Here is a 57,671-nt window from a genome sequence, read left to right as displayed (position 1 = left end):
CACCTACGGCCTGGCCACCGCCCCGCACCATCACGCGGTATGCAACCAATGCGGCGCGATCATCGAAGTGCCCGCACGGCAGCTGAGCTCGGCGCTGCAACATGCGATGGCCGGCAGTTCCTTTGCCCTGTCCGAGCGTGCCGGCCTGACGCTGCGTGGCCTGTGCCCGGTCTGCCAGGACAGCGTTCAGGATCTGGACGACCCGACCGATCCGCGCCCGCCCAAGCGGCGTGATCCACGGCAGCGCCGGCGCTGATCTCAGTGCAGACCCAGTAGCGCGTTTTCGATCACTTCGGACAGCGCCGGATGAATCCAGTACTGGCCGCGGGCCATTTCGTGGGCGGTCAGCCCGAAGCTCATAGCCTGGATCAACGGCTGGATGATCGACGAGGCCTGGAAGCCCACGATGTGTGCACCCAGCAGCCGGCCGGTCCCGCGTTCGGCGACGAGCTTGACGATTCCGGTGGTGTCCTCCATGGCCCACCCGAAGGCGACGTCACCGTAATCCTGGATTTTGACCGATATGTCGAGACCCTTTGCCAGCGCTTCGTTTTCGGTCAACCCGACGGTTGCCAGTTGCGGATCGGTGAACACCGCCGACGGTACGAAACGGTGATCGGTGACGGCCATCGACGCGGTGTCTTCCCAATCGCAAAGCAGATTTCTTTGCACCACCCGCCCTTCGTGGTTGGCGACATGCTTGAGCTGATACGGCGAAGAGACGTCGCCGAGCGCGAAGACCCCACGCGCGGAAGTGCGTTGGTATTCGTCGACCACCACCCGGCCGTCGTCGACGTCGACACCGGCCTGCTCGGCGTCCAGTAGGTCGGCGTTCGATACCCGCCCGGTGGCGACCAGCAGCAGGTCCGCGTCGATCGTGGAGCCGTCGTCGAGGTCGAGACTGACGCCGGAGCCGCGGTTTTCCCCGGCTACGACATTGCGCTGGGTGCGCAGTTCCCATTTGTTCGCCGCGATGCGGCTGAATCGTTCGCCGATCGTGTGGTCGTATTGGCGCAGCATTGTGCCCCCGCGCATCACGATGGTCACCCGCACGCCGAATGCGGAGAACACGTGCGCGAATTCGGCTGCCACGAAACCACTTCCGACGATAACCAGGTGCTCGGGCACCTCGGGTATCCGCATGACGGTGTCGCTGGTGTGGTAGTGGACGCCGCAGTCGAGGATGGCCTGCGGAATGCTTGGCCGGGAGCCCGCTGCGATCACCACCTGCTCGGCGGTGAACTCCGCACCGGCCTCGGTACGCAACAGGTAGCGCCCGTCCGACTGGACCGGCCCGAATCGGGTGTGGCTGTGGTACACGTCGACGTTGGGTGAGGCGCGCCGATACTGTTCACCGCTGACGCCGATGGGGTCGATTCGCCCGAACACGCGCGAGACGACGTCGGTCCAGCGCACCCCATCGAGATGTGCGTCGACACCGTAACGGGCCGCTTGGCGGATCGTCTCGGCGACATCGGCGGCGTAGACGAACATCTTGGTCGGAATGCAGCCGACGTTGAGGCAGGTGCCGCCGAAAATGCCCTGCTCGCAGATCGCTACCCGCCTATCGGCATAGCGCTCATCCAGAATGCTGTTGCCTGAACCTGTTCCGATGATCGCGAGGTCATAGCTCTCCACGTCGTCAACCTTTCCCGCCGCCCTGGTCAGCGCCAAAATAGTCGTCCAGCCAATGGTCCAGGTGCCGGAAGGCTATCTGGCGCGGCTGCGGCAACGATAAGAACACATCATGTTTGGCGTCGGCCACCGGAACGATAGTGCTGCGGTTTCCGATACAGCCGGCCCACCGGGCGATCTGGCTGACATCGAGAACCGCGTCGCCGCGTTGCATGGCCGCCGGGTTGGCGCTTTCGCGCACCGTATGGTCCGAACGCAGGATCAGGCTGGGCACACCGACGTCGAGCCCGCGATGCAGCCGGGCCTGGCCGCGACGCACGGCATGCAGCCAGCCGAACGTGATCGGAAAGCCGCCCACCGGTTTCCATTGCAGGTTGTAGTCGAACTCGCCGCCGTAGTCCCGGTGCAGGCTGGTGCCGTAACCGCCGTCCGCCGGTGCCCGGAGCACTCCCTTGGAGCGCAGCCGTGACAAGGCGGCGATCGTCGCCGACGTTAAGCCCATGCGCACAATCGCCGGACCTTGCAGATCCAGGAAAGGGCTGTTGAGCACCAAACCCGCGATGCCGGCATCCGCGGTCGCACCGCGCTGGCGTAACCGGTTCAGCCACAGTGAGACGATCAGCCCGCCCGCCGAATGGCCGTATATCAATACCCTGGCCGACGGGTTCTGTTCGGCGATGACCGACAGCGCGCGTTCGAGTTCGGCGTCGTAGTAGGCGAGGTCGGTGGTGAAGTGCGGGCTGTGGCTGGGTTGCCGAGAGCGTCCGCACTTGCGCAGGTCCAGCGCATAGAAGCTGAATCCGCGGCCGGCGAAGTGATCGGCCACCTCGGTGTGGAAGAAGTAGTCGGTATAGCCGTGCACCGCCAGGACTGCATGGTCGGCGCCGGTGGTCTCCCCGCGGCGGATCAGGGTTGCCGCTATCTCGCCTTCGCCATCGGGATCGGGGCCGAGCGGGATGGCGCGCTGCCAATAACCGGGCAGGACGTCGGGCATCCAGCCTGTCACGGGGCCAGCTTAAAGCGTGGTCCCGGCCATTGCGCAGCAGTTGGCCGTGGTCATCCGGGCGCGCCGTCGGCGCCGTCAACCCCGGCCGTCCCGACGGCGCCGAGACTGCCGTTTCCGGTCTGGCCAGTGCCGAACGCGCCGCGGGTGCCGGCCGCGCCGCCGGTGCCGCCGGTGCCGCCGGCGCCGCCGAGACCGCCGGCGCCGGAGCTGCCCGTGTGCCCACTGAGCCACCCGCTGCGCCCGCCCGCGCCGCCGAAGCCGGCAGCGCCGCCCGTACCACCGGCGCCGCCATTACCGCCATTGCCGGCGTCGCCGCCGTCGCCGCCGTTGCCGAAGAGCAACCCGCCCGCACCACCGTGCCCGCCTTGGCCGCCGGCGCCGCCGGTGCCTCCGGTGCCCAGGGCGCTGCCGCCGTTGCCGCCGTCGCCGCCGTCGCCCCCCAAAGCCTTGATCGCACTGCTGCTGTTGATCTTGGCGTCGCCGCCGATGTTGCCGTTACCGCCGTTGCCGGCCGAGGCGCCGAGTCCGCCCGTACCGCCGGTTCCGCCCATTCCGCCGGTGCCGCCGTTACCTGCCAGCAGTCCGCCATGGCCACCGTCACCGCCCAGGCCGCCCGCGCCGCCGGCGGCCCCGGACACATTGGTGTCGTGGCCATTGCCGCCGCCGCCACCCGCGCCCGCGGTCGCGCTGGTCACAGCGGTCGCCTTGCCGCCCGCGCCGCCGTTGCCCCCGGCACCGCCCATGGCCTGGGCATCGCCACCGGCACCACCATTGCCGGCGGCGGCGGTCGACCCTGGGTTGGCCGAAGCACTCCCGCCGGGACCCCCGTTGCCGCCATTTCCGCCGTCGCCGCCGTCGCCGCCCGCTCCGGCGGTGGCGGTAGCGGACGCGGCTGACGCGTTGCCGCCCGTTCCGCCAGTGCCGCCGGTCATCGCTACCCCGCCGTCAGCGCCGATGCCACCAGGCGTGCCGACGGCACTGGTGCTCCCACCCGTGGTGCTGCTGGTGCCCGGGGTGCCGGCCGACGCCGTGCCGGCCGGCACCGGGTTGTTGCCGGCAGCGCCCGTTGTCCCGGAGCCGCCTTGTCCGCCAATTCCGCCGTCGCCGAACAGGATTGCATTGCCACCTTGACCGCCGATGCCGCCGCTGCCGCCGTTGACCCCTAGCACGCCCAGTCCGCCGTGTCCGCCGGCACCGCCGTTGCCGAACAGCACTCCGCCGGTGCCGCCGTTGCCACCGGCCGCGCCGGCGCCACCGGCACCGCCGGAACCGCCGTTGCCGAACAGGCCGGCGTCGCCTCCGCGGCCGCCTGCCTGAGCGCTGCCCCCGGCTGCGCCGTTACCGCCGTTGCCGTACAGCAATCCGCCGGCGCCGCCGGCCTGACCCGGCGAGGTTCCATCGGCGCCGTTGCCGATCAGCGGTCGACCGAATAACGCCTGGGTGGGCGCGTTGATCAAGTCCAGCACCGCCTGCATCGGCGAGGCGCTGGCCGCCTCGGCGCTGGCATAGGCACCCGCGCTCGCGCTCAGCGCGCGGACGAACTGGTCGTGGAACGCGGCTGCCTGGGCGCTGACCGTTTGGTATCCGTGGGCATGCGTCGCGAACAGCGCCGCGACGGCTGTCGACACTTCATCCCCAGCCGCGGCCAGCAGGCTGGTCGTGGGGGCCGCGGCTGCCGCGGTGGCCGACTTGAGCGCCGAGCCGAGTCCATCGAGATTCGTGGCGACGGCGGCAACCGCGTCGGGTGAAGTGACCACATACGACATGCACTACCTCCTGGCAACATCTGCGGCGCAGATCGCTGCTAACTGCGCCCGCGCACATCAAGGACGAACTCACGCAGCGCGGCGCCGATGACGTCGGCTGAGTCCTCCTGGATGAAATGGCGTCCGGCGACCTTGATTTCACGCTGGTTGGGCCAGCTGCGTGCGAAATCGAGTTCGCTGCCGCCTTCCTGCAGAATAGTGCCCGGCTCGGCGACCACGAGCAGTTTCGGGATATTGCTGTGCGATAAGAACTCTGCGTATTCCTGCACAATCTTCTGGACGTCGGCAGGCTCACCCTCGATCGGGATTTCGCGGCCCCACAGCAGCGTGGGAATGCCGCTCTGCGGCGTGCTGTTCGCCGCCGGCCCGCTGTGGACCGACGACGGCGATTACTTCGAAGGTGAAGGATTGCTGATCTACCGCGCCAATCCGCTGGCCGAGGCATGTTCGATCGCCGACGCAGATCCCGTGCACGTTCATTCACGACGGCAATATCGCCGATGCGCGTGACTTTGTCCCAGTCGCGCCACGAGCTGTTGTGAATCCCGCCGCGGCCGTCGGGATAACCTTGGAACCGGCATATCCAGGAGGAAGGACCGCAGGCCCGGTGTCCAAGCTAGCCAGAACAGACGTCGTGCTGGTGGGCGCCGGAATCATGAGCGCGACGCTGGGGGCGTTGCTGCGCCGGCTGGAGCCCGACTGGTCGATCACCCTAGTGGAGCGGCTGGATGCGGTCGGCGCCGAGAGCAGCGGTCCGTGGAACAACGCCGGCACCGGCCATGCGGGGTTGTGCGAAATGAACTACACCCCGCAGCGGCCCGACGGTTCGATCGACATCACCAAGGCGGTATTGATCAACGAGCAATTTCAGGTCACTCGGCAATTCTGGGCGTACGCCGCCGAACGCGGCATCCTCACCGACGTACGCGGCTTCCTGCATTCGCTGCCGCACGTGAGTTTTGTGCGGGGCGCCGGGCGCGTCGACTATCTACGGCGGCGCCGCGACGCACTGGCGGGTAATCCGCTGTTCGCCGGTACCGAATTGATCACCGATCCCGACGAATTCGCCCGCCGGCTGCCGTTGATGGCCGCCAAACGTGACTTCTCCGAGCCGGTTGCGCTCAACTGGGCCCCGAACGGCACCGACGTCGACTTCGGCGCACTGGCGCGACAGCTCATCGGTTTTGGCCTGCGCAACGGCATGATCGCATTGTTTGGCCACCAGGTCCGCAATCTGTCCCGTCAGTCCGACGGCAGTTGGACGCTGAGCATCGCCAACCGCCGCACCGGCCAAAGACGCAAGCTGAACGCCAAATTCGTGTTCGTCGGCGCCGGCGGCGACGCGCTGCCGTTGTTGCAGAAGTCGGGCATCAAAGAGGTCAACGGGTTCGCCGGCTTCCCGATCGGCGGCCGGTTTCTGCGTGCCGGCAAGCCGGCGCTCACCGCCGCGCACCGGGCCAAAGTGTATGGCGTTCCGTCGCCAGGAGCCCCTCCGCTGGGTGCGTTGCATCTGGATCTGCGGTTCGTCAACGGCAAACCGTGGCTGATGTTCGGGCCGTATGCGGGTTGGTCGCCGAAGTTCTTGAAACAAGGCCACTTCAGCGATCTGCCCCGCTCGATCAAGCCGAACAACATGCTGTCCATGCTCGGGGTGGGCGTTACCCAGCTGCCATTGCTGAACTATCTGATCGGTCAATTGCGGCTGTCGCAACCCGACCGGATTGCGGTGCTGCGCGAATTCGTACCCAACGCAACCGATTCCGACTGGCAGCTGAAGGTTGCCGGACAACGGGTGCAGGTGATCCGGCGAGACCGGCGCAAAGGTGGGGTGCTCGAATTCAGCACCGCGCTCGTCGGCGCTCCCGACGGCAGCATCGTCGGCCTGCTCGGCGGCTCGCCGGGCGCGTCGACCGCCGTGCCGATCATGCTCGACGTGCTGCAACGCTGCTTCGCCGACCGCTACCAGGCCTGGCTGCCCACCCTGAAGGAGATGGTGCCGTCGCTGGGGGCCAAGCTGTCCGAGGAGCCGGCGTTGTATGACGAAGTGCGGTCCTGGACCGACCAGACTCTGCAGTTGGCGGCCTCATGACTCGCGCCGGCGACGATGCAAAGCGGAGCGATGAGGAGGAGCGGCGCCATTGACTGAAGCTTTGCGCCGCGTCTGGGCCAAAGACCTTGATGCACAGGTACTTTACGAGCTGCTCAAATTGCGGGTGGAGGTGTTCGTGGTCGAGCAGGCCTGCCCGTACCCCGAGCTGGACGGCCGTGACCTACTCGCCGAAACCCGGCACTTCTGGCTGGAAACGCCCGAGGGAGAAGTGATCTGCACGCTGCGGCTGATGGAGGAACACGCCGGCGGCGAGAAGGTGTTTCGGCTCGGGCGGCTGTGCACCAAACGCAGCGCGCGCAGTCAGGGCCACGCCACCCGGTTATTGCGCGCCGCGCTGGCGGAGGTGGGGGACTACCCCTGCCGAATCGACGCCCAGACCTACCTCGCCGACATGTACTCGCAGCACGGCTTCGTGCGTGATGGCGATGACTTCCTCGACGACGGCATTCCGCATGTCCCGATGCTGCGCCCCGGTTCCGGTCAGGCGGCCCAGCGTTGAGGCCGTATCCGTTCAGCGCGATCGTCGGCCACGATCAGCTTCGGCTGGCGTTGCTGCTGTGTGCGGTTCGTCCGGAGATCGGTGGGGCGCTGATCCGCGGCGAGAAGGGCACCGCGAAATCCACGGCCGTACGCGCGCTGGCCGCGCTGCTGTCGGCGGCGACCGAGACGGCCGGCGCCGGGCTGGTCGAAATGCCTTTGGGGGCAACCGAAGACCGGGTGGTGGGATCGCTGGATCTGCAGCGTGTGCTGCGCGACGGCGAGCACGCCTTTTCGCCGGGGCTACTGGCCCGGGCCCACGGCGGCGTGCTCTACGTCGACGAGGTGAACCTGCTGCACGACCATCTGGTCGACATCCTGCTCGACGCCGCCGCGATGGGGCGGGTACACGTCGAACGCGACGGCATATCCCATTCGCACGAGTCGCGATTCGTGCTCATCGGCACGATGAATCCCGAAGAGGGCGAACTGCGTCCCCAGCTGCTGGACCGGTTCGGACTCACCGTCGACGTGCACGCGTCGCGTGACGTCGACGTACGGGTGCAGGTCATCCGCCAGCGGATGGCCTACGAGGCTGACCCGGACGGGTTCGCGCAGCGCTACGCCGACTCGGATGCCGAGTTGGCCCGCCGGATTGCCGCAGCGCGCGCGATCATCGACGATGTGGTGTTGCCGGACAACGAGTTACGCCGCATCGCCGCGTTGTGCGCGGCGTTCGATGTCGACGGTATGCGCGCCGATCTGGTGCTGGCCCGGACGGCGGTCGCGCATGCGGCCTGGCGCGGCGCGCTCACCGTCGCCGAAGAAGACATCCGGGTGGCCGCCGAATTGGCATTGCCGCACCGGCGCCGCCGCGACCCCTTCGACGACCACGGCATCGACCGCGAACAGCTGGACGAGGCGCTCGCCCAGGCCGGTGCGCAATCGCAGCGCGACCCCGAGCCCGAACCAGATCCGCCCGGCGGGGGTGGGCAGTCCGCGGATCAGCCTGAGCCACAAATGGATTCGAAGCCCGCCCAGCCTCCTAAGCCCAGTGCGCCGCCGTCGAAAGTCTTTCGCACTCGCGCCTTGACCGTGCCGGGCGTCGGCGAAGGCGCACCGGGACGACGCTCGCGGGCCCGCAACGCCTCGGGCAGCGTGGTGGCCGCCGCGGACGGCAACGACATCGACTCCGGTGCCCACGGCCTGCATCTGTTCGCCACCCTGCTGACGGCCGCCGAGCATGCCGATGGAGCCGGGCCGTTACGGCTGCGGCCGGACGACATCCGCCGGGCCATCCGCGAGGGGCGGGAGGGAAACCTGGTGATCTTCCTTGTCGACGCCTCGGGGTCGATGGCCGCCCGCGATCGCATGGCCGCCGTCAGCGGCGCCACCATGTCGCTGTTGCGTGACGCTTATCAGCGGCGTGACAAGGTTGCGGTGGTGACCTTCCGCCAGCACGAGGCGAGGTTGCTGTTGCCGCCGACATCGTCGGCGCACATCGCCGGCCGGCGATTGGCCCGGTTCGACACCGGCGGCAAGACGCCGCTGGCCGAAGGGCTGTTGGCCGCTCGCGAGCTGGTGATCCGGGAAAAGGTGCGCGACCGGGCGCGTCGGCCCCTGGTCGTGGTACTCACCGACGGGCGGGCCACCGCGGGCCCGGATCCGTTGGGCCGCAGCAGGATCGCGGCGGCCCGGCTGGCCGCAGAAGGTGCGGCAGCGGTCGTGGTGGACTGCGAAACGTCATATGTGCGGCTGGGCCTAGCCGGGCAGCTGGCTCGTCAACTGGGTGCACCGGCCGTGCGACTGGAGCAGTTGCATGCCGACCATCTGACCCGGGCCGTGCGCAGCGTCGCGTGAAAGTGACCGCTTATGCCCCAAGGTAATCCGCTCGAAGTTCCCGACGACGGCCTGACCACCCGGGCGCGGCGCAACACCCCGGTGCTTGCCGTGCATACGGGTGCGGGCAAGGGAAAGTCGACGGCAGCGTTCGGAATGGCGTTGCGGGCGTGGAACATTGGGCTCAACGTCGCAGTGTTTCAGTTTGTCAAGAGCGCCAAGTGGAAGGTCGGCGAGGAGGCGGCATTCCGTCAGCTCGGCCAGTTGCACGCCGAGCGCGGAGTCGGCGGCGCGGTGGAATGGCACAAGATGGGCGCCGGGTGGTCTTGGAGCCGCAAGGCCGGGAGTGACAACCATCACGTGGCGGCGGCGGCCGACGGCTGGGCCGAGATCAAGCGGCGGCTGGCCGCTCAACGCCACGACTTCTACGTACTCGACGAATTCACCTACCCGTTGAAGTGGGGCTGGCTCGATGTTGCCGACGTGGTCGACACCCTACTGTCGCGGCCGGGTTATCAGCATGTCGTGATCACCGGACGCGACGCGCCGCCGGAGCTGGTCGAGGCCGCCGATCTGGTGACCGACATGACCAAGGTCAAGCACCCGATGGACGCCGGCCGCAAAGGCCAGAAGGGCATCGAGTGGTGAGGGCCCCTCACCTTCCCCGCGAGCGTGCGTGTCGGCACGCCGACACGCCGCCCAAAGTGGCATTTTGCGCACTCTCGCGACACCGAGTCGCGCGATGACGGCACCCGCCGTGGTGGTGGCCGCCCCCGCGTCCGGAACCGGAAAGACCACGGTGGCAACGGGTTTGATCGGCGCCCTGCGCCAGGCCGGCCATACCGTCGCGCCGTTCAAGGTCGGCCCGGACTTCATCGACCCCGGTTACCACACACTCGCCGCGGGACGGGCCGGCCGCAATCTGGACCCGGTGCTGGTGGGCGAGCGGCTGATCGGCCCGCTATACGCCCATGGCACCAGCGGCGCGGACGTCGCCGTCATCGAAGGCGTGATGGGTCTATTCGACGGCCGCATCGGCCCCGACACCACCCTGCCCGCGGCGGGGTCCACCGCGCACGTCGCCGGTTTGCTCAATGCACCGGTGATCCTGGTGGTCGATGCCCGCGGCCAGAGCCACAGTGTGGCTGCGCTGCTGCACGGGTTTTCCACGTTCGACGCCGCCACCCGGATTTCCGGGGTGATCCTCAACCGGGTCGGGTCGGCCAGGCATGAGCAGGTGTTGCGACAGGCATGCGAGCAGGCCGGCGTGCCGGTGCTGGGCGCCATTCCGCGCCACGCCGAATTAGAGCTTCCCACAAGGTATCTGGGCCTGGTCACCGCCGTCGAGTACGGCCGGCGGGCGCGGGAAGCGGTAGCGGCGATGACGGAGCTGGTCGCCGCGCACATCGATGTCGGTGCGGTGCTGTCGGTTGCCGGTTGCGCGGCAGTCGATGCCCCGTGGGACCCGCTGACCGCGGTAGGGGAGCCGTCGAAGCGGCGACCGACCGTCGCACTGGCCGCGGGCAAGGCATTCACTTTCGGCTACGCCGAGCATGCCGAGCTGCTGGGCGCCGCCGGGGCACAGGTTGTGGAGTTCGACCCGCTCAGCGAAACGTTGCCGCACGGCACCGACGCGGTGGTGCTGCCCGGCGGGTTTCCCGAGCAGTTCGCCGCGGAGTTGTCCGGCAACGACGAGGTGCGCCGGCAGATCCGCGAGCTGGCCGCCGCCGGCGCGCCCATCCACGCGGAATGCGCCGGACTGATCTATCTGGTCTCCGAACTCGACGGCCACCCGATGTGTGGCGTGCTGGCCGGATCGGCGCAGTTCACCTCGCAGCTCAAATTGGCGTACCGCGACGCGGTTGCCGTCGCCGAGTCGTCGCTGTACGCGGCGGGGCAGCGTGTTGCCGGGCACGAATTCCACCGAACCGCAGTCACATTCACCGATAGCTACCAGCCGGCTTGGGTATACCGCGGACACGGCGCCGAAACCGTGCGGGACGGCGTCGTGCGTGCCGGTGTGCACGCTGCCTATCTGCACACGCATCCGGCCGCGACGCCCGGCGCGGTGGCACGCTTCGTCGCACACGCCGCCGGAGACGCAACCTCGCCCCGAGGTAGCTCTAAACTTGCCCGGTGACCGAGAACCCCTATCTGGTCGGTTTGCGGCTGACCGGCAAAAAGGTCGTCGTGGTAGGTGGAGGATCGGTTGCCCAGCGCCGGTTGCCCCTGCTCGTCGCCAGCGGTGCCGACGTGCACGTCGTCTCCCGCACCGCCACCCCTGCCGTCGAGGCGATGGAGCGCATCACCGTGTCGGTGCGCGAATACGCCGACGGCGACCTCGACGGAGCCTGGTACGCGATCGCCGCCACCAACGATCCGAAGGTGAACGCCGCCGTCGTCGCCGAAGCCGAGCGCCGCCGCATCTTCTGCGTGCGCGCCGACATCGCCGTCGAGGGAACCGCGGTCACCCCCGCGACCTTCAGTTATGCCGGCCTGTCGGTGGGGGTGCTGGCCGGCGGTGAGCACCGCCGTTCGGCGGCCATCCGCTCGGCCATCCGCGAGGCATTACAACAAGGCCTTATTACTGCGGAGAGCTCCGAGGCCTCCGACGTCGTGCGCGGCGGGGTAGCGCTGGTCGGCGGCGGTCCCGGCGATCCAGAGCTGATTACCGTCCGCGGTCGCCGGCTGCTCTCCCACGCCGACGTCGTGGTGGCCGACCGGCTTGCGCCCCCTGAGCTGCTCGCGGAGCTGCCACCGCACGTCGAGGTCATCGACGCCGCCAAGATCCCCTACGGCCGGGCCATGGCTCAGGACGCGATCAACACGGTCATGATCGAACGGGCCAAAGCCGGAAAGTTCGTGGTCCGCCTCAAAGGGGGAGATCCCTTCGTGTTCGCAAGGGGATATGAAGAGGTGCTGGCATGCGTCGACGCCGGGATCCCGGTGACGGTGGTGCCGGGTGTGACGAGTGCCATAGCTGTGCCCGCGCTGGCCGGCGTTCCGGTCACTCATCGGGCCACAAATCATGAATTTGTGGTGGTCAGCGGCCATCTCGCGCCCGACCATCCCGAATCGTTAGTGAATTGGAATGCTTTGGCAGCAATGTCCGGCACCATTGTTTTGCTGATGGCGGTCGAACGCATCGAACTTTTCGCTGAAGCTTTGCTGAAAGGCGGCCGACCTGCGGATACGCCGGTGATTGTGGTTCAGCACGGAACGACTGCCGATCAGCAGACGTTGCGGGCGACGCTCGCCGACACGCCGGAAAGGGTCCGCGCAGAGGGGATTCGACCTCCCGCGATCATCGTCATAGGGCCCGTGGCGGCGTTCGGGGTTTAAACGATTCTTAAGATTACTGTAAGGTAACCCGTTATGACGGCTCTCAACGACACAGAGCGGGCAGTCCACAACTGGACGTCCGGCCGCCAGGAACGTACCGCCTCGACGCGCTCATCGCGCTCGGCTGAAACCACATCGGAGCGTACTAGCAGGTATTACCCGACGTGGCTGCCCTCTCGTCGCTTCATCGCAGCAGTGATCGCGATCGGCGGCATGCAGCTGCTGGCGACCATGGACAGCACCGTTGCCATCGTCGCGCTTCCTAAGATTCAGAACGAGCTGAGCCTGTCCGACGCCGGTCGTAGCTGGGTAATCACCGCCTACGTGCTGACTTTCGGTGGCCTGATGCTGCTGGGGGGCCGCCTCGGCGACACCATCGGCCGCAAGCGCACCTTCATCGTCGGCGTCGCGTTGTTCACCATCTCCTCGGTGCTGTGCGCGGTGGCCTGGGACGAGGTGACGCTGGTTATCGCGCGGCTTTCGCAGGGTGTGGGCTCGGCCATCGCCTCGCCGACGGGTCTGGCGCTGGTAGCGACGACCTTCCCGAAGGGGCCGGCGCGTAACGCCGCGACGGCAGTGTTCGCGGCCATGACCGCAATCGGCTCGGTGATGGGTCTCGTGGTCGGCGGAGCGCTGACCGAGGTGTCATGGCGGCTGGCGTTCATGGTCAACGTGCCGATCGGCCTGGTGATGATCTACTTGGCTCGTACCGCGCTGCGGGAGACCAACCGTGAGCGGATGAAGCTCGATGCCGCCGGTGCCATGCTGGCCACGCTGGCGTGCACCGCGGCGGTGTTTGCTTTCTCGATCGGCCCGGAAAAGGGCTGGATCTCCGTCACCACCATCGGTTCGGGCGTGGTGGCTCTGGCGGCGGCTATTGCTTTCGTCATCGTGGAGCGCACCGCCGAAAACCCCGTGATTCCGTTCGAGTTGTTCCGCGACCGCAACCGGCTGGTCACGTTCGGCGCGATCTTCCTGGCCGGTGGCGTGATGTTCAGCCTGACCGTGTCCATCGGTTTGTACGTGCAGGACATCCTCGGCTACAGCGCGCTGCGCGCCGGCGTGGGCTTCATCCCGTTCGTTATCGCGATGGGAATCGGCCTGGGCATCTCTTCGCAGCTGGTTGCCCGTTTTTCGCCGCGGGTGCTGACCATCGGTGGTGGATGGCTGCTGCTCGGGGCGATGCTGTACGGCTCGTTGTTCATGCACCGCGGGGCCCCTTATTTCCCCAACCTGGTCCTGCCTATCGTCGTCGGCGGCATCGGTATCGGCATGGTGGTCGTCCCGTTGACGCTGGCGGCGATCGCGGGTGTCGGTTTCGACCAGATCGGTCCGGTATCGGCGATGACGCTGATGTTGCAGAGCCTGGGCGGTCCGCTGGTGCTGGCCGTCATCCAGGCCGTGATCACCTCGCGCACGCTCTACAACGGCGGTATCACCGGTCCGGTGAAGTTCATGAACGACGCGCAGTTGACCGCCCTCGACCACGGCTACACCTACGGCCTGCTGTGGATTGCCGGAGCGGGCGTACTGGTCGGCTGTGCGGCACTGTTCATCGGCTACACCCCTGCCCAGGTCGCGCACGCGCAAGAGGTCAAGGAAGCGATCGACGCCGGCGAGCTGTAGCTGATCAGGCCGCGCAGTTTCGTTGCTGAGCCTGTAATTTCGCAGGCCTCTTCTCGTACTTTGTCTGCAAATTTGCAGGCTCGGCAAGAGCCAGTGCGCGTCCGCCCCGCACCCACGTCAAGTTAGGCTGGCCCGCTGTGATCACCCGGATGTCCGAGCTGTTCCTGCGCACTCTGCGCGACGACCCCGCCGACGCCGAAGTGGCCAGCCACAAGCTGCTGATCCGGGCCGGATACATCCGGCCCGTCGCGCCCGGGCTGTACAGCTGGCTCCCGCTGGGCCTGAAGGTGCTGCGCAATATCGAACGCGTCGTCCGTGAGGAGATGAACGCGATCGGAGGGCAGGAGATCCTGTTTCCCGCGCTGTTGCCGCGCGCTCCGTACGAGACGACCAACCGCTGGACCGAATACGGCGACGGCGTCTTCAGGCTGCAGGACCGCCGCGGCAACGACTACCTGCTGGGGCCGACACACGAAGAAGTGTTCACCCTGACGGTGAAGGGCGAGTACAGCTCCTACAAGGACTTTCCGCTCACGCTCTACCAAATCCAGATCAAGTACCGCGACGAGGCGCGGCCCCGGGCCGGCATCTTGCGCGCCCGGGAATTCGTGATGAAGGACTCCTACTCCTTCGACATCGATGCCGCCGGGCTCAAGGCGGCCTATCACGCACACCGCGAGGCCTACCAGCGCATCTTCGATCGGCTGCAGGTGCGCTACGTGATCGTGTCGGCCGTCTCCGGTGCCATGGGCGGCAGCGCCTCAGAAGAGTTTCTGGCCGAGAGCCCAATCGGCGAGGACACGTTCGTACGGTGCCTGGAATCCGGATATGCCGCCAACGTGGAAGCCGTGCTCACCGCCCGCCCGGAAGCGCAGCCGACCGATGGCCTGCCCGAGGCAGTGGTCCACGACACCGGCGATACCCCGACCATCGCCAGCCTGGTGGCCTGGGCGAACCAGGCCGACCTGGGCCGCACGGTCACCGCCGCGGACACCTTGAAGAACGTCCTGGTCAAAGTGCGCCAGCCCGGCGGGGACTGGGAGCTGTTGGCCATCGGCGTGCCCGGTGACCGCGAAGTCGACGACAAACGACTTGGGGCAGCGCTGGAGCCGGCCGAATACGCATTGCTGGACGACGGCGATTTCGCCAAGTACCCATTTCTGGTGAAGGGCTATATCGGCCCGAAAGCGCTGCGGGCCAACGAGGTTCGCTATCTACTCGATCCGCGCATCGTGGACGGGACCAGCTGGATCACCGGCGCGGACGAACTCGGCCGCCACGTGGTCGGTCTGGTCGCCGGCCGCGATTTCACCGCCGACGGCACCATCGAAGCGGCCGAGGTACGCGAGGGCGATCCTTCTCCGGACGGCGCCGGGCCGCTGGTCCTGGCGCGCGGCATCGAAATCGGGCACATCTTCCAGCTCGGCCGTAAGTACACCGATGCCTTCACCGCCGATGTGCTGGGCGAGGACGGCAAGCCGGTGCGCCTGACCATGGGCTCCTATGGGGTCGGCGTGTCGCGGTTGGTTGCCGTCGTCGCCGAACAACACCACGACGAGCTCGGTCTGCGCTGGCCGTCATCGATCGCGCCGTTCGATCTGCACCTGGTGATCGCCAACAAAGACCCCGAGGCCCGCGCCGGGGCCGTGGCCCTGGCCGGTGACCTGGACCGGCTGGGGCTCGAGGTGCTGCTCGACGACCGCCAGGCGTCACCGGGGGTGAAGTTCAAGGACGCCGAGCTGCTCGGAATGCCGTGGATCGTGGTGGTGGGGCGCGGCTGGGCCGAGGGCACCGTCGAGCTGCGCAACCGCTTCACCGGGGAGAAGCGCGAACTGGCGGCCGGCGCCTCGCTGGCCACCGATGTCGCGGCCGCCATCTCCGGCTAGTTACTCGTTGCCGCCCGGGAACGACGTGGTGATGGGCCAGCCGCCCAGCACCTTGTTCCAGCGGGCGGCCATGACCGCGCTCTGCGTCAGCGCCGTCGAGGCGAACGCGCGGTCATCGGCCGTGTCGGCGTGCTCAACGACGGCCCGCCAAGCCGTGGCGCCGTCGTTTTCCATCCGCGCGGCAAGCCGCGCGGCGTCGGCCGGGCTGCCCACCGGCGAGGGCAATTGGTAACCGGGCGCGGCCGCCTGAGCACTGGCCTTGCGCGCGGCCAGCATCGCGATGACGTCGTCGCGGCGTTGCCGGTGCTGGTTCAACGCCTCCACCACCAGGTCATTGACGCTGGGCGGCGACATCGCCGACACGATTCCGTAGCCGTAGATGGTCGCGTGTTCGACGGCAAGCGCGTCGTTGAGCGCGGCGATGTCGGCTTCTTTTCCGGCGGGGGAGCGTTTCGGTGTCATATCGAGGGACCCCCTGGCACCAGGGCCACCGTGTAGGACGCGGTGCAGGATGCCGCGATGGAGGCCAGCAGGCCGGCCCGATAGCCCGACGACGTCGCCACCAGCCGGCTGGGGCTTTCCGCGGACGCGCGCAGCGAATCGACCACATCGGACACCGGCGGCGGAGGTGGCGGCGGCGCGGCCGGCTCGGTTGGGCTGGGGCTCGAGCTGCTTGTCTCGCTGGTAGCCGACACCAGCTTGCCGGCGGCCCGGGCGATCTCGGTGGACAGCGCGCGGGCGTGTGCGGCGCGCTGAGACGCGACCACGGTCAGCGCGGCGGCGATCTGCGGCGGGCTGCCCACCGCACCAGCGGCGGCCGAGGCGAGCGCGCTATCGCGTCGGGCCTGGTCCAACGGCCCCAACAGCTCTTCGACTGCGGGTGGCTTGGGCGTGGACTCGCCGCAGGCGGTCGCGACCACCCCCAGTGCAGCCAGAGCGGCACCGCCGGCCAGCACACCCCGCCTGTTGACGACGGGTACTGGTCTGGGCACGCCCAACATCCTGCCACTAGCGACGCCGGCGACACGATCACGGCGTCATATGCGATTACTGGCGTATCGTTGATAGCTGGTTCACGCGGCCACATCCCCCAGTGACCGGACAACTCAAGATGAGGAGCTCGCCGTGACCACCGGGCTACCGTCGCAGACGCAGGTGATCGAGCTACTCGGTGAAGAGTTTGCGCGCGCTGGATACGAGATCGAAGACGTGGTCATCGACACCCGCGCCCGCCCCCCGCGGATCACTGTGGTCGCCGACGGCGACACGCCCCTCGACCTCGACACGGCGTCCGCGCTGTCACGATCAGCGTCGGCTTTGCTGGACGGCCTGGACGGCCTGGACGGTAATGACGACCCCTATGTGCTCGAGGTCAGTTCACCGGGCGTGGAACGCCCACTGACCAGCCAGAAGCACTTTCGCCGCGCGCGTGGCCGCAAGGTCGAGCTGGCGCTGTCGGACGGTTCACACCTGACCGGGCGGGTCGGCGAAACGATCGACGACACGATGTCGCTGGTGGTCCGCCAGGGCCGGAACTGGACGGTGCGCCAGATCTCGCTTCCTCAGATTGTGAAAGCTGTTGTCCAGGTTGAGTTTTCGCCTCCGGCCCAAGCGGAGCTGGAATTGGCGGGTATGGGTCGAGCCGCTGGGACGGAGGCCGAAGCATGAACCGCGCCGGCGACGATGCAGAGGGTAGCGATGAGAAGGAGCGGCGCTGATGAACATCGACATGGCCGCGCTGCATGCGATCGAGGTCGACCGGGGCATCTCGGTCAATGAACTGCTCGAAACCATCAAGTCCGCGCTGCTGACCGCCTATCGGCACACCCAGGGCCACCAGCTCGACGCGCGTATCGAGATCGACCGCAAGACCGGTGTGGTGCGAGTGATCGCCCGCGAGACCGACGACGACGGCAACCTCATCAGTGAATGGGACGACACCCCTGAGGGTTTCGGTCGCATCGCCGCTACCACGGCACGTCAGGTGATGCTGCAGCGATTCCGCGACGCCGAGAACGAGCGCACCTACGGCGAATTCTCCACCCGCGAAGGTGAGATCGTCGCCGGCCAGATCCAGCGCGACAGCCGGGCCAACGCCCGCGGCCTGGTCGTCGTCCGGATCGGCAGCGAAACCAAAGCGTCCGAAGGCGTGATTCCGGCCGCAGAACAGGTGCCCGGCGAGAGCTACGAGCACGGCAACCGGCTGCGCTGCTACGTGGTCGGGGTGAGCCGCGGCGCCCGCGAGCCGCTGATCACGTTGTCGCGCACTCACCCCAACCTGGTGCGCAAGCTGTTCTCCCTGGAAGTCCCCGAGATCGCCGACGGATCGGTGGAGATCGTGGCGGTCGCCCGCGAGGCCGGCCATCGTTCCAAGATCGCCGTGGTGTCACGTGTTCCCGGGCTGAACGCCAAAGGCGCCTGCATCGGCCCGATGGGGCAGCGGGTCCGCAACGTCATGAGCGAGCTCTCCGGAGAGAAGATCGACATCATCGACTACGACGAAGACCCGGCCCGCTTCGTTGCCAATGCGTTGTCGCCGGCCAAGGTGGTGTCGGTGTCGGTCATCGACCAGACCGCCCGGGCGGCCCGGGTGGTGGTTCCGGACTTTCAGCTGTCGCTGGCCATCGGCAAAGAGGGGCAGAACGCGAGGCTGGCGGCCCGGCTCACCGGGTGGCGTATCGACATCCGCGGCGATTCGCCGGGCCAGTCGGCCGGCCAGCCCGAACCGGGCGCCACCAGGGGAATGGCGCACGAACGCTGACGGCACAACCCGCATCGCCGGGTGGTTCGGACGGCTTGTTCGGTGACGCTAGACTGAGCCGTGATCCAGCGCGAGCCTTCGGCCCCCCGAACCAGCTGGGCACACAGATGCACCGATGGTCCGGTGCGGACGTGTGTCGGGTGCCGGAAGCGAGAGTTGGCCGCCGAACTGCTTCGAGTGGTGGCTGAGTCGGACGGGAACGGCAAGCACGCCGTGATCGTTGACACTGCCGGAAGCCTGCCGGGCCGGGGTGCGTGGCTGCATCCCTCACCGCAGTGCGTGCAACAAGCGATTCGGCGGCGGGCTTTCACCAGAGCGCTGCGCATCACCGGTTCACCGGATACATCCGCGGTGGTCGAGCACGTTGGTTTTCTAGACGCGCCCACACCACCAGGCAATAGAACAGGTAGCAACGAACATGAGCACACCGTGAAGTCCCGATGACTCCCACCTTTATGCGTTACAGCTAGCACCCGAGGCGCGGCCCACGACTGTCGCCTCATAGACAGGAGATGTAGTGGCAGGTAAGGCCCGCGTACACGAGTTGGCTAAGGAACTCGGTGTTACCAGCAAGGAAGTCCTCGCCCGGCTGAATGAACAGGGCGAATTCGTTAAATCGGCATCATCGACGGTGGAGGCACCCGTCGCTCGCCGGCTTCGGGAATCGTTCGGAGGCGCCAAGCCGGCGGCCGGCCCGGCCGCCCAGAAGGGCAGCGCCAAGGCCCCCGAGAACGCACCCGGCCCCGCGGCAGCCAAGGCGCCCGCTAAGTCTGTCGACGCAGCCTTAGAGTCGGCGATCGACAACGCGGTGGGCAATGGCGCACCAGCCGGCACGCCCGCGAAGGCCGACTCCGGCAGGCCCACCACCGCCACCCCGGCCTCGGCCGCCTCCCAGGCCTCGGCGGCTGCCGCCGCAGCGCCCGCTCCCGGCCCGGCGCCGGCGCCGGCGCCGGCGCCCGGGCAGCCAGCCAGTCCGCAGGCTCCGCACCCGGGAATGACTCCCGGACCACGGCCAGGCCCGGCGCCCAAGCCAGGCGTTCGCACCCCGCGCGTCGGAAATAACCCGTTCTCGTCGGCGCAGCCCGTCGACCGGCCCATCCCGCGTCCGCATCCGCAGGCGCCACGTCCCGGCGGCCCCCGTCCTGGCGCACCCCGTCCGGGTGGTGCTTCGCCCGGCAGCATGCCGCCGCGTCCCGGCGGCGCGGCCGGCGGACCCCGTCCGCCCCGCACCGGCGCCCCGCGGCCCGGTGGCGCCCGGCCCGGCGGTGGTCCCGGTGGTGGCCGCACCGATGGTGGCGGCGGTAACTACCGCGGCGGAGGCGGTGGCGTCGGTGCCGCACCCGGCGGCGGTGGCGGTTTCCGGGGTCGTCCCGGCGGCGGTGGTCCCGGCGGGGGCGGCGGTGGCCGTCCCGGCCAACGCGGCGGTGCCGCCGGCGCGTTCGGCCGTCCCGGCGGCGCGCCCCGGCGCGGCCGTAAGTCCAAGCGGGCCAAACGCGCCGAGTACGAGAACATGCAGGCGCCGGTCGTCGGCGGCGTGCGGTTGCCGCACGGCAACGGCGAGACGATCCGGCTGGCGCGCGGAGCTTCATTGTCCGACTTCGCCGACAAGATCAACGCCAACCCGGCGGCGCTGGTGCAGGCGCTGTTCAACCTCGGCGAAATGGTGACGGCCACCCAGTCGGTGGGCGACGAGACGCTCGAGCTGCTGGGCAGCGAGATGAATTACGTCGTGCAGGTGGTCAGCCCCGAGGACGAGGACCGCGAGCTGCTTGAGTCGTTTGACCTGACCTACGGCGAAGACACCGGCGACGAGTCCGAATTGCAGACGCGTCCGCCGGTGGTCACGGTCATGGGCCACGTCGACCACGGCAAGACCCGCTTGCTGGACACCATCCGCAAGGCCAGTGTCCGCGAGGGCGAAGCCGGAGGCATCACCCAGCACATCGGTGCTTACCAGGTCAGCGTCGATCTCGACGGTGACGAGCGACTGATCACCTTCATCGACACCCCGGGTCACGAGGCGTTCACGGCCATGCGTGCCCGTGGCGCCAAGGCCACCGACATCGCCATCCTGGTGGTCGCGGCCGACGACGGCGTGATGCCCCAGACAGTGGAGGCCATCAACCACGCGCAGGCCGCCGATGTGCCAATTGTGGTGGCGGTCAACAAGATTGACAAGGAAGGCGCAGACCCGGCCAAGATTCGCGGCCAACTCACCGAATACGGTTTGGTAGCAGAGGATTTCGGTGGCGACACCATGTTCGTCGACATCTCGGCGAAGGTGGGCACCAACATCGAGGCGCTGGAAGAAGCGGTGCTGCTGACCGCCGATGCCGCACTGGATCTGCGGGCCAACCCCGACATGGAGGCCCAGGGTGTGGCGATCGAGGCGCACCTGGACCGCGGTCGCGGCCCGGTGGCCACCGTGCTGATTCAGCGCGGCACCTTGCGGGTGGGCGACTCGGTGGTCGCCGGCGATGCCTACGGGCGTGTCCGCCGCATGGTCGACGAGCACGGCGAGGACGTCGAGGAGGCATTGCCGTCGCGTCCGGTGCAGGTCATCGGGTTCACGTCGGTGCCCGGCGCCGGTGACAACTTCCTGGTTGTCGACGAGGACCGCATCGCCCGCCAGATCGCCGACCGGCGCAGCGCGCGCAAGCGCAACGCGCTGGCCGCGCGCAGCCGCAAGCGGATCAGCCTTGAGGACCTGGACTCGGCGCTGAAGGAAACCAGCCAGCTGAACCTGATCCTCAAGGGCGACAACGCCGGTACCGTCGAGGCGCTGGAAGAGGCCCTGATGGGGATCGAGGTCGACGACGAAGTGGCGCTGCGCGTCATCGACCGCGGTGTCGGTGGCATCACCGAGACCAACGTCAACCTGGCATCGGCGTCGGACGCCATCATCATCGGCTTCAACGTGCGTGCCGAGGGTAAGGCGACCGAGCTGGCCAACCGCGAAGGCGTCGAGATCCGCTACTACTCGGTCATCTATCAGGCGATCGACGAGATCGAGAAGGCCCTGCGCGGCATGCTCAAGCCGATCTACGAGGAAAACCAGCTGGGCCGCGCCGAGATTCGGGCGCTGTTCCGGTCCTCGAAGGTCGGCAACATCGCCGGCTGCCTGATCACCTCCGGCGTGGTGCGCCGCAATGCGAAGGCCCGGCTGCTGCGGGACAACATCGTGGTCACCGAGAACCTGACGATCAACTCGTTGCGCCGGGAGAAGGACGACGTGACCGAGGTCCGCGAGGGTTTCGAGTGCGGTATGACGCTGGGCTATTCCGACATCAAGGAAGGCGACGTCATCGAGTCCTACGAGCTGGTCCAGAAAGAACGGAGCTGATGGCTGATCCCGCGCGGGCACGCCGGCTGGCCAAGCGGATCTCGACAATCGTCGCCTCGGCGATCGAGTACGAGATCAAGGATCCGGGGCTGGCCGGGGTGACCATCGTCGACACGAAGTTGACCGCCGACCTGCATGACGCAACGGTTTATTACACGGTCATGGGACGGACACTGGACGACGAGCCGGACTATGCCGCGGCGACGGCAGCGCTGGAACGGGCCAGGGGAGTGCTGCGTTCCAAGGTCGGGGCGGGCACGGGTGTGCGATTCACCCCCACCCTGACCTTCGCCCGCGACACGACGTCCGACACCGTGCATCGCATGGAAGAGTTGTTGGCCCGCGCTCGCGCCGCAGATGAGGATCTGGCGCGGGTGCGGGTGGGAGCAAAGCCGGCGGGGGAGGCCGATCCGTACAGGTCGGTCGCATCAGAAGAAGTGTCAGCTGACCCTGAGGAAGCCGGTGACGACGATCGAGCCAAAGATTGAGCTGACCGACATGCCTCGCCGCTCGGCCCTTGAACCAGGGGTCCGCGTCGATGCCGCAGGCGCCGTCGAGCTGCTGTCCGCCTCGGACCGGATCGCGGTGGTCTGCCATGTCCACCCCGACGCCGACACCATCGGTGCCGGGCTGGCATTGGCGTTGGTGCTCGACGAGTGCGGCAAGCAGGTGGAGGTCAGCTTCGCAGCGCCAGAAACACTGCCCGAGTCGCTGCGGACGCTTCCCGGCTGCCAGTTGCTGGTGAGTCCGGATGCGATCTGCCGCGACGTGGATCTGGTTGTGACGGTTGATGTTCCGAGTGCGAACCGGCTCGGCGCCCTGAGCGATCTGGCGGCTCATCCTCAGGAACTGTTGGTCATCGACCATCACGCCTCCAACGACATGTTCGGTACCGCGAACTTCGTCGACCCGACGGCGGATTCCACCACGATGTTGGTCGCCGAGATTCTCGACGCGTGGGGCAAGCCGATAGAAAAGGGTGTCGCACACTGCATTTACGCCGGGCTGACCACCGACACCGGGTCGTTCCGCTGGGCCAGTGCGCGTGCCCTTCGGCTGGCGGCCCGGCTGGTTGAAGCCGGCGTGGACAATGCCGCGATCAGTCGGTCGCTGATGGATACGCATCCGTTCGTGTGGTTGCCACTGCTATCGCGGGTACTGGGCTCGGCGCGGTTGATTCCCGAGGCGGTTAACGGTCGCGGCCTGGTGTACGCCGTCGTCGACAACCGGGACTGGGTCACTTCGCGTCCCGAGGAAGTCGAAAGCATCGTCGATATCGTGCGCACCACGCAGCAGGCCGAAGTGGCTGCGGTGTTCAAGGAGGTCGAGCCGCAGCGGTGGTCGGTGTCGATGCGGGCCAAGCGTGACATTGATCTGGCTGCGGTCGCGGCCGGGTTCGGCGGCGGCGGCCACCGCTTGGCAGCGGGATATACCGCCACCGGCTCGATCGACGACGCGGTCGCCTCGTTGCGCGCCGCACTTGCCTGAGCAGTCTTGACCGACGCGGCCCGCCCCGGCGCCGGTGGCTGGCAGATCGCGAAGCTGGCATTGCCCGCGCTGGGGGTGTTGGCCGCCGAGCCCCTCTACTTGTTGTTCGACACCGCGGTGGTCGGACGCCTGGGCGCGCTGTCGCTGGCCGGGTTGGCCATCGGCAGCTTGGTGCTGGGCATGGCCAGTTCCCAGTCGACCTTTCTGTCCTATGCGACGACGTCGCGCTCGGCGCGGTACTACGGCGCCGGAAACCGGGCGGCCGCGGTCAACGAAGGTGTGCAGGCGACGTGGTTGGCGCTGGCTTTAGGTGCATTGATCATCGTCTCGGTGCAGGTCGCCGCGGTGCCGCTGGCAAGGGTGATCGCCGGGCCCGATGTGAGAGGTGGCGACATCGCCGCCGCGGCGCTGCCATGGCTGCGGATCGCGATCATGGGTGTTCCGGCGGTGCTCGTGTCGTTGGCCGGCAACGGCTGGATGCGTGGCGTGCAGGACACCGTGCGGCCGCTGCGTTATGTGGTTGCCGGCTTCGGGGTTTCGTCGCTGCTGTGCCCGCCACTGGTATACGGCTGGCTGGGCCTGCCGCGGATGGAGTTGGCCGGGTCGGCGGTGGCCAATCTGGTCGGCCAGTGGCTGGCGGCGCTGCTGTTCGGCGGTGCATTGCTGGCCGAACGGGTGCCGCTGCGACCGGACCGAATTGCGATGCGCGCCCAGCTGGTGATGGCCCGCGACCTGTTCGTGCGGAGCCTGGCTTTCCAGGCGTGCTTCATCTCGGCTGCGGCGGTGGCCGCCCGGTTCGGCGCGGCGGCGCTAGCAGCCCACCAGGTGGTGCTGCAGGTATGGGGTTTTCTCGCGCTGGTGCTCGATTCGCTGGCCATCGCGGCGCAGTCGCTGGTCGGTGCCGCACTGGGGGCCGGCGATGCCGAGCACGCGAAGTCGGTGGCATGGCGGGTGACGGTGTTCTCCGCACTGGCGGGCGCACTGTTGGCGGCGGTGTTCGCCGCGGGCGCCCCGGTCATGCCCGCGCTGTTCACCGGCGATCGATCGGTGCTCGCCGCGATCGGCGTGCCCTGGTGGTTCATGGTCGCCCAATTACCGCTCGCCGGAATCGTTTTCGCGCTGGACGGGGTCTTGCTGGGCGCGGGTGACGCGAAGTTCATGCGCACCGCGACCGTGGTGAGCGCACTGGTGGGTTTTCTGCCGCTGACCTGGTTGGCCCTGGTGTTCGGCTGGGGGCTCGCGGGCATCTGGTCGGGATTGAGCACCTTCGTTGCCCTGCGGCTGGTCTTCGTCGGATGGCGGGCCTTGTCCGGGCGCTGGGTGGTGACCGGGACGGCTTAGAGCGCGGGCCCCAGAGCTACACTGCGCGCGTGACCACGACGCGCCGAACGCGGCAAAGGTCGCAAGGCAACGCCCTCAGAAGTGCGGCGCTGTTCGCCGTCCTGGTCGGACCCAATGTGGTCTTGTTGGCGATGTTCGTCTACCGCCCGCTCGCCGACAACATCCGACTGTCCTTTTTCGACTGGAACATCTCCGATCCCAGAGCAGAGTTCGTGGGGTTGTCCAATTATGTGGAGTGGTTCACCCGGTCGGACACCCGCCAAATCGTGTTCAATACCGCGGTGTTCACCGTGGCCGCAGTCATCGGCTCCATGGCGCTGGGTCTGGTTCTGGCGATGCTGCTCAATCAGCCGCTGCGTGGCCGGAACCTGGTGCGCTCAACGGTATTCGCGCCGTTTGTGATCTCGGGTGCGGCCGTCGGACTGGCGGCCCAGTTCGTCTTCGATCCGCACTTCGGCCTGGTTCAGGACCTGCTGCACCGCGTCGGCGCCGGCGTGCCCGACTTCTACCAGGATGCGCATTGGGCGCTGTTCATGGTGACCGTCACCTATATCTGGAAAAATCTCGGGTACACCTTCGTCATCTACCTGGCAGCGTTACAGGGGGTTCGCCGGGACTTGTTGGAGGCGGCCGAGATTGACGGCGCCGGCCGGTGGATGACCTTCCGTCGCGTGCTATTGCCCCAGCTGCGCCCCACCACGTTCTTTCTGTCCATTACCGTGCTGATCAACTCGTTGCAGGTGTTCGACATCATCAACGTGATGACCCGCGGCGGGCCGGAGGGCACCGGCACCACAACGATGGTGTACCAGGTGTATCTGGAGACGTTCCGGAATTTCCGCGCCGGCTACGGCGCCACCGTCGCCACGATCATGTTCCTGGTGCTGCTGGCCATCACGTATTACCAAGTGCGGGTGATGGATCGGGGGCAGCAATGAGGGCGGATCAGCGCAGCGCCAGGCTGCTCGGCTACGTGGCAATGCTGTTGGTTGTTCTAGTGATTGCCGGGCCGCTGCTGTTCGTGTTCTTCACTTCGCTCAAGGATCAGCCCGACATCTACTCGCAGCCGACCACCTGGTGGCCGCCGCGCTGGCATCCGCAGAATTACCGGACGGCCACCGAGCAGATTCCGTTCTGGACCTTCCTGCGCAACTCGGTGATCATCACGTCGGCGCTGGCTGCGGTGAAGTTCACGCTCGGCGTGCTCAGTGCGTTCGGCTTGGTATTCGTCGAATTTCCGGGCAAGACCGCGGTGTTCTTGCTGATCATCGCCGCGCTGATGGTGCCCAATCAGATCACCGTGATATCCAACTATGCCTTGATCTCACAAATGGGTCTGCGCAACACTTTCCCGGGCATCATCCTGCCCCTGGCCGGAGTGGCGTTCGGAACATTCTTGATGCGCAACCACTTTCTGTCGCTGCCGCCGGAGATCATCGAAGCGGCCTGGATGGACGGTGCTCGCTGGTGGCAGCTGCTGCTGCGGGTCGTGTTGCCGATGTCGGGGCCCACCATGGTTGCCTTCGGCGTAATCACGGTCGTCAATGAATGGAACGAGTACCTGTGGCCGTTCTTGATGTCCGACGACGAATCGGTGGCGCCGCTCCCGGTGGGCCTGACCTTCTTGCAGCAGGCCGAGGGCGTGACGAACTGGGGTCCGGTGATGGCGGTGACCCTGCTCGCGATGCTGCCGATCCTCCTGATTTTCATTGTCCTGCAACGTCAGATGATCAAGGGCCTCACGTCCGGTGCGGTCAAAGGTTAGCGGTATGGATGCGTTGAGCCGCCGCGGATTGCTGTGTTTGTCTGCCCTGGCTACCGCCGGCTGCGCCGGCATGGGCGGCGGCATGTCAGTGAAGTCAGGCAGTGGGCCAATTGCCTTCTGGTCCAACCATCCTGGCCAATCCACGGCGGTGGAAAAGGAAATCATCGGCCGGTTCGAGCGCGAATTCCCGGGCTTGTCGGTCAAGCTGATCAACGCCGGCAAGGACTACGCCGAGGTGGCGTACAAATTCAATGCGGCGTTGATCGGCAGTGATGTGCCCGATGTTGTTGTGCTATCCGATGTTTGGTGGTTTCACTTCGCCCTCAACGGCGTCATCGCTCCGCTCGACGACCTGTTCGGCCCGGCCGGAGTAGATCCTTCAGACTACGTCGACACGATGCTGGGCGACTACCTGTTCGACGGCCGACACTACGCGCTGCCGTATGCGCGCTCGACCCCGTTGTTCTACTACAACAAGGAGCTGTGGTCCCACGTCGGACTGCCCGACCGGGGACCCAAATCCTGGCAGGAGTTCGACCAGTGGGGTCCAGAGTTGCAGCGCGCCGCCGGCGCCGGAAAATGGGCACACGGTTGGGGCAATGCCGAAGTCCTGCCCTGGACATACCAGGGGCCGGACTGGACGTTCGGCGGCGCCTACTCGCGAGAGTGGAACTTGACATTCACCGACCCGGCTACCATCGCGGCCGGTGAGTTCCTGCGAAACTCCATTCACAGCAAGCGTTATGCCGCGATCGCCATCGATGTCGCCAATCAATTCGCCACCGGCATTCTGGCTTCGACCATGTCCACCACCGGTGATCTGGCCGGTGTCACCCGAACGGCCAGATTCGATTTCGGCGTCGCGCCGTTGCCCACCGGGCCCGGCGGAACTCCCGGCTGTCCGACGGGTGGGTCGGGGCTGGCGATTCCCGCCAAGCTCTCGCCGGAGCGAAAGCTGAACGCGCTCAAGTTCATCGCATTCCTCACCAACCCGGCCAACACCGCTTACTTCGGCCAGCACACCGGGTATCTAGCGGTGCGGAAATCGGCCGTCAACGATCCCAGTGAAATGAAGTACCTGGCCGACAATCCGCGCGCCCGAGTGGCGCTCGATCAGCTGCCGTATACCCGGTCGCAGGATTACGCGCGGGTCTTCCTACCCGGCGGCGACCGCATCATCGGCGCCGGCCTGGAATCCATCGGACTCAAAGGAGCCGACGTGACCAAAACCTTCACCAGTATCCAAAAGCAGCTGCAGGTCGTCTTCGATCGACAGATCGCGCGGAAACTCCCGGGGCTGCGCCACGGCTAGCGTGTTTGCGGACTCGCCGGTCAGATGTCCACCCCGTTGCGTTGGCCCATGGATCGCTGGGAGGCGGCATGGGATTTATTGCGGCCGACCAGGTACCAGGTGCGTATGACGCCTTTTCCCTTGATGTCGACTTCGCCGCGCTCATGCAGAGTGAAGTCCTCTTTGAGGCGTTCGTATATCGCCTGCGGAACCTGAATCCGGCCCACCGAACCGGTCGATTCCATCCGCGACGCGAGGTTTACCACGTCGCCCCACACGTCGTAGAAAAAGCGGCGAGAACCCACGACACCGGCAACTACCGGTCCAGCGGCAAAGCCGATCCGAATTTGCATCGGTTGATCTTGCGAGTCGTTCAACGTAGCCGCGGTTTCGGCTAGGTCGAGAGCAAAGTCGGCAAGCGCGTGGATGTGGTCTGGTGTTGCGTCCGGAACGCCGCTGACCACCATATAAGAGTCGCCGGTGACTTTAATCTTTTCCATGCCGTGCTTCTCGGCCAACTCATCGAATGCATTGTATTGGCGGTCCAACAATTTCACGAGGTCGTGAGCAGGGGTATGACTGGCGAGCTTGGTGAATCCCGCAATGTCGGCGAACAGTACTCCGGCGTCGTCGTATCTATCGGCGATCACCTTTTGTCCAGGCTGTTTGAGGCGGTCGGCGATGCTAACGGGCAAGATGTTTGCCAGCAACGCCTCCGAGCGGGTGTATTCCGCTTCTAAAGCGATCTCGGCACGAGCGGTGTCTCTTAATGTGAACCATATTGTCGCGACCACAATTCCGCACGCCGAAACCGTCGTGAGAATAAATGCCACTGAAACCACCCAAGCTGGCTCCAGTCCGGTATTCCGCGGGACGGAGAACTCCAAAATGATAACCAGGCACGCGGCCACACCGGCCAGTACGGCAGCTAATTTGATGTGCTCAATCCCTAGGAGCACCACCAGCAGCGAGGCCGCTACCAGGTAGAAGAGCTCCGAGCCCAAACCGGTGCCCACGTCCCAGCAGCTGGCAAAAATAGACGCATACGCCGCGATTATCAGTGTAATGGGCGGAACTAATTCTCCAAAGCGCTGTAATGCAGGTACGATCAGGAAAATAATCGATGCGCTGATATTCACCCATTCAAGTTGCCAGGACCATGCGCCGATGACGAGCTGAACAATTATGAAACCGCCGCTGATAATTGCCGCTAATAGGGCGGTGATCCGCAGCGCCCGCTTACGCCGTGCTGCACTTTCAGCGTAATGCTGCCGGCGAACACCGCTTCCGGCTTGCACGACTGCTCTACAGTCGCTCGGGCACCGCGGCGTGCAGTCGCCGCCGCATCGACAATCGTCGGGGCATCCCCCCGACGGGCTAATGCATTTCCCCTCCGCCATGAGCAAATCCTAGCCGTTGGTCACTTCCCATTTGCGCGATTGATGACTGCCTATCCGGGCGCAATTGTCATAAGGGGTTATCGGCTATCCGCCGATGGGGGAGCGGGGCATCACGGTTGGGCGTATATCGAAGCGAGGCGTCGCTCCGGTTGTCTCACTCTCGCCTCGCCTGCCTGAGGCTGCCAGCGGAGGACCCAGCAGCGCAGGTGCGCCGTGATCGGCTCCCGACTCATAGGGCTGCCCCGCGAGGGACGCCCCAAGTCCCGACTGCGGCGGGGTGCCCGGCTGGCTGGCAGTAGCCCAGCTCGGTGGGACGGACAACGCGCCGATCGTGCCCGCCGCACCGACTGCGGCGGCGGGGGCAGAGGTTTTGACCGCAAGGCCGGCCGAGGTTATGGGGCTCGTCGCCGCGGCAACCCCATTCGCCGTGGCCGCTTCGAGCCCGCTAATTCCCTTGTCAATTGCCGTGGCCGTATTGCCCGTCGACTTGAGGACTGACGACAACGACGACATGGTCGACATAATCGAACTCAAACCGTACAAGGGTATGACCATCGGTGAGATCAACGATGCCAATGAGGTCAACCATGACAGAAACGATGGCGGCGAGGCGGCCGGCGATGCGAGCTGTTGCAGCGCGCCGGGTAGGGCGGCAGTCAGTTCGGTTAGGGCGGCGGAGGCGTTCGTTGCGGCTTGCTGGTCGGCGGCCAATTGGGCGGCCGAACCGCCGAGGTTTGTGTTCGTCGGTGGGGAACTGAAGGGCGACAACCTGGCCGCGGCTCCGGAATTGCCGGCATAGCAATACATCGCGTCGACATCTTGGGTCCACATTCGGTCGTACTCGGCTTCCGCGGCGGCAATGGCGGGGCTGTTTTGCCCGAATGTGTTCGACTCGACGAGTGACAGCACCAGGCTGCGGTTGGCGCTGATCAATGGCGGGGGCACCGTCATCGCGAGCGCTGCGTCGAACGCTGCCGCAGCCGCCCGAGCCTGGCATGCGGTCTCCTGTGCCACGTCGGCGGTGGTCATGAGCCACATCGCATAGGGCTCGGCTGCCAACGCCATTGCCATCGCCGCCGGTCCTAGCCACGGTCCGCTGATCAGCTGTGAGATCACCGAGGAGTAGGCCGTCGACGACGAATATAGCTGCTCTCCCAGCCGGTCCCATGTTGCCGCGACGGCCAGCATCGGCTGCGCGCCCGGACCGGTGTACATCCTCGTCGAAATGACTTCCGGTGGTAGTAGCGCGAAATCCATTGCAGAGGCCCGGTTACTCAGCCGCCAGCGCAAGTATTTGCGCGGCGGTTTTTCTGCGCACACCGGGTAAATACGTGTCCAGCCGATACAGTCCCACCACCGTCAGCAGCCCGGCCATGATTAACGTCAACCAGATGATTTCGTCGGCACCGAATCGATGCGCCGCGGTCAGTAACGAGCCGATAGCGAGGTTGCCGAAAAGAACCCCGACACCCACGATGGTGCTATAGAACCCGTAGTGCGTGGCTACGAGTTGGTCGTCTGCCAGCGTCGCGACCTTACGCATCTCGAAAGGGAACATGGTCGCCGAAGCGGTGTTAAGCAAAGCGGTAGATAACAACAACGCGGCCACCGCGGCCAACAACCCGAACCGCGCGGCGTTGGGCACCAGCGCGAGCGGTACGAATGAAGCCGCCATGGCAATCGCTGTGATCACCAGGCTGCCGCCCGTTCCCCATCTCGTAGCAAGACACTGGGTGATGCGCAATTGGCTCGCGATAGCGACCACACCCGACACCGCGAACATTGCTGCCACCAAAATGGAGTGGCTTTGCGGCGCTATAAACGCGGCCTGAAGCGGCAGAACAAAATGGATCTGGAAAGCCAGCACGTAACGGCCCGTCATGGTAGCGGCGAACCACATGAAACGCCGATTGCGGATGACGACCCACCAGCCCAGACGGACCGATTTCCGTGCGCCGGCTGCCGGTTCGAGATAAGCGGCCCGCTGCGGCAGTACGAGCAATTGGGTGAGGGTCAGCATCGCGAAGACGGCAGCTGCGGCCAAGATGGTAATGCTGAAGTTGAGCGTCAACAGCGCCACACCCAGGAGTGGTCCGAGCAGGATACCTGCCTGGTAGAAGACGTTGAACACCGCGAAGGCTTCAATTTTCCTATCCGCGGAGTCGGCCGCGACATACGCACGCACCGCGGGGTTGAATAGCGCCCCTGCCAGACCCGTTGCCGCAGCGGCAGTCAACAAACTCGGCAACGATTGCGCGATTCCCAGAAGCGCAAATGCGCCCGTCTGCAGCAGGCACCCGCCCACAATTACCGGCTTGTATCCGAACCGGTCGGCGAGAGAGCCGCCCAGAAAAAACATGCCCTGCTGTGTAAAGTTGCGGACGCCAAGCACTAAGCCGACGGCCCACGCTGCCAATCCAAGAGGCCCGGCCAGGTAGCCGGCCAAGTACGGCATCAACATGTAGAAACCGACGTTGATACCCAAGTGATTAACCATCAATACCTGGGTGGCTCTGTTAAAACTGCGAAATTGGTCGACGATTTCCCTCATGGCGACGACATCGTTGCAAGGATCCGTGGAACGGGCGTGAAACCATGCTGGCCGTGCGTTTGTACGGCCGCGAATAAACGATCTATCATTACTTTTTACTTTCCGGCATGCTGTTAATGCGCCTCGGCATTATGCCGGGCGCATGCGGCAAATTTATTGGGAAGCAGGAGTGCTCCCGCCACTCGTGGTCGCGCACAGCACGCGCGCATACCTCGGTGACCTCGCGTTACTTGATTCGATTATCGCACGGCGATTTGTCGGAAGAAAGGACGCAATGCATCAATTGATAGCCGCTGCGCCCCCGAATTGGGCCGACAGTGGCTGTAATGTGAGGATTTTGCACAAAATTGCCCGCCGCGCTCCGGCGGTTGTGGCAATATGCCCTCAATCCTTCGGGGAAAGGGTGCGGTGCCCGACTTCGCCGCGCTTGCGATCGCCGCGGGGCTAGCGCACCTGGGAACGCCCGCGCTGCAGCACGGCCTCGCGGTTGGCCGCGATATCCTCGCCGCTGGTGCGAAACTGCCTGGCGGCCATAGCTTCCTGCCACAGCCCCGCGGCGTTCTGCGACTCGTCGATCCGGTGGTAGGAGGCCAGCAAGGCGCGCACCGCGTCCTGGTTGTTGCCGACGATCGAGGCCGCCACCTGGCGTGCGGTGGCAAGCAGTTGCCCGTGCGGCACCACTTCGGTGACCAGGCCGGCCCGCAGCGCGTCGGCGGCCGACAGGTAGTCCCCGGTCATGCTCATCCGTCGGGCCAGCCCCACCCCCACCTTCTGCGGCAATCGCACGCTGAGTCCCCAGGTCGGCAGCAACCCCACCCGGGCATGCGTATCGGCAAACCGCGCCTGTTCGGAGGCGACCAGGATGTCGCAGTAGAGCGCCAGCTCCAGCCCACCCGTCACCGCGGCGCCGTTGATCGCGCCGATCACCGGCTTGGTCAGGGCCGGCCAGCGCGGTGAGATGTCCGGCAGCGCCGACTGCCCGCCCAGCTCTTTGAGGTCCAATCCGGCGCAGAACACCGGATCGGTGCCGGTGACGATCACGACGTCGACGCTGTGGTCGGTCTCTGTATCGGCCAGGGCGCCGAAGAATTGATCGCGCAGAGCCGAAGACAGCGCATTGCGTGACTGCGGCCGGTTCAGGGTCAGCGTGCGCACCCGCTCGGTGGTGTCGATTAACAGGATGTCGTCGGACATGAGAATCCTCCTTGTCGCCCGCACGGGGGTGGGTCCCGGTCGACACGTTACCGACCAGCGGTTTTGGGAGCCTGTGCCGCACGGCCAAGGGCGCAACGCAGCACGAACCAGTTTGGCGCCTTCGAAAACTCGGGGCGGCGCGAGGTGTACTGCGGATGAACAATTGTCAACGATCTTTGACTTTTGGCGGCGGACCGCTACCTTTATTTCGAGGCGCCAATAGGTGCAGATGACAACGGTTTCATTAAAATACTGTTACCGACTCACTCTTTGAGATCAACGGTTAGTGCGAGCGCCAACGGTGAACGCCGCCACTTCCCTCAGCAAGGAGACGAAGCGATGGATTTTGGTGGTTTACCACCGGAAATCAATTCCGCGCGAATGTATACCGGCCCGGGGTCGATGCCGATGACGGCCGCGGCATCTGCCTGGAACGGGCTTGCAGTAGAACTGGATTCGGCCGCCACCTGTTATGAAACCCTGATCACGCAGCTGACCGGGGAAGAGTGGCTCGGTCCCGCGTCGACGGCGATGGCCGATGCCGTCACACCGTACGTGGTGTGGACGAGGGCCGCCGCCGCCCAAGCCGAGCAGACGGCCATGCAGGCCAGAGCATCGGCGGCCGCTTACGAGACCGCCCTCGCCGCGATGGTGCCACCGCCGCAGATTCTGGCCAACCGGATGCAGCTGGCCGAGTTGCGCTCGACGAATATCTACGGCCATAACAGTGCAGCGATCGCCGCTCTGGAAGCCGAGTACGGCCAAATGTGGGCCCAAGACGCCGCGGCCATGTACGAGTACGCCGCCGCTAACGCATCCGCCACGCGGTTGACGCCGTTCGAGCAGCCGCCGCACATCGTCAACCCCGCCGCCGGTGCCGGACAGGGCGCTGCGGTCGCTCACGCCGCCGCCACAGCGGCCGGCCCCAGCCAGTCAGCGCTCGCCCGTCTCATATCGGGCATTCCCCAGGCGCTGTCCGGCCTCTCCGGGCCGATCGCCTCGCATTTGCTGGCAGACAACCCGCTGCAGTGGCTTTGGCAGATCCTGTTCGGCACCACCGTTTTTCCCACCTCGATCGCGGCGCTGCTCACCGACCTGCAGCCCTATGCCAGCTTCTTCTACAACACCGAGGGTTTGCCCTACTTCAGCATCGGTATGGCCAACAACTTCGTTCAGTCGAGCAAGACGTTGGGGTTGCTCGGCGGCAGTACCGCCGCAGCCGCCAGCGGGGCCGCCCAAAGCGGCTTGGCGGGGCTCGGCGGCTTGCTGGGCAGCGGCGGGCCAGTCTCGGCCAGCATGGGCCATTCCTCATCGCTCGGCCGGTTGTCGGTTCCGCCGTCCTGGGCAGGGGCGGGACCGCAGCCCGAGCCAATGCCGGTGCGCATGCCGATCGAGACGCTGAAATTCACTCCCGACGCCGCCGCCGGCAGCGGAAACATGCTGGGCGGCATGCCGCTAGCCGGACCAGGGCACAGCGCATCTGGCTCCGGGCCGCGATACGGTGTGCGCCCCACCGTCATGGCGCGCCCACCGTTTGCCGGATAAGACCTCTGCCGCTGATGGCTATGGATTACGGGGCGTTGCCCCCGGAGATCAATTCCGCGCGCATGTACGCCGGTCCTGGTTCGGGATCCCTGCTGGCGGCCGCGGCTGCCTGGGATGGCTTGGCGGCCGAGCTGGGCGCGACGGCATCTGGCTACGCGTCGGTGATCGCCGAGCTGACCAGCGGGCCGTGGATCGGCCCGGCGGCAGCGTCGATGCTCTCGGCCGTCAACCCCTTCGTCACGTGGCTCAGCGCCACCGCCACCCAGGCCGAAGAGACTGCCAGCCGGGCACGGATGGCCGCCGCCGCCTATGAGACGGCATTCACCATGACCGTGCCTCCGCCGGCCGTCGCCGCTAATCGCGCCTTGTTGATGGCGCTTGTCGCCACCAACTTCTTCGGGCAGAACACCGCGGCGATCGCGGCCACCGAGGCCGAATATGCCGAGATGTGGGCACAAGACGCCGCCGCGATGTACTGCTATGCCGGTTCCTCGGCGACCGCGACGGTGCTCACGGCGTTCACGCCCGCGCCGTCGACCGCCGACCCGACTGGACCACAGCGGCAAGCGGCCGCGGTAGCCAAGGCGGCTTTCGAATCGACGATGTCGTCGAGGGCTTGGCAGCTCGTCTCCAGCTCTGCGGTATCCCTTGCGCTGCAACAGTTGTCGACGCACTCGGTGCTCTCGTGGTGGGAGGAATTCGTGCAGTGGCTCGAGGCGCATCTGCCCGACCTCACGCCCGCCGAACGGACCACGCTGGTACGGCTCCTCGGGCAGAGCTATTTATTGTTGGGGGCAGCGCTGTATAGCGTCTCCATCGTGCAGCAGGTCATACCGGGGACGCCTGGTGGCGCCGGCGACTCGGGGTCTTCGGTGCTGGACAACTGGGGCGCAAAACTTCCGCTCGGGACGAGGGGAAGTGCCGGGCAAGTCCAGCCGTACATCGATGAGCTGGAGCACCTCGAGAGGATGGCCAGACCGGTGTCGGCGGTGATGGGCAAGGCTGGGTCGACGGGATCCTTGTCGACGCCGAGAAGTTGGGAAGCCACTGTCCGGGCCTTTCAGGCAGGCCCGTGGGAGGAGCAGCTCGACATCGTGGGCAAGATGGCCGCCGCAAAGACGAACGCGGTCCTGTCGGGCATGCCGATGACCTCGGCGACCCGGCATAGCTCGGTGGCCGACCAACGATACGGATTCCGTTATCGCGTGATGCACCGCTGCCCCTCTGCCGGGTAGCCGGGCCCACCTATCGTTGAGGCATGTGTCGGAACATCACCGAATTGCGTGGGCTGGAACCACCGCCCACAGCTCAGGAGATCGCGGCCGCGGCGCGCCAATACGTGCGTAAGGTCAGCGGCATTACCCATCCGTCGGCGGCTAACGCCGAAGCCTTCGAGGCCGCCGTCACCGAGGTCACCGCCACCACCACCCGGCTACTGCAAGCCCTGCCGCCACGGCGTCAGCCGCCTAAGACCATTCCGCCGCTGCGCCGCCCCGAGGTGCTGGCCCGGCTGGCGAGATCGCAGTGACGCCCGCGCTCAAAGAGTGGAGCGCGGCAGTGCATGCGCTGCTGGACGGCCGCCAGACCGTGCTGCTGCGCAAGGGCGGTATCGGCGAAAAGCGGTTCGAAGTGGCCGCCCAGGAGTTCTTGTTGTTTCCGACGGTGGCGCACAGCCACGCCGAACGGGTTCGACCCGAACACCAGGACTTGCTGGGACCCGCGGCCGCCGACAGCACCGACGAGCGGTTGCTGGTACGCGCGGCGGCGAAAGTTGTTGCCGCACTGCCAGTTAGCCGTCCAGAAGGTCTGGAAGAGATCGAAGACCTGCATATCTGGACCACCGAGTCGGTTCGCGCCGACCGGCTCGATTTCCGGCCCAAGCACAAGCTCGCCGTGTTGGTGGTCTCCGCCATTCCGCTGACGCGACCCGTGCCGCTGACCCGGATCCCCGACTACGCCGGCTGTACCAGTTGGGTTCAGCTCGACGTGTGTCCGGCTTTGGCGTCGCCGGTGCGCGACGACGCGACGCTAGCTCAGATCGCTGCCCGGGTTCGCGACGCCGTCGGCTGAGAGTTCGCCCACCGGCAGCAGTAGCCGCGAGTCCCCGAAGTGCACCGCGTGGGAGACCGGCGTGACCTGCCGGGCGGTCAAGGCCGGCTCGTGGGTGCCGAGATTGCGCGCGTAGCGCGGAAACCAGCTGCCGGCAATCAGAACGCGAATGCGTGAGCCGGCCTTGAATCGGTGTGCGATCGCGTCGAGTTCGAGCGTGACGGTCTGCGGGGCGTCCCCGAGGCGTCGGTAGCCGTCGCTGACATTGCGCGACCGGCCCCGTGCGTCGACCTCGCTGACCCGGACGAACAGATCGACGTGAGGATTATCCGAGGAGTGCGTCAGCTCGATGACGGGATTTCCGTAGACGTACAAGTCGTGGGTCAGGGTGGGGCCGGTGAAGGCCAGCACGTCGTCGCGCAACGCCAGCCGACTGTCGTCGCGGTAGCCGCCGGCGCGCGCCAGCAGCGGACCGCCCGTGGTGGGGGTCGGATTGGCCGGGTCGTAGCGGAACGTTGCCGTCGGCGCTTGCCCGGTCGCGGAGGCCGGCGCGGATTCGCCGAGACGGCCGTTGGGTTGCAGATACATTGCGCGCCAGCGCGTTTGTGGCGGCCAATCCGAGAGGTGACGCCAGCCTTGGCCGGTCACGAAGATACGCACGGTGCTGGGGCGCTGCAGCGCCGGGGCGCCGCCCAGGTGGGCGCCGAGCCAGTCCAGTGACTCCTGCGCGCCGATCGCCAGCCCCTTGGTGAGCATCTGGGTGTGTGTCCAGGGCCCGATGGTCAGCGCGACGTTCACGCCGCGGTCCCGCAAATGCCGATATTGCTGCAGCGTCTGGTGCAAAAAGATGTCTTGCCAGCCGCCGATGAGCAGTACTGGAACCTGCACGCGGTCCAGTGCGGCAGGAAAGCGCAACCGGTCCCAGAACGGGTGGTCGCCGTCGGTGTGTTCCAACCACGATTCGAACCACGGTGCGCCTTCGCCGAGCAGTCCCCGGACCGCCGGGCCCATCGGCATCGCCTCCAGGGCGCGCGCCACCCGGCGCGGAGAGGTCAGCTGGCGGATTCCGGCGCGGATGCGCCCCGGATCTTCTTGGCGCGCAACCAGATCGCTCCACCCCAGGAAGTCGTTGACCGCGAACGACCCGGTGCCCCAGGTCGAGGCCCGGAAGTCGTGCGGCCCCACGGTGATGACGGCAGCGGCCAGTTCCGGCGGCGGGTCGTGCAGCAGCGCCCACTGCGTGAAGCCCAGGTAAGACAGGCCGATGGTGCCGAACTGGCCGGTGAACCAGGGTTGCTCTCGCAGCCACTTGACCGTGTCGGCGCCGTCGGCTGCCTCGTTGACCATGGGCTCGAACTCGCCGGCGGATCCGAAGGTGCCGCGCACGCTTTGCAGCACCACGTGATAGCCGCGGGCCGCGTACAGCCTGGCGTACACCAATGAGAACGGAAGCCTGCGCCCATAGGGACCGCGCACCAGCAACGTGCCGGCCGGCTCGTCGGTGATCGGTGCGTAGTGGTCGGCCACCAGGTCGACGCCGTCGCGCATCGGGATCGCGACGCGGCGCACACAGTAGCGGGCGGTCGCAGGCGGCAGACCCAGCAGTCTGCCGGCAGCGGCGCCGATCGGGTTGGTCAACCTGGAACTTGCTAGAACCTGTAGAACGGAACGAGGTCGTTCGCGCGCTGCAGGTTGGTCGACGGGCAGTCCACATCGGGCTCGGAGTAGACCGTCGAGTAGAACAGCGCCTGCTGGATCACTCCATAGCTGGTCTTGAAGGTGACCATGCAGGAGGCGAACCAATAGCTGTTGTGGTAGGTCGGCTTCAAAACCCAGTACTGAGCGGCGCGGTGCCCGGCGATAGTGGTCTCGATGGCGTCGGGCGGAAGCGTCTGGGCGTAGGTGCGCCAGGTGATGGGCTCAACGGCGAGTTGGTAGTTGCCGGCGTCGTAGTGGCAGCGCAGCCCCTCCTCGGCTTCGGGCGGGGTGTATGCCAGGCCGAGGCGTTGTACCGCGTCGAAGGGAATCTGGTTGCAGGGGTCGAAGGGGCTCGGATCGTTGGTCGCCACGATCGGGCTCTTCATGGTGGTCGACATCGGTTCGGCGGTCGAGCGCAACTCGAACGTCGCGCCGCCGGCCGGCGACGGCGGCATGCTCTGCCAGCCCGCCACACCGATCACCACCGCGGCAACCACTGCACCAAGCGCTCCGAGCAAACGCATCCTGGCGAACACGACACCCCCTGGCGTTGGCGGTCCCTTTGCCGGGAGTGTACAAGTCGCGTGCGCGCCGTCACAGTCGAACCTGGACGTTAGGGTGGTTAGTCGTGACGAGACACGAGTCGGGCGGTGGCGGACAGCCGACGCTGTGGGCGGTCTCCGATCTGCACACCGGTCATCTGGGCAACAAGCCTGTCACCGAGTCGCTGCACCCGTCGTCGCCCGATGACTGGCTGATTGTCGCCGGGGATGTCGCCGAGCGCACCGACGAGATCCGTTGGGCACTTGACCTGCTGCGACGGCGATTCGCCAAGGTGATCTGGGTGCCCGGAAACCACGAACTGTGGACCACCAACCGGGATCCGATGCAGATCTTCGGCCGGGCGCGATACGAGTATCTGGTCAACATCTGCGACGAGATGGGTGTCGTCACCCCCGAGCATCCGTTCCCGGTCTGGACGGAGCGGGGCGGGCCGGCCACCATCGTGCCGATGTTTCTGCTGTACGACTACTCATTCCTGCCGGCCGGGGCTACGAGCAAAGCCGAAGGCGTGACCATCGCCCGGGAACGCAATGTGGTGGCCACCGACGAATATCTGCTCTCGCCCGAGCCGTATCCGACCCGGGAAGCCTGGTGTCGCGAGCGGGTGGCGGCTACCCGGGCCCGGCTCGAACAGCTCGACTGGATGCAGCCGACCGTGCTGGTCAACCACTTTCCGATGGTGCGAGAACCCTGCGAAGCGCTGTTCTACCCGGAGTTCTCGCTGTGGTGCGGAACCACCAAGACCGCCGACTGGCACACCCGCTACAACGCCGTCTGTTCGGTCTACGGCCACCTCCACATTCCGCGAACCACCTGGTACGACGGCGTGCGCTTTGAAGAAGTGTCGGTGGGCTATCCGCGTGAGTGGCGCCGTCGCAAGCCCTACAGCTGGCTGCGCCAAGTGCTGCCGGATCCCGAGTACGCGCCCGGCTATCTCAACGACTTCGGCGGTCATTTCGTGATCACGCCAGAGATGAAGGCGCAGGCCACCAAGTTCCGGGAACGATTGCGGCAGCGGCAATCACGATGACGGCAAGCATGTTGGTGCCGTCGGTGTTGCCGGGCACCGTGGTCGACGAGCTGGCGTACGCCGAGTTGTATTCCGATCCGCCCGGTCTGACTCCGCTGCCCGAAGAGGAGCCGTTGATCGCCAAATCGGTGGCCAAGCGGCGCAACGAATTCATCACCGTCCGGCACTGCGCGCGCACCGCGCTGCGCCAGCTCGGCGTGCCACCGGTGCCAATCCTCAAGGGCGACAAGGGCGAACCGTGCTGGCCCGCCGGCGTGGTGGGCAGTCTCACGCACTGCACCGGCTACCGGGGTGCCGTGGTGGGGCGCGACGGCGTGCTGCGTTCGGTGGGCATCGACGCCGAACCGCACGACGTGCTGCCCGGCGGCGTGCTGGATGCGATCAGCTTGCCGGCCGAGCGCAGCGAGATGCCCAATGCCATGCCCGACGGGCTGCATTGGGATCGAATCCTGTTCTGCGCCAAGGAGGCGACGTACAAGGCGTGGTTTCCGCTGACCAAGCGGTGGCTGGGATTCGAAGACGCGCACATTACCTTCGAAGCCGACAGCTCTACGACAGGGCGCTTTACCTCCCGGATTCTGATCGACCCGGCCGCCCTTTCCGGTCCGCCGCTGCGGACATTGGCCGGGCGCTGGTCGGTCGAACGCGGACTGGTGCTGACCGCGATCGTGCTATGAGTTTGGCGGTTCCGGGCATCGTCGTTGTCGACAAGCCGGCGGGGATGACCAGTCACGACGTGGTGGGCCGGTGCCGGCGGATCTTTGCCACCCGCCGGGTGGGCCACGCCGGCACCCTGGACCCGATGGCCACCGGCGTGCTGGTGATCGGCATCGAGCGCGCCACCAAGATCCTGGGCTTGCTCACGGCAGCCACAAAGTCGTATGCCGCCACCATTCGCCTGGGCCAGACCACCTCCACCGAGGACACCGAAGGTGAACTGCTGCAAGAGGTTTCGGCCGAGGCGGTTACCGATGAGGCGATCGTGGCTGCGGTCGCGGGGCTGCGCGGCGACATCAACCAGGTGCCGTCGGCGGTCAGCGCGATCAAGGTCGGCGGTCGGCGCGCGTATCAGTTGGTACGCCAGGGTCAGGCCGTCGAGCTCGCATCCCGGCCGGTGCGTATCGACCGGTTCCAGGTGCTGGCCACCCGACGCCACGATCAGCTCGTCGACCTTGATGTCGAAGTCGACTGCTCGTCGGGGACCTACATCCGCGCGCTGGCACGCGACCTGGGCGATGCGCTGGCCGTCGGCGGCCATCTGACGTCACTGCGCCGCACCCGCGTCGGCAGTTTCGATCTGGCACAAGCGCTGACGCTGGACGACCTGGCGGAGCGGCCGCGGCTGAGCCTGAGTCTGGACGAGGCGTGCCTGCTGATGTTTGCCCGTCGCACTCTGAGCGCCGCGGAGGCTGATGCCGCGCGCAATGGCCGGTCGCTGTCGGCGGCCGGTATCGACGGCGTGTACGCGGCCGCCGACGCCGACGGCCGGGTGATCGCGCTGCTGCGCGACGAGGGCGCACGTACCAAGTCGGTGGTCGTGATCCGCCCGTCGACCCTGTAAATCTGCAGACAAAGTGCGAGTAGGCGCCTGCGAAATTGCAGGCTCGGCGATAACACACCGGGCCCCGGTCGGTTGCTGCGCATGCCTAGGTTGCACACTTGGGATCGAGTCGCTTCTCCAGCCAAGGGGGCAAAGATGCCTAACAAGATGCCTAACAAGTCAGCCAACAAGGTCTATGTCGTCGGCGTCGGCATGACGAAGTTCGAAAAGCCGGGCCGCCGCGAAGGCTGGGACTACCCGCAGATGGCCAAGGAATCCGGCACCAAGGCCCTCGCAGACGCCGGGGTCGACTACAGCGAGATCGAGCAGGGCTATGTCGGCTACGTCGCGGGCGACTCAACGTCCGGGCAGCGCGCCCTCTACGAACTCGGCATGACGGGCATCCCGATCGTCAACGTCAACAACAACTGCTCGACCGGGTCCACCGCGCTGTTCCTCGGCGCGCAGGCCATCCGCGGGGGAGTGGCCGACTGCGTGCTGGCGCTGGGCTTCGAGAAGATGCAGCCCGGTGCGCTGCAGGGCGGCGCCCAGGACCGGGAGTCGCCGATGGGCAAGCACGTCAAGGCGCTCGCCGAGATCGACGAATTCGCTTTTCCGGTGGCGCCGTGGATGTTCGGGGCGGCCGGCCGCGAACACATGAAGAAATACGGCACCACCGCCGAGCATTTCGCGAAGATCGGTCTCAAGAACCACAAGCATTCGGTGAACAACCCCAATGCGCAGTTTCAGGAGGAGTACACCCTCGAGGACATCTTGGCCGCGAAGATGATCTCCGACCCGCTCACCAAATTGCAGTGCTCGCCCACCTCCGACGGCTCGGCCGCGGTGGTGTTGGCCAGCGAGGACTACGTCGCCAAGCACAACCTGGCCGGCCAAGCCGTGGAGATCGTCGGGCAGGCGATGACCACCGACTTCGCCTCCACCTTCGACGGCAGCGCCCGCAACATCATCGGATACGACATGAATGTGCAAGCCGCCCAACAGGTTTACCAGCAGTCCGGGCTCGGGCCGGAAGATTTCCAGGTGATCGAGTTGCACGACTGCTTCTCGGCGAACGAACTGCTGCTCTACGAAGCGCTGGGGCTATGCGGCGAGGGTGAGGCGCCCAAACTGATCGACGACAACCAGACTACCTACGGCGGGCGCTGGGTGGTCAACCCCTCGGGCGGGCTGATCTCCAAGGGCCACCCGCTGGGCGCGACCGGACTGGCCCAGTGCAGCGAGCTGACGTGGCAGTTGCGCGGCACCGCCGACAAGCGACAGGTCGACAACGTCACCGCGGCACTGCAACACAACATCGGGCTGGGCGGCGCCGCCGTCGTCACCGCCTATCAACGCGCCGAACGCTAGGGAGCAACCTTGATCGAGTGGTCCGACACCGACCTGATGGTCCGCGACACCGTTCGCCAGTTCATCGACAAGGAAGTCCGGCCGCATCTGGACGAGTTGGAGGCGGGTGCGCTGTCGCCCTATCCGATCATGCGCAAGCTGTTCAGTCAGTTCGGTTTGGACGTGATGATCGCCGAACAGGTCAAGACGATGCTGGACCGGGAGCGGACGAAGGAAGCCGGCAGCGGCCCGCCCAGCGAAAAGCCGGATAGCTCAGGTGGTTTCGGGATCGGCGCGCAGGCGTCGATGGCCGCGGTGCTGGTGTCCGAACTCGCCGGCGTGAGCATCGGGCTGTTGAGCACGGTCGCGGTCAGCCTCGGGCTGGGCGCGGCGACCATCATGAGCCGCGGCACGCTGGCTCAGAAGGAACGCTGGCTGCTCGACCTGATGACGCTGGAAAAGATTGCGGCGTGGGCGATTACGGAGCCCGACTCCGGCTCGGATGCATTCGGCGGCATGAAGACGTACGTGAAGCGCGACGGCGCAGACTACATCCTCAACGGGCAGAAGACCTTCATCACCAACGGCCCCTTCGCCGATGTGCTGGTCGTCTACGCCAAGCTTGATGACGGTGACCCAACCGTGGACCGGCGCAACCGGCCGGTGCTGGTATTCGTGCTCGACGCCGGCATGCCGGGCCTGACACAGGGTAAGCCGTTCAAGAAGATGGGCATGATGTCTTCGCCGACGGGCGAATTGTTCTTCGACAACGTCCGGCTCACCCCCGACCGTCTACTCGGCCAGAGTGAACGGCATTCCGAAGGCGACGGGCGCGACAGCGCGCGCGCCAACTTCGCCGTCGAACGCCTGGGCGTGGCGCTGATGGCGCTGGGCATCATCAATGAGTGCCACCGCCTCTGTGTGGATTACGCCAAGACGCGCACGTTGTGGGGCAAGAACATCGGGCAGTTCCAGCTGATCCAGCTCAAGCTGGCCAAGATGGAAGTCGCCCGGATCAACGTGCAGAACATGGTGTTCGCGACCATCGAGCGGCTCCGGGCCGGCAAAGAGCCGACCCTGGCCGAGGCATCGGCCATCAAGCTGTACTCGTCGGAGGCGGCCACCGACGTCGCGATGGATGCCGTGCAGCTGTTCGGCGGCAACGGGTATATGGCCGAATACCGGGTGGAACAGCTGGCCCGCGATGCGAAGTCACTGATGATCTATGCCGGCAGCAACGAGGTTCAAATCACCCACATCGCCAAGGGTTTGTTGAGTAGTTAGTGCTGACGGCGGCGACCCGTCCCCCGCAAGCGGGAGGTGCCCCCAGCGCCCGGCTTCGCCGCGCTTGCGATCGCCGCTAAGTCACCCAGATCGCCCGGGCCGCGGGGCTGCCCAACTCCACCGTGGTCGCGGCGCCGTCGTCGGATTCGATGGCAACCGAGACCATGCCGGCGAATTCACGGCGGGTCAGGACGCGCAGCCGCGAGTCCAGGCTTATCCCGACGCTGTCGAAGTAGCGCAGCATTTCCGGATCGGAATCGGAGATGCGCGCAACAGTTCCGGTCTCGCCGTCGCGGCAAGACCACAGCTGACGCGCCGGCGGCGTCGGCACCTGACCATCGGTGGCGGGGATCGGATCGCCGTGCGGATCGCGCCGCGGGAAGCCCAGTTTGGCGTCGATGCGTGCCATCAGGCGATCGGATACCGCGTGCTCGAGCACCTCGGCCTCGTCGTGCACTTCGTCCCAGCTGTAGCCGAGTTCATTGACCAGAAAGGTCTCCAGCAGCCGGTGCCGGCGCACCATGGCCAGGGCCGCGCGCCGACCCGAGTCGGTCAGTGTCACCGCGCCGTACTTCTCGTGATCGACCAGGCCCTGCTCGGCGAGCTTGCGGATGGACTCCGACGCGGTGCTGGCCGACACCCCGATCTTCTCGGCCAGCATCTTGGTGCTGACCTTCTCCCGCGACCATTCCTGAGCGGTCCAGATGACCTTCAGATAGTCCTGTGCAACCGCGGTGAGACCGCCGCGTTCGTCGTCAGCCTTCACAACCAGAAAGTTTAGGCAACCCTGCGCCTGATGGGTTTTTTATTACCCCGCACGCGCGGTCGGGTCGTAGGCTTGCGGTCGTGCAGCGGTGGCGTGGGCAAGACGAAATCCCCACAGACTGGGGCAGATGCGTGCTAACCGTCGGGGTGTTCGATGGCGTGCATCGCGGGCACGCCGAACTGATCGCACACGCGGTGAAGGCCGGCCGTACCCGCCGTGTGCCGTCGGTACTGATGAGCTTCGACCCGCACCCCATGGAGGTCGTCTATCCAGGCAGCCACCCGGCGCAACTGACGACGCTGACCCGCCGCGCCGAGCTGGTCGAGGAGCTGGGCATCGACGTATTCCTGGTGATGCCGTTCACCACCGACTTCATGAAACTCACGCCGGAGCGCTACATCCACGAGCTGCTCGTTGAGCACCTGCACGTGGTCGAGGTCGTGGTCGGAGAGAACTTCACCTTCGGCAAGAAGGCGGCCGGCAACGTCAACCTGCTGCGTAAGGCCGGCGAACGATTCGGGTTCGCCGTCGAGGGCATGTCGCTGCTCTCCGAGCACCACAGCAACGAGACCGTCACCTTTTCCTCCACCTACATCCGCTCGTGCGTGGACGCCGGCGACGTGGTGGCGGCCACCGAAGCGCTGGGCCGGCCACACCGCGTCGAGGGTGTCGTGGTCCGCGGCTACGGGCGGGGCGCCCAGCTGGGGTTCCCCACCGCGAACGTCGCGCCGCCGATGTATTCGGCCATCCCGGCCGACGGTGTGTACGCCGCGTGGTTCACCGTGCTCGGGCACGCACCGGTGCCCGGCACCGTCGTTCCGGGGGAGCGCTACCAGGCCGCGGTATCCATCGGCACCAATCCCACCTTCTCCGGACGCACCCGCACCGTCGAGGCGTTCGTGCTGGATACCACCGCCGACCTGTACGGCCAGCACGTGGCGCTGGATTTCGTGGCGCGGGTGCGCGGTCAGAAGACGTTCGATTCGGTTCGCGATCTGGTCGCCGAAATCGGCGCCGACACCGAGCGGACCCGGGCGCTGCTGGCTGCGAGTTAACCCGCGGTGCGGATGCGCTGCTAAACTGCCCGACGACATCGGCGCGTGCTGCGGTTCGCGGTGGCCGCGCCGCAAGAATCTGATCGCGGACCCCAATGATGGAGATATTTCGTGGCGCTTACCGCCGAGCAGAAGAAAGAAATTCTGAAGTCCTACGGACTGCACGAGACCGACACCGGGTCTCCGGAAGCGCAGATCGCGCTGTTGACCAAGCGGATCGCTGACCTGACCGAGCACCTCAAGGTGCACAAGCACGACCACCACTCCCGGCGCGGGTTGCTGCTGCTGGTGGGCCGCCGCAAGCGGCTGGTCAAGTACCTCACGCAGGTTGACGTGGAGCGCTACCGTTCGCTCATCGAGCGCCTGGGCCTGCGTCGCTGACCGTCGGCGCCATGCGCGCCTTGCTCTTGGCGGTGTGCGCCGCCGCGACATTGACCGGATGTTCTACCGCAAACAACGTCGCCGATTTCAAAGTGGGCGATTGCCTCAAACTCGGCGGCACACCGGACCGGCCGCAGGCCGCGAAGGCGCCGTGCGGCAGCGCGGCGTCGAACTTCAAGGTGGTCGCCGCGGTGGCTGAACGGGCCCAGTGCCCGACCGACATCGATTCCTCCTATTCGATGCACAATTCGATCAGCGGCTCGAACAACACCGTCTGTCTGGACATCGACTGGGTGATCGGCGGCTGCATGAGCGTCGACCCCCGCCACATCGCCGACCCGGTCCGGGTGGACTGCAACGACGCGTCGGTGCCGCATCGTCAGCGCGCCACCCAGATCCTGAACGACCTTGACCCGCCCGTCACCGTCTATCAGTGCGCCAGCGGTCTGGGCTACGCCTACAGCCAGCGGCGGTTCGCGGTTTGTGTCGAGAACGTGTCCGGCTAGTTCTCGCCCAGTTCTGGCCTAGTTTTGGCAGAGCCGCGCTGCAGCCCGTGTAGAGTGAGGCTGTTCTGGGCCTGATCGGCCCAGCAAATGGTGCGGTCCACGCAGATCCGCGGGTTCCGTTCCAGCGAGTCACTATGCATGGTCAAGGGAGCAGCCCAGCCTGTCTCGGGCGGTCCTCGGTAGTGGCTGCCGGGCTCTCCGGATCTGGGGTAAGGTCGGCCGCTTCGATCGATGGCCGTAGCCGCATTCAGGTTTTGCTGTTAGGGATTCCTTCGGGGTGCGTGACGCGCGAAACAGCTGAATAACTCAGAGAGGCCGCACGGACACACATGTCTGCAGCTGAAATTGAAGAAGGCGTGTTCGAATCGACCGCCATCATCGACAACGGGAGCTTTGGCACCCGCACCATTCGTTTCGAGACGGGCCGGATGGCCCGACAGGCCGCCGGAGCCGTGGTTGCGTACCTGGACGACGAGAACATGTTGCTGTCGGCAACCACCGCCAGCAAGAGCCCCAAGGAGCACTTCGACTTCTTCCCGCTAACGGTTGACGTCGAGGAGCGGATGTATGCCGCCGGCCGCATCCCCGGTTCGTTCTTCCGGCGCGAGGGCCGGCCGTCCACCGACGCGATCCTGACCTGCCGGCTCATCGACCGCCCATTGCGCCCGTCGTTCGTCGACGGCCTGCGCAACGAGATCCAGGTCGTGGTGACGATCCTGAGCCTGGATCCCAACGACCTCTACGACGTGCTTGCCATCAACGCAGCATCGGCGTCCACCCAGCTCGGTGGCCTGCCATTCTCGGGTCCCGTCGGGGGAGTGCGGGTAGCGCTCATCGACGGCACCTGGGTGGCTTTCCCGACCGTCGAGCAACTTGAGCGGGCCGTGTTCGACATGGTGGTGGCCGGTCGCAAGGTGGATGACGATGTCGCCATCATGATGGTCGAGGCCGAGGCCACCGAAAACGTGATCGAGCTGGTCGAGGGCGGCGCCCAGGCGCCGACCGAAACGGTGGTGGCCGAGGGCCTCGAGGCAGCCAAGCCGTTCATCGCCGCGCTGTGCACCGCCCAGCAGGAACTGGCCGACGCGGCAGCGCGGCCCACCGGCGAATACCCGGTGTTCCCCGACTACGGCGACGACGTGTACTACTCGGTCTCCTCGGTGGCCACCGAAGAGCTGGCCAAGGCCCTGACCATCGGTGGCAAGGCCGAACGCGAGCAGCGCACCGACGAGATCAAGGCCGAGGTCGTCGAGCGGCTCGCCGCCACCTATGAGGGCCGGGAGAAGGAGATCAGCGCCGCGTTCCGGTCGTTGACCAAGAAGCTGGTTCGCCAGCGCATCCTCACCGACCACTTCCGCATCGACGGCCGCGGCATCACCGACATCCGTGCGCTGTCGGCCGAGGTCGCCGTGGTGCCCCGCGCGCACGGCAGCGCGCTGTTCGAACGCGGCGAAACCCAGATCCTGGGTGTGACCACGCTCGACATGGTCAAGATGGCCCAGCAGATCGACTCGCTAGGGCCGGAAACCTCCAAGCGCTACATGCACCACTACAACTTCCCGCCGTTCTCCACCGGCGAGACCGGCCGGGTCGGTTCACCCAAGCGCCGCGAAATCGGTCACGGCGCGCTGGCCGAGCGCGCGCTGGTACCGGTGCTGCCCGGTGTCGAGGAATTCCCGTACGCCATCCGCCAGGTATCCGAAGCGCTGGGCTCCAATGGCTCGACGTCGATGGGGTCGGTGTGCGCGTCCACGCTGGCGCTGCTCAACGCCGGTGTGCCGCTGAAGGCGCCGGTGGCCGGCATCGCGATGGGCCTGGTGTCCGACGACGTCGAGGGCGAAACCCGCTACGTCACCCTGACCGACATCCTGGGTGCCGAAGATGCGTTCGGCGACATGGACTTCAAGTGCGCCGGCACCAAGGATTTCGTTACCGCGTTGCAGCTGGACACCAAGCTCGACGGCATCCCGTCAAAGGTGCTCGCGGGCGCGCTCGCGCAGGCCAAGGATGCCCGCTTGACCATCCTCGAGGTCATGGCCGAGGCCATCGATTCGCCCGACGAGATGAGCCCGTTCGCTCCCCGGGTGACCACGATCAAGGTCCCGGTGGACAAGATCGGCGAGGTCATCGGACCCAAGGGCAAAGTCATCAACGCCATCACCGAGGAGACTGGCGCGCAGATCTCCATCGAGGACGACGGCACGGTGTTCGTCGGTGCCACCGATGGGCCCTCGGCGCAGGCCGCGATCGACAAGATCAACGCCATCGCCAACCCCCAGTTGCCGACGGTGGGCGAGCGGTTCCTCGGAACCGTGGTCAAGACAACGGATTTCGGTGCCTTCGTTTCGCTGCTGCCCGGACGCGACGGTTTGGTGCACATCTCCAAACTCGGCAAGGGCAAGCGGATCGCGAAGGTCGAGGACGTCGTCAACGTCGGCGACAAGCTGCGGGTGGAGATCGCCGATATCGACAAGCGGGGCAAGATCTCGCTCGTTCTGGTAGCCGAAGAAGACACTGCAGAGGCCGCAGCGCCCGCCGATTCGGGGGCAGCGCCAGCCGATGCCGCGACGGTCACCAGCTGATCCGGAGACCGCCCGCGCCGTGCGTCGCACGACGCTGCCGGGCGGTCTGCGGGTTGTCACCGAATACCTCCCCGCGGTGCGCTCGGCGTCGGTCGGCGTCTGGGTCGGGGTGGGCTCTCGCGACGAGGGAAACACGGTAGCCGGCGCCGCGCATTTCCTCGAGCACCTGCTGTTCAAGTCCACGCCGACCCGCACGGCCGTGGATATCGCGCAGGCAATGGACGCCGTTGGCGGCGAACTCAACGCGTTCACCGCCAAAGAGCACACCTGCTACTACGCGCATGTGCTCGACAGCGACCTCGCGCTGGCCGTCGACCTGGTTGCCGATGTGGTGCTCAACGGGCGCTGTGCGTCCGACGACGTCGAGCTGGAACGCGACGTCGTCCTCGAAGAGATCGCGATGCGCGACGACGACCCCGAGGACGCGCTGGCCGACATGTTCCTGAGCGCCTTGTTCGGCGATCACCCGGTGGGCCGCCCGGTGATCGGCAGCGCGCAATCCGTGTCGGCGATGACGCGCGCCCAGTTGCACTCGTTTCACCAGCGGCGCTACACGCCGGACCGGATGGTTGTCGCGGTGGCCGGCAACGTCGACCACGACGAGGTGGTGGCGCTGGTTCGCGAGCATTTCAGGGCGCGGCTGGTCCGCGGGCGACGGCCGGTGGCGCCGCGCAAGGGCGCCGGGCGCGTCAACGGCAGCCCGGGGCTGACGTTGGTCAATCGCGACGCCGAGCAAACCCACGTGTCGATGGGCGTCCGGACGCCCGGGCGCGGCTGGGAGCATCGCTGGGCGCTGTCGGTGCTGCATACCGCGCTGGGCGGTGGCCTGAGCTCGCGGTTGTTCCAGGAAATCCGGGAAGCCCGCGGGCTGGCCTACTCGGTTTACTCCGCGCTGGACATCTTCGCCGACAGCGGGGCGCTCTCGGTGTACGCGGCATGCCTGCCGGAACGTTTCGCCGACGTCATGCGGGTAACCACCGAAGTGCTGGAGTCGGTGGCACGCGAGGGCATCACGGAGGAGGAATGCCGGATCGCCAAAGGGTCGTTACGGGGTGGGCTGGTGCTCGGGCTGGAGGACTCCAGTTCGAGGATGAGCCGAATCGGGCGCAGCGAATTGAACTACGGCATGCATCGCAGCATCGAGCACACCCTGCAGCAGATTGAGCAGGTTACCGTCGAGGAGGTCAATGCGGTGGCCCACCGACTGCTGAGCAAGCGCTACGGCGCCGCGGTGCTGGGCCCTTATGGCTCGAAACGGTCACTGCCGCAACAACTTCGAGCGATGGTAAGTTAAGCCGATGGTACTGGGTTTCTGGGATATCGCGGTGCCGATCGTCGGTGCGCCGATGGCCGGCGGCCCCGGGACACCGGCATTGGCCGCGGCGGTGTCCAACGCCGGCGGGCTGGGTTTCGTGGCCGGCGGCTACGTCACCGCCGAGCGGTTCGCCGAAGACATCACCGCGGCGCGTGCGGCGACCACCGGCCCCATCGGAGCCAATCTGTTCGTCCCGCAGCCCAGCGTCGCCGATTGGCTGCAGCTGGAGTACTACGCCGAAGAACTCGAAGAGGTCGCTGACTTCTATCACGTCGAGGTGGGTCGCCCGACGTACGGGGACAACGACGACTGGGAACGCAAGCTCGAAGTGGTCGCCGATATTCGCCCGGAATTGGTCTCCTTCACATTCGGTGCGCCATCTCCAGACGTCATTCGCAGGTTGAGTGCGCTGGGACTGTTGGTGTCGGTCACCGTGACGTCGGCCTACGAGGCCGGGGTGGCTGTCGCGGCCGGTGCGGACAGCTTGGTGGTCCAGGGTCCGTGCGCCGGCGGGCACCGGGGCACCTTCGCACCGGACATGGAGCCCGGCGAGGAGTCACTGAATCAACTGCTCGACCGCATCGGCAGTGCACACGACGTTCCGCTCATCGCGGCCGGCGGTCTGGGCACCGCCGACGACGTCGCGGCCGTGCTGCGCCGCGGTGCCGTCGCCGCACAGGTCGGCACGGCGCTGCTACTCGCCGACGAAGCCGGCACCAACTCCGCACACCGGGTCGCCCTGAAGAATCCCGAATTCGACTCAACCCTGGTCACCCGGGCGTTCTCGGGCAGGTATGCGCGCGGGCTGGCCAACAACTTCACCCGCCTGCTCGACCACTTGGCGCCGCTGGGTTATCCCGAGGTCAACCAGATGACGAAGCCGATCCGCGCGGCCGCGATCCAGGCCGAAGATCCGCACGGTACCAACCTGTGGGCGGGAACGGCCTACCGCGACGCCTGTGCGGGGCCGGCGGCCGACATCATTGCTGCACTGACGCCCGATCCGCGCGCGTTGTAGCTGGGCCCGGCCGGCGGTTAAGCCAGTACGCTTTCCGGTTCGGTGAACGGCATACCCAGGTCGGCGGCCACCTGCTCGGACAGCAGTGCGCCGTCGTGCGTCGAAAGACCTTTGGCCAGAGCATGATCCGATCGGCAGGCCGCCTGCCAGCCCTGATCCGCGAGCTTGAGCACATACGGCATGGTCGCGTTGGTGAGGGCGAAGGTCGACGTCTTGGGCGTTGCGCTCGGCATGTTCGCCACGCAATAAAACAGTGTGTCGTGCACGGGGAACGTCGGGTCATCATGGGTGGTGGGCCGCGAATCTTCGAAACAGCCACCCTGGTCGATGGCGATGTCCACCAGCACCGCTCCGGATTTCATGTGTGCGACAAGCGAATTCGATATCAGCTTGGGCGCCCTGGCGCCGGGCAGCAGAACAGCTCCGATCACCAGGTCGGCGCGCTTGACGGCGTCCTCGAGTTCGTAGGGCAGCGAATAGCGGGTACGGATGCCGACGCCGAATTCGGCGTCGAGTGCCCGAAGCGTGACGAGGTTGACGTCGAAAACGGTGACCGCAGCACCCATGCCGCTGGCGATCCGTGCGGCGTTGTGGCCCGCGCTGCCGCCGCCGATCACCACGACGTCAGCGGGCTCCACTCCGGGGACGCCCCCCATCAGCACGCCGCGCCCGCCGTGTGTGCGCATCAGGTGATAGGCGCCGACCTGAGCGGACAGCCGCCCGGCCACTTCGCTCATCGGGGCCAGCAACGGTAATGCGCCGTCGGGCGTCTGAACGGTCTCGTAGGCGATCGAGGTGGTGCCGGAAGCCAGCAGCGCATCGGTGCACGGTCGCGATGCGGCCAGATGAAGGTAGGTGAACAGGGTTTGGCCACGGCGCAGCCGGTCATACTCGACCGGCATCGGCTCTTTGACCTTGAGCAGCAGATCGGCTTCTGCCCACACCTGCTCGGCGGTGGTAATCAATTGGGCGCCTGCCGCTTTGAAATCTGAGTCGGTTATGGCGGACCCGTCGCCGGCGCCGGACTGGATCAGTACTTCGTGGCCGCGATGGGTTAACGCGGCCACGCCGGCGGGGGTGATGGCCACCCGGAATTCGTTGTTCTTGGTCTCGGTAGGAATGCCGATGCGCATAGCCCTCAGTGTGAAGAAAGTTCAGCTACAACACAATCTATACGACGGAAATTCTGTATCGTGGCGCAATGGCTGATGATTCACCGAGGCGAGATGAATATTCCCGCGACCTACCGAAGGATGTTCGGCCGGCCGATCTTGACGACGTGGATCGCGCCATTCTGAGCGCGCTGCACGGTGACGCCCGAATCACCAACAACGCGCTCGCCGAGGCGGTGGGGATTGCGCCGTCAACCTGTCATGGCCGGTTCAAGCGCTTGGTGGACCTGGGCGTGATCCGCGGCTTCTACACCGACATCGATCCGGTCGCAGTGGGGTTGCCGCTGCAAGCCATGATCGCGGTGACTCTGCAGTCGCACGCGCGCGGGAAGATCCGCAGCTTCATCCAGCAGATCCGGCGCAGACGTCAGGTGATGGACGTCTATTTCCTGGCCGGCGCCGACGATTTCATCCTGCATGTCGCGGCCCGCGACACCGACGACTTGCGCGCGTTCGTGGTCGAGAACCTCAACGCCGACGCCGATGTAGCGGGCACCCAGACGTCGCTGATTTTCGAGCATCTGCGGGGGGCCGCCCCGATCTGAGGGCTGGTTATGATCAGCCAATGACTGATCCTTCGGCAACGGAAACCGTGCAGATCGACGCCAGTCCGGACGAGGTGTATGGACTGATCACCGACTTACCGACGTTGGCCACGCTGGCCGAGGAAGCGGTGGCGATGGAGTGGCGCAAGGGCGGCGGCGTTGCCCAGGGCGCCGTCTTCGTCGGACACAACGAAAACAACGGCAAGCGCTGGACCACCAAGTGCACCGTCACCGACGCCGATCCGGGCCGCATGTTCGCATTCGATGTCAGCCACACCCTGCTGCCGATCGCGCGCTGGCAATACGACATCGTCGCGGCCGACGGCGGCTGCCGGGTCACGGAGAGCACCTGGGATCGGCGGCCCGGGTGGTTCCGCAAAATCGCGGGCAAGGCCACCGGTGTGTCCGATCGGGCCGCCGCCAATGCCGAGCACATCCGGCTCACTCTGCAGCGGCTCAAGCAACGCGCTGAAGAAACGTAGTACCGCGGGTACCGCATATCCGGGCGACTTCAGTAGACTTGCCAAGATCTGATGTCGGGCGAGGCGACATCACGGGCGCTTGAGACGCCGAGGCAAGGGGGCCTGACATGAGCACTGTCGACGACCGCGCGGTGGGACCGCATTCGTGCGCGACCGATCACGAGCGTCTCGTGCTCGAGGCGCGAGACGTCGAATTCGACTGGGCGCATCTGCCTTTCCACTACGTGCCTGACGAGCCATTGGCCACCCATGTCCTCAACGTCTTGCACCTGCTGTTGCCGGCCGGCGAGGAGTTCTTCGTCGAAGTGTTCAAGAAGACGTTGCCGCTGATCAAAGACGATCAGCTGCGGCTGGACGTGCAGGGCTTCATCGGCCAGGAGGCCATGCATTCCCAGGCGCATTCCGGGGTGCTCGATCACTTCGCCGCGCAGGATGTCGATCTGACACCATTCACCGATCAGGTCAGGTGGCTGTTCAACAAGCTGTTGGGGGAGCGGCCGCGCCGCAGCGCGCGGCGCCGGCACAGCTGGTTGCTGGAGCAGGTTTCGTTCATCGCGGCCATCGAGCACTACACCGCCGTGCTGGGCGAATGGATCCTGAACTCCCCAGAACTCGATGCCGTGGGCACCGACCCCGTGATGCTGGACATGTTGCGCTGGCACGGAGCAGAAGAAGTCGAGCACAAGGCGGTGGCCTTCGACACCATGAAGCATTTGCGGGCAGGGTACTGGCGTCAGGTGCGCACTCAATTGGCCGTCTCTCCGGTGATGTTGCTGTTGTGGATCCGCGGAGTGCGGTTCATGTACTCGGTGGACCCCTATCTGCCGCCGGGAACCAAGCCGCGCTGGCGGGATTACTTCAGCGCCGCGCGCCGGGGATTGGTTCCCGGGCCGATTCGGCTGGCACGGGTCGTCGGCGACTACTACAAACCGGGCTTCCACCCCTCGCAGCTGGGCGGACTGGCGCTGGCCGTCGACTACCTGGCCGTCTCGCCGGCCGCGCGGGCGTCGCACTGACCCATGGCTATCACTTCATCGACACTTACCGCGTCCGACGGTGTCACCCTAGCGGTGCATCGGTACAACGAAGTCGACCCGCAACGTCCAACCGTCCTGGCCATCCACGGCTGGCCCGATAACCACCAGGTGTGGGACGGCGTGGCCCAGTATCTTATCGAGCGCTACAACGTGGTGGCCTACGATGTGCGTGGTGCCGGCCAATCATCTTGTCCGCCAAGCCGTTCGGGCTACCGGCTGCCCCAGCTGGTCGCCGATGTCGATGCGGTGATCGACAGCTTGGGTGTCTCGCAGGTGCACCTGCTTGGGCACGACTGGGGCTCGATTCAGGGATGGGCGGCAGTCACCGACGATTCGGTGAGTTCCAAGATCGCCTCCTTCACCTCGATCTCTGGGCCGCACTTGCAGTACGCGGGCAGGTTCGTGCGGTCGGCGCGCAGCCCACGCACCTTCGCCGATACCGCCAAACAGCTTGTGGCGTCCAGCTATATCGGTTTCTTCCTGTGCCCCGGCGTACCCGAGGTCGCGTTTCGCTCGAGGGTGGCGGTGCAAGTCGTCAAGGCGGTCGAGCGGATCGGCCGCTCGAGTACCCGCAGCCAACACCTCTCGCCGCCGCGCTCGATCGGCGACTACGTCAACGCGCTCAACCTCTATCGCGCGAACATGCCCGGCCCGTTGCTGTCGCCCGGGCCGGTGCTGCCGGAGACGAACGTCGCTGTACAAGTGCTGGTGCCGCGTGCGGACTATTTCGTATCGGCGGCTCTGCAGCGGTTCACCGGCTCGATTCCGCGCAACGGGCGCGTCCTGTCGATCGAAGGCGGGCACTGGGTGGTGACGTCGAGGCCCGACGTCGTTGCCCGGCTGACTTCCGAATGGGTGGATGGGGCTGGCGGTTCGGTTGCCCGCGGCGGCCCGCGCGCGGTGCGCGGCAAGTTGGCACTGGTCACCGGGGCGGGCGCCGGCATCGGCCGGGCCACCGCGGTGGAACTGGCCAACCAGGGGGCGGCCAAGGTGGTGATCGTCGATCGCGACGTCGACGCGGCCAACGAGACCGCCGATGCGGTTCGCGCGGCATGTGCCGAGGCGGCCGTCTACCAGGTCGACGTGAGCGACGAAGCGGCGATGAATGATCTTGCCGCACAAGTGCTTAAAGAACACGGCGTGGTCGACATCCTGGTGAACAACGCCGGAATCGCGGTGGCGGGCCGGTTCTTGGAGACGACGTCGCAGCACTGGGACGACATCATCGCGATCAATGTCCGAGGTGTCATCAGCGGCAGCCGGGCGTTCGCCGCCCAGATGGTGGAGCGTGGTGAGGGCGGCACGATCATCAACGTGTCCTCGGGCGCTGCCTTCATGCCGTCGAAATCCATGGTCGCCTACAGCACCACCAAGGCCGCGGTGCTGGCATTCAGTGAATCGTTGCGCGCCGACCTCGCCGACGAGGGCATCACGGTCACCGCGGTGTGCCCGGGCTTCGTCAACACCAACATCGCCAAGAGCACCGTCTACGCCGGCCTGACGGCCGAACAGCAGGAACGTGCCCGGCAGAAGGCCGACACCGCCTACCGGCGCCGTAATTTCACGCCCGAAGCCACCGCCAAGGCGATCGTCAAGGCGGTCAAAAAGGGTCCGCCCGTCCTGCCGGTTGCCGCCGAATCCAGGATCGGATACGCATTGCGGCGGATCAGCCCGTCGGCGCTGCGATTGGCCGCACGCTTCGACATTCGGCAGATGTAGGAACCACGCTGTGCCGGAGAGCATTTGGACGAGTAGGCCTGCGGACCTGTATGGCCGGCGGCAGCGGGACCGCTTCGCCACCGCGCTGTGGGGCGTTCGCGCGATGTTCGGCGGCTTCGCCTCGGCATCGCGGTGGAAGCCGTCACGGGTAACGCCGGTGCGACGGACGCACCCGGCGGTGGTCACCAAACGCGAGCTGGTGGCCCCCGACGTGGTGGCGCTGACCCTGGCCGATCCCGACGGCGGGCTACTCCCGTCCTGGACCCCCGGCGGGCATATCGACGTCCAGCTGCCCTCGGGCCGGCGGCGCCAGTATTCGCTGTGCGGTCCGCCTGGGCGGCGCACCGACTACCGCATCGCGATCCGCCGTATCGCCGACGGCGGCGGCGGGTCGATCGAGATGCACGACGCTTACCGGGTGGGCGACACATTGGTGTTCGAAGGTCCGCGCAACGCGTTCTATCTGGGCACAGCCGAGCGCGATGTGCTGTTCGTGATCGGCGGTATCGGCGTGACCCCGGTGCTGCCGATGATGCAGCTGGCTGCCCAGCGCGGAATGGATTGGCGCGCAATCTATGCCGGCCGAAGCCGGCAATACATGCCGTTTCTGGATGAAGTGGTCGCGCTGGCGCCCGACCGCGTCACCGTGTGGGCCGACGACGAGCACGGCCGCTTCGCCGGGGTTGACGAGCTGCTGGCCGGAGCCGGTGCGACGACTGCGGTATACGTGTGCGGGCCGACCGCCATGCTGGAGGCGGTCCGGGTGGCCCGTGACGAACATGCTTCTGCGCCGCTGCATTACGAGCGGTTCAGCCCACCGCCGGTGATCGACGGAAGCGCTTTTGAGTTGGAACTCGCGCGGTCGGGGCAGGTGCTGGGGGTGCCATCGAATCGTTCGGCACTCGCGGTGATGCTCGATCGCGACGCCACCACCGCATACTCCTGCCAGCAGGGATTCTGCGGAACGTGCAAGGTGAAAGTGCTTGCCGGACAGGTCGATCGCCGGGGGCGCGCCGCCGAGGGTGACGACGAGATGCTGGTCTGCGTGTCACGGGCCAACGGTGACCGGGTGGTCATCGACGCCTGAGCCGGTAGCCCACGTGCGGCACGCTCACACCGGGCAGTGGCCTCCAGTCGAAAGATCTGCCGTCAAGTTCGAAGTTCTTCTTTTCATAGAAGCGGCGTGCCTTTTCGTTTTTGTTCGCGGCCCAC

54 protein-coding genes and 1 pseudogene (2 of these 55 cut by a window edge) are annotated in these 57,671 nt (G+C 66.4%); 40 read left to right on the top strand and 15 right to left on the bottom strand.

What is annotated here, in order from left to right; all coding sequences use genetic code 11:
• A protein-coding gene (locus BST12_RS03250) for a Fur family transcriptional regulator (protein WP_083111697.1) crosses the window boundary here: on the top strand, window positions 1-256 show its final stretch. 278 nt of this gene lie to the left of the window's left edge; 256 of the gene's 534 nt are visible here — the last part of the coding sequence; its start codon lies beyond the left edge, outside the window; the stop codon is at window positions 254-256.
• Between the two features lie 2 nt (window positions 257-258).
• Here the strand turns inward: BST12_RS03250 and mtr are convergent, their stop codons facing one another.
• The 4 genes from mtr to BST12_RS03230 are packed head-to-tail and all read right to left on the bottom strand — an operon-like array spanning window position 259 to window position 4,676.
• Entirely contained in the window at window positions 259-1,638 is a 1,380-nt protein-coding gene (gene mtr, locus BST12_RS03245) for a mycothione reductase (protein ID WP_083111696.1), read from the bottom strand.
• A 4-nt stretch (window positions 1,639-1,642) separates the two neighbouring features.
• The gene (locus BST12_RS03240) at window positions 1,643-2,641 is read right to left on the bottom strand and encodes an alpha/beta hydrolase (RefSeq protein ID WP_139801467.1); all 999 of its coding nucleotides are present in this window, start codon (window positions 2,639-2,641) and stop codon (window positions 1,643-1,645) included.
• Window positions 2,642-2,691: 50 nt separating this feature from the next.
• The gene (locus BST12_RS03235; protein WP_083111571.1) at window positions 2,692-4,407 is read right to left on the bottom strand and encodes a PE family protein; all 1,716 of its coding nucleotides are present in this window, start codon (window positions 4,405-4,407) and stop codon (window positions 2,692-2,694) included.
• A gap of 38 nt (window positions 4,408-4,445) precedes the next feature.
• On the bottom strand, window positions 4,446-4,676 hold the full coding sequence (locus tag BST12_RS03230; protein ID WP_245850038.1) for a hypothetical protein: 231 nt from the start codon (window positions 4,674-4,676) through the stop codon (window positions 4,446-4,448).
• Between the two features lie 64 nt (window positions 4,677-4,740).
• Here BST12_RS03230 and BST12_RS31865 point away from each other — a divergent pair, with 64 nt between their 5' ends.
• The 9 genes and pseudogenes from BST12_RS31865 (at window position 4,741) to BST12_RS03190 (ending at window position 15,687) form a co-directional block, all read left to right on the top strand.
• Window positions 4,741-4,917 (top strand): YciI family protein, encoded by a 177-nt coding sequence (locus tag BST12_RS31865; RefSeq protein WP_170062042.1) that lies wholly within the window; start codon window positions 4,741-4,743, stop codon window positions 4,915-4,917.
• 97 nt (window positions 4,918-5,014) lie between these two features.
• A complete protein-coding gene (gene mqo, locus BST12_RS03225; protein ID WP_083111570.1) occupies window positions 5,015-6,496 on the top strand; it encodes a malate dehydrogenase (quinone) in 1,482 nt (493 codons plus the stop codon).
• A gap of 49 nt (window positions 6,497-6,545) precedes the next feature.
• Complete coding sequence (locus BST12_RS03220; protein WP_083111569.1) at window positions 6,546-7,016, top strand: GNAT family N-acetyltransferase; 471 nt, start codon at window positions 6,546-6,548, stop codon at window positions 7,014-7,016.
• A complete protein-coding gene (locus BST12_RS03215) occupies window positions 7,013-8,854 on the top strand; it encodes a magnesium chelatase subunit D family protein (protein WP_083111568.1) in 1,842 nt (613 codons plus the stop codon). The genes BST12_RS03220 and BST12_RS03215 overlap by 4 nt, the downstream gene beginning before the upstream one ends.
• 12 nt (window positions 8,855-8,866) lie before the next feature.
• The gene (cobO, locus tag BST12_RS03210; protein ID WP_083111567.1) at window positions 8,867-9,481 is read left to right on the top strand and encodes a cob(I)yrinic acid a,c-diamide adenosyltransferase; all 615 of its coding nucleotides are present in this window, start codon (window positions 8,867-8,869) and stop codon (window positions 9,479-9,481) included.
• A 94-nt stretch (window positions 9,482-9,575) separates the two neighbouring features.
• Entirely contained in the window at window positions 9,576-10,973 is a 1,398-nt protein-coding gene (locus BST12_RS03205; RefSeq protein WP_083111566.1) for a cobyrinic acid a,c-diamide synthase CobB, read from the top strand.
• A pseudogene (gene cobA, locus BST12_RS03200) lies at window positions 10,970-12,186 on the top strand (uroporphyrinogen-III C-methyltransferase). Before BST12_RS03205 ends, cobA begins: the two are co-directional and overlap by 4 nt.
• A gap of 22 nt (window positions 12,187-12,208) precedes the next feature.
• A complete protein-coding gene (locus BST12_RS03195) occupies window positions 12,209-13,801 on the top strand; it encodes an MFS transporter (protein ID WP_083111564.1) in 1,593 nt (530 codons plus the stop codon).
• Between the two features lie 137 nt (window positions 13,802-13,938).
• Window positions 13,939-15,687 (top strand): proline--tRNA ligase, encoded by a 1,749-nt coding sequence (locus tag BST12_RS03190; RefSeq protein WP_083111563.1) that lies wholly within the window; start codon window positions 13,939-13,941, stop codon window positions 15,685-15,687.
• Here BST12_RS03190 and BST12_RS03185 read toward each other — a convergent pair whose 3' ends face one another.
• Both BST12_RS03185 and BST12_RS03180 read right to left on the bottom strand, forming a co-directional pair.
• The gene (locus BST12_RS03185) at window positions 15,688-16,149 is read right to left on the bottom strand and encodes a ferritin-like domain-containing protein (RefSeq protein WP_083111562.1); all 462 of its coding nucleotides are present in this window, start codon (window positions 16,147-16,149) and stop codon (window positions 15,688-15,690) included.
• Window positions 16,146-16,688 (bottom strand): hypothetical protein, encoded by a 543-nt coding sequence (locus BST12_RS03180; protein ID WP_083111561.1) that lies wholly within the window; start codon window positions 16,686-16,688, stop codon window positions 16,146-16,148. The genes BST12_RS03185 and BST12_RS03180 overlap by 4 nt, the downstream gene beginning before the upstream one ends.
• Window positions 16,689-16,812: 124 nt before the next feature.
• On the opposite strand from BST12_RS03180, the gene rimP reads away from it, so the two are divergent.
• The 10 genes from rimP to BST12_RS03130 all read left to right on the top strand — a co-directional run bounded on the left by rimP (window position 16,813) and on the right by BST12_RS03130 (window position 27,697).
• Window positions 16,813-17,355 (top strand): ribosome maturation factor RimP, encoded by a 543-nt coding sequence (gene rimP, locus BST12_RS03175; protein ID WP_083111560.1) that lies wholly within the window; start codon window positions 16,813-16,815, stop codon window positions 17,353-17,355.
• 49 nt (window positions 17,356-17,404) lie between these two features.
• The gene (gene nusA / locus BST12_RS03170) at window positions 17,405-18,448 is read left to right on the top strand and encodes a transcription termination factor NusA (protein WP_083111559.1); all 1,044 of its coding nucleotides are present in this window, start codon (window positions 17,405-17,407) and stop codon (window positions 18,446-18,448) included.
• 60 nt (window positions 18,449-18,508) lie between these two features.
• Window positions 18,509-18,892 (top strand): YlxR family protein, encoded by a 384-nt coding sequence (locus BST12_RS03165; protein WP_211281197.1) that lies wholly within the window; start codon window positions 18,509-18,511, stop codon window positions 18,890-18,892.
• A gap of 73 nt (window positions 18,893-18,965) precedes the next feature.
• A complete protein-coding gene (gene infB / locus BST12_RS03160) occupies window positions 18,966-21,791 on the top strand; it encodes a translation initiation factor IF-2 (protein ID WP_083111558.1) in 2,826 nt (941 codons plus the stop codon).
• Complete coding sequence (gene rbfA, locus BST12_RS03155) at window positions 21,791-22,279, top strand: 30S ribosome-binding factor RbfA (RefSeq protein ID WP_083111557.1); 489 nt, start codon at window positions 21,791-21,793, stop codon at window positions 22,277-22,279. Before infB ends, rbfA begins: the two co-directional genes overlap by 1 nt.
• Entirely contained in the window at window positions 22,254-23,279 is a 1,026-nt protein-coding gene (locus BST12_RS03150) for a DHH family phosphoesterase (RefSeq protein ID WP_139801466.1), read from the top strand. The genes rbfA and BST12_RS03150 overlap by 26 nt, the downstream gene beginning before the upstream one ends.
• A 6-nt stretch (window positions 23,280-23,285) precedes the next feature.
• Entirely contained in the window at window positions 23,286-24,620 is a 1,335-nt protein-coding gene (locus BST12_RS03145) for an MATE family efflux transporter (RefSeq protein ID WP_083111556.1), read from the top strand.
• Window positions 24,621-24,649: 29 nt separating this feature from the next.
• Window positions 24,650-25,558: a carbohydrate ABC transporter permease gene (locus BST12_RS03140; protein ID WP_245850036.1), complete on the top strand. Its 909-nt coding sequence runs from the start codon at window positions 24,650-24,652 to the stop codon at window positions 25,556-25,558.
• Window positions 25,555-26,385: a carbohydrate ABC transporter permease gene (locus tag BST12_RS03135; RefSeq protein ID WP_083111554.1), complete on the top strand. Its 831-nt coding sequence runs from the start codon at window positions 25,555-25,557 to the stop codon at window positions 26,383-26,385. The genes BST12_RS03140 and BST12_RS03135 overlap by 4 nt, the downstream gene beginning before the upstream one ends.
• Before the next feature lie 4 nt (window positions 26,386-26,389).
• Window positions 26,390-27,697, top strand: a complete 1,308-nt coding sequence (locus BST12_RS03130; protein ID WP_083111553.1) for an ABC transporter substrate-binding protein — start codon at window positions 26,390-26,392, stop codon at window positions 27,695-27,697.
• 20 nt (window positions 27,698-27,717) lie between these two features.
• On the opposite strand, the gene BST12_RS03125 is transcribed toward BST12_RS03130, so the two are convergent.
• The 4 genes from BST12_RS03125 to BST12_RS03110 all read right to left on the bottom strand — a co-directional run bounded on the left by BST12_RS03125 (window position 27,718) and on the right by BST12_RS03110 (window position 32,821).
• Window positions 27,718-29,076, bottom strand: coding sequence for an adenylate/guanylate cyclase domain-containing protein (locus BST12_RS03125; protein ID WP_083111552.1), 1,359 nt, complete (start codon window positions 29,074-29,076; stop codon window positions 27,718-27,720).
• Between the two features lie 84 nt (window positions 29,077-29,160).
• A complete protein-coding gene (locus BST12_RS03120) occupies window positions 29,161-30,333 on the bottom strand; it encodes a PPE family protein (RefSeq protein ID WP_083111551.1) in 1,173 nt (390 codons plus the stop codon).
• A 13-nt stretch (window positions 30,334-30,346) separates the two neighbouring features.
• The gene (locus tag BST12_RS03115) at window positions 30,347-31,627 is read right to left on the bottom strand and encodes an MFS transporter (protein ID WP_083111550.1); all 1,281 of its coding nucleotides are present in this window, start codon (window positions 31,625-31,627) and stop codon (window positions 30,347-30,349) included.
• 444 nt (window positions 31,628-32,071) lie between these two features.
• On the bottom strand, window positions 32,072-32,821 hold the full coding sequence (locus BST12_RS03110; RefSeq protein WP_083111549.1) for an enoyl-CoA hydratase: 750 nt from the start codon (window positions 32,819-32,821) through the stop codon (window positions 32,072-32,074).
• Between the two features lie 339 nt (window positions 32,822-33,160).
• On the opposite strand from BST12_RS03110, the gene BST12_RS03105 reads away from it, so the two are divergent.
• Genes BST12_RS03105 through BST12_RS03090 form a run of 4 tightly spaced genes read left to right on the top strand, consistent with a single transcriptional unit; the run spans window position 33,161 to window position 36,436 of the window.
• A complete protein-coding gene (locus tag BST12_RS03105) occupies window positions 33,161-34,366 on the top strand; it encodes a PPE family protein (protein WP_083111548.1) in 1,206 nt (401 codons plus the stop codon).
• A gap of 20 nt (window positions 34,367-34,386) precedes the next feature.
• Window positions 34,387-35,601 (top strand): PPE family protein, encoded by a 1,215-nt coding sequence (locus BST12_RS03100; RefSeq protein ID WP_083111547.1) that lies wholly within the window; start codon window positions 34,387-34,389, stop codon window positions 35,599-35,601.
• A gap of 23 nt (window positions 35,602-35,624) precedes the next feature.
• The gene (locus BST12_RS03095) at window positions 35,625-35,894 is read left to right on the top strand and encodes a DUF2277 domain-containing protein (protein ID WP_083111546.1); all 270 of its coding nucleotides are present in this window, start codon (window positions 35,625-35,627) and stop codon (window positions 35,892-35,894) included.
• Window positions 35,891-36,436 carry a DUF1802 family protein gene (locus tag BST12_RS03090; RefSeq protein ID WP_083111545.1) on the top strand — a complete coding sequence of 182 codons (546 nt, stop codon included), beginning with the start codon at window positions 35,891-35,893 and terminating at the stop codon, window positions 36,434-36,436. The genes BST12_RS03095 and BST12_RS03090 overlap by 4 nt, the downstream gene beginning before the upstream one ends.
• Here BST12_RS03090 and BST12_RS03085 read toward each other — a convergent pair.
• A complete protein-coding gene (locus BST12_RS03085; protein WP_083111544.1) occupies window positions 36,395-38,053 on the bottom strand; it encodes a CocE/NonD family hydrolase in 1,659 nt (552 codons plus the stop codon). The two genes, BST12_RS03090 and BST12_RS03085, sit on opposite strands and share 42 nt — an antisense overlap.
• An 11-nt stretch (window positions 38,054-38,064) precedes the next feature.
• Window positions 38,065-38,649 (bottom strand): DUF3558 domain-containing protein, encoded by a 585-nt coding sequence (locus BST12_RS03080; protein ID WP_083111543.1) that lies wholly within the window; start codon window positions 38,647-38,649, stop codon window positions 38,065-38,067.
• Between the two features lie 92 nt (window positions 38,650-38,741).
• On the opposite strand from BST12_RS03080, the gene BST12_RS03075 reads away from it, so the two are divergent.
• The 5 genes from BST12_RS03075 (at window position 38,742) to BST12_RS03055 (ending at window position 43,881) form a co-directional block, all read left to right on the top strand.
• Window positions 38,742-39,707, top strand: a complete 966-nt coding sequence (locus tag BST12_RS03075; protein WP_083111542.1) for a metallophosphoesterase family protein — start codon at window positions 38,742-38,744, stop codon at window positions 39,705-39,707.
• On the top strand, window positions 39,704-40,384 hold the full coding sequence (gene pptT / locus BST12_RS03070) for a 4'-phosphopantetheinyl transferase PptT (protein ID WP_083111541.1): 681 nt from the start codon (window positions 39,704-39,706) through the stop codon (window positions 40,382-40,384). Before BST12_RS03075 ends, pptT begins: the two co-directional genes overlap by 4 nt.
• On the top strand, window positions 40,381-41,268 hold the full coding sequence (gene truB, locus BST12_RS03065; protein WP_083111540.1) for a tRNA pseudouridine(55) synthase TruB: 888 nt from the start codon (window positions 40,381-40,383) through the stop codon (window positions 41,266-41,268). The genes pptT and truB overlap by 4 nt, the downstream gene beginning before the upstream one ends.
• A gap of 147 nt (window positions 41,269-41,415) precedes the next feature.
• A complete protein-coding gene (locus tag BST12_RS03060) occupies window positions 41,416-42,618 on the top strand; it encodes a lipid-transfer protein (protein WP_083111539.1) in 1,203 nt (400 codons plus the stop codon).
• Between the two features lie 9 nt (window positions 42,619-42,627).
• On the top strand, window positions 42,628-43,881 hold the full coding sequence (locus BST12_RS03055; protein ID WP_083111538.1) for an acyl-CoA dehydrogenase family protein: 1,254 nt from the start codon (window positions 42,628-42,630) through the stop codon (window positions 43,879-43,881).
• 76 nt (window positions 43,882-43,957) lie between these two features.
• Here the strand turns inward: BST12_RS03055 and mntR are convergent, their stop codons facing one another.
• Window positions 43,958-44,647, bottom strand: a complete 690-nt coding sequence (mntR, locus tag BST12_RS03050; protein ID WP_083111537.1) for a manganese-binding transcriptional regulator MntR — start codon at window positions 44,645-44,647, stop codon at window positions 43,958-43,960.
• An 80-nt stretch (window positions 44,648-44,727) separates the two neighbouring features.
• On the opposite strand from mntR, the gene BST12_RS03045 reads away from it, so the two are divergent.
• The 6 genes from BST12_RS03045 (at window position 44,728) to BST12_RS03020 (ending at window position 51,504) form a co-directional block, all read left to right on the top strand.
• Complete coding sequence (locus BST12_RS03045) at window positions 44,728-45,702, top strand: bifunctional riboflavin kinase/FAD synthetase (RefSeq protein WP_083111536.1); 975 nt, start codon at window positions 44,728-44,730, stop codon at window positions 45,700-45,702.
• 111 nt (window positions 45,703-45,813) lie between these two features.
• The gene (rpsO, locus tag BST12_RS03040) at window positions 45,814-46,083 is read left to right on the top strand and encodes a 30S ribosomal protein S15 (protein ID WP_036354818.1); all 270 of its coding nucleotides are present in this window, start codon (window positions 45,814-45,816) and stop codon (window positions 46,081-46,083) included.
• Window positions 46,084-46,094: 11 nt separating this feature from the next.
• Window positions 46,095-46,589, top strand: a complete 495-nt coding sequence (lppU, locus tag BST12_RS03035; protein WP_083111535.1) for an LppU family putative lipoprotein — start codon at window positions 46,095-46,097, stop codon at window positions 46,587-46,589.
• Between the two features lie 329 nt (window positions 46,590-46,918).
• Window positions 46,919-49,171 carry a polyribonucleotide nucleotidyltransferase gene (locus tag BST12_RS03030; protein ID WP_083111534.1) on the top strand — a complete coding sequence of 751 codons (2,253 nt, stop codon included), beginning with the start codon at window positions 46,919-46,921 and terminating at the stop codon, window positions 49,169-49,171.
• Window positions 49,149-50,465, top strand: a complete 1,317-nt coding sequence (locus BST12_RS03025; RefSeq protein ID WP_083111533.1) for a M16 family metallopeptidase — start codon at window positions 49,149-49,151, stop codon at window positions 50,463-50,465. The genes BST12_RS03030 and BST12_RS03025 overlap by 23 nt, the downstream gene beginning before the upstream one ends.
• 4 nt (window positions 50,466-50,469) lie before the next feature.
• Window positions 50,470-51,504 carry a nitronate monooxygenase gene (locus tag BST12_RS03020; protein ID WP_083111532.1) on the top strand — a complete coding sequence of 345 codons (1,035 nt, stop codon included), beginning with the start codon at window positions 50,470-50,472 and terminating at the stop codon, window positions 51,502-51,504.
• A gap of 17 nt (window positions 51,505-51,521) precedes the next feature.
• Here the strand turns inward: BST12_RS03020 and ald are convergent, their stop codons facing one another.
• The gene (gene ald / locus BST12_RS03015) at window positions 51,522-52,637 is read right to left on the bottom strand and encodes an alanine dehydrogenase (RefSeq protein WP_083111531.1); all 1,116 of its coding nucleotides are present in this window, start codon (window positions 52,635-52,637) and stop codon (window positions 51,522-51,524) included.
• Between the two features lie 68 nt (window positions 52,638-52,705).
• Here ald and aldR point away from each other — a divergent pair, with 68 nt between their 5' ends.
• From aldR to BST12_RS02990, 5 genes are all read left to right on the top strand, one after another.
• Window positions 52,706-53,221 carry an HTH-type transcriptional regulator AldR gene (gene aldR, locus BST12_RS03010; protein WP_083111530.1) on the top strand — a complete coding sequence of 172 codons (516 nt, stop codon included), beginning with the start codon at window positions 52,706-52,708 and terminating at the stop codon, window positions 53,219-53,221.
• Window positions 53,222-53,241: 20 nt separating this feature from the next.
• Window positions 53,242-53,703 (top strand): SRPBCC family protein, encoded by a 462-nt coding sequence (locus BST12_RS03005; protein ID WP_083111529.1) that lies wholly within the window; start codon window positions 53,242-53,244, stop codon window positions 53,701-53,703.
• Window positions 53,704-53,810: 107 nt separating this feature from the next.
• Window positions 53,811-54,719, top strand: coding sequence for a metal-dependent hydrolase (locus BST12_RS03000; protein ID WP_083111528.1), 909 nt, complete (start codon window positions 53,811-53,813; stop codon window positions 54,717-54,719).
• A 3-nt stretch (window positions 54,720-54,722) separates the two neighbouring features.
• On the top strand, window positions 54,723-56,459 hold the full coding sequence (locus BST12_RS02995; protein ID WP_083111527.1) for an SDR family oxidoreductase: 1,737 nt from the start codon (window positions 54,723-54,725) through the stop codon (window positions 56,457-56,459).
• A gap of 10 nt (window positions 56,460-56,469) precedes the next feature.
• A complete protein-coding gene (locus BST12_RS02990) occupies window positions 56,470-57,546 on the top strand; it encodes a PDR/VanB family oxidoreductase (RefSeq protein ID WP_083111526.1) in 1,077 nt (358 codons plus the stop codon).
• Here BST12_RS02990 and BST12_RS02985 read toward each other — a convergent pair.
• Window positions 57,533-57,671, bottom strand: the final stretch of a protein-coding gene (locus BST12_RS02985; RefSeq protein ID WP_211281196.1) for a GNAT family N-acetyltransferase. Its footprint extends 425 nt past the window's final position; only the last 139 of its 564 coding nucleotides appear in the window; the start codon falls outside the window, past its right edge; its stop codon occupies window positions 57,533-57,535. The two genes, BST12_RS02990 and BST12_RS02985, sit on opposite strands and share 14 nt — an antisense overlap.

Origin of the sequence: Mycobacterium angelicum (assembly GCF_002086155.1) — a bacterium.
Classification (GTDB): domain Bacteria; phylum Actinomycetota; class Actinomycetes; order Mycobacteriales; family Mycobacteriaceae; genus Mycobacterium; species Mycobacterium angelicum.
This window is presented reverse-complemented; position numbering and strand designations above follow the sequence as displayed.

Coding starts and splice junctions, on each gene's coding strand:
- BST12_RS03180 (WP_083111561.1), bottom strand. CDS start 16,688: ATGTTGGGCGTGCCCAGACCAGTACCCGTCGTCAACAGGCGGGGTGTG.
- BST12_RS03095 (WP_083111546.1), top strand. CDS start 35,625: ATGTGTCGGAACATCACCGAATTGCGTGGGCTGGAACCACCGCCCACA.
- BST12_RS03105 (WP_083111548.1), top strand. CDS start 33,161: ATGGATTTTGGTGGTTTACCACCGGAAATCAATTCCGCGCGAATGTAT.
- BST12_RS03235 (WP_083111571.1), bottom strand. CDS start 4,407: ATGTCGTATGTGGTCACTTCACCCGACGCGGTTGCCGCCGTCGCCACG.
- BST12_RS03025 (WP_083111533.1), top strand. CDS start 49,149: ATGCCGCGACGGTCACCAGCTGATCCGGAGACCGCCCGCGCCGTGCGT.
- BST12_RS03135 (WP_083111554.1), top strand. CDS start 25,555: ATGAGGGCGGATCAGCGCAGCGCCAGGCTGCTCGGCTACGTGGCAATG.
- BST12_RS31865 (WP_170062042.1), top strand. CDS start 4,741: ATGCCGCTCTGCGGCGTGCTGTTCGCCGCCGGCCCGCTGTGGACCGAC.
- BST12_RS03125 (WP_083111552.1), bottom strand. CDS start 29,076: ATGGCGGAGGGGAAATGCATTAGCCCGTCGGGGGGATGCCCCGACGAT.
- BST12_RS03020 (WP_083111532.1), top strand. CDS start 50,470: ATGGTACTGGGTTTCTGGGATATCGCGGTGCCGATCGTCGGTGCGCCG.
- BST12_RS03100 (WP_083111547.1), top strand. CDS start 34,387: ATGGATTACGGGGCGTTGCCCCCGGAGATCAATTCCGCGCGCATGTAC.
- BST12_RS02995 (WP_083111527.1), top strand. CDS start 54,723: ATGGCTATCACTTCATCGACACTTACCGCGTCCGACGGTGTCACCCTA.
- BST12_RS03130 (WP_083111553.1), top strand. CDS start 26,390: ATGGATGCGTTGAGCCGCCGCGGATTGCTGTGTTTGTCTGCCCTGGCT.
- lppU (WP_083111535.1), top strand. CDS start 46,095: ATGCGCGCCTTGCTCTTGGCGGTGTGCGCCGCCGCGACATTGACCGGA.
- BST12_RS03195 (WP_083111564.1), top strand. CDS start 12,209: ATGACGGCTCTCAACGACACAGAGCGGGCAGTCCACAACTGGACGTCC.
- BST12_RS03185 (WP_083111562.1), bottom strand. CDS start 16,149: ATGACACCGAAACGCTCCCCCGCCGGAAAAGAAGCCGACATCGCCGCG.
- cobO (WP_083111567.1), top strand. CDS start 8,867: ATGCCCCAAGGTAATCCGCTCGAAGTTCCCGACGACGGCCTGACCACC.
- rbfA (WP_083111557.1), top strand. CDS start 21,791: ATGGCTGATCCCGCGCGGGCACGCCGGCTGGCCAAGCGGATCTCGACA.
- BST12_RS03005 (WP_083111529.1), top strand. CDS start 53,242: ATGACTGATCCTTCGGCAACGGAAACCGTGCAGATCGACGCCAGTCCG.
- BST12_RS03000 (WP_083111528.1), top strand. CDS start 53,811: ATGAGCACTGTCGACGACCGCGCGGTGGGACCGCATTCGTGCGCGACC.
- BST12_RS03110 (WP_083111549.1), bottom strand. CDS start 32,821: ATGTCCGACGACATCCTGTTAATCGACACCACCGAGCGGGTGCGCACG.
- truB (WP_083111540.1), top strand. CDS start 40,381: ATGAGTTTGGCGGTTCCGGGCATCGTCGTTGTCGACAAGCCGGCGGGG.
- nusA (WP_083111559.1), top strand. CDS start 17,405: ATGAACATCGACATGGCCGCGCTGCATGCGATCGAGGTCGACCGGGGC.
- BST12_RS03030 (WP_083111534.1), top strand. CDS start 46,919: ATGTCTGCAGCTGAAATTGAAGAAGGCGTGTTCGAATCGACCGCCATC.
- ald (WP_083111531.1), bottom strand. CDS start 52,637: ATGCGCATCGGCATTCCTACCGAGACCAAGAACAACGAATTCCGGGTG.
- BST12_RS03205 (WP_083111566.1), top strand. CDS start 9,576: ATGACGGCACCCGCCGTGGTGGTGGCCGCCCCCGCGTCCGGAACCGGA.
- BST12_RS03115 (WP_083111550.1), bottom strand. CDS start 31,627: ATGAGGGAAATCGTCGACCAATTTCGCAGTTTTAACAGAGCCACCCAG.
- BST12_RS03120 (WP_083111551.1), bottom strand. CDS start 30,333: ATGGATTTCGCGCTACTACCACCGGAAGTCATTTCGACGAGGATGTAC.
- aldR (WP_083111530.1), top strand. CDS start 52,706: ATGGCTGATGATTCACCGAGGCGAGATGAATATTCCCGCGACCTACCG.
- BST12_RS03060 (WP_083111539.1), top strand. CDS start 41,416: ATGCCTAACAAGTCAGCCAACAAGGTCTATGTCGTCGGCGTCGGCATG.
- pptT (WP_083111541.1), top strand. CDS start 39,704: ATGACGGCAAGCATGTTGGTGCCGTCGGTGTTGCCGGGCACCGTGGTC.